The 55,901-nt window shown below is 66.5% G+C and carries 52 protein-coding genes, 1 tRNA gene, 1 pseudogene and 1 riboswitch (1 of these 55 running past the window's edge); of the genes and pseudogenes, 35 read left to right on the top strand and 19 right to left on the bottom strand.

Annotated features, from left to right (window positions below):
* On the top strand, positions 1-209 hold the final stretch of the coding sequence (locus tag DCM80_RS14555; protein ID WP_257197588.1) for an SGNH/GDSL hydrolase family protein. The gene continues 784 nt to the left of window position 1, outside the view; 209 of the gene's 993 nt are visible here — the last part of the coding sequence; its start codon lies beyond the left edge, outside the window; the stop codon is at positions 207-209.
* Positions 210-324: 115 nt separating this feature from the next.
* Here the strand turns inward: DCM80_RS14555 and DCM80_RS14560 are convergent, their stop codons facing one another.
* Complete coding sequence (locus tag DCM80_RS14560) at positions 325-1,512, bottom strand: O-succinylhomoserine sulfhydrylase (RefSeq protein ID WP_257197590.1); 1,188 nt, start codon at positions 1,510-1,512, stop codon at positions 325-327.
* 75 nt (positions 1,513-1,587) lie between these two features.
* A riboswitch (SAM riboswitch) is annotated at positions 1,588-1,667 on the bottom strand.
* Positions 1,668-1,747: 80 nt separating this feature from the next.
* Here DCM80_RS14560 and DCM80_RS14565 point away from each other — a divergent pair.
* From DCM80_RS14565 to DCM80_RS14580, 4 genes are all read left to right on the top strand, one after another.
* Positions 1,748-2,884, top strand: coding sequence for a 2'-deoxycytidine 5'-triphosphate deaminase (locus DCM80_RS14565; RefSeq protein WP_373569406.1), 1,137 nt, complete (start codon positions 1,748-1,750; stop codon positions 2,882-2,884).
* Positions 2,885-2,989: 105 nt separating this feature from the next.
* On the top strand, positions 2,990-3,406 hold the full coding sequence (locus DCM80_RS14570; protein ID WP_257197594.1) for a PAS domain S-box protein: 417 nt from the start codon (positions 2,990-2,992) through the stop codon (positions 3,404-3,406).
* A gap of 104 nt (positions 3,407-3,510) precedes the next feature.
* Positions 3,511-4,563, top strand: a complete 1,053-nt coding sequence (locus DCM80_RS14575; protein ID WP_257197596.1) for a hypothetical protein — start codon at positions 3,511-3,513, stop codon at positions 4,561-4,563.
* Between the two features lie 164 nt (positions 4,564-4,727).
* The gene (locus DCM80_RS14580; RefSeq protein ID WP_257197598.1) at positions 4,728-6,164 is read left to right on the top strand and encodes an MATE family efflux transporter; all 1,437 of its coding nucleotides are present in this window, start codon (positions 4,728-4,730) and stop codon (positions 6,162-6,164) included.
* On the opposite strand, the pseudogene DCM80_RS14585 reads toward DCM80_RS14580, so the two are convergent.
* The 5 genes and pseudogenes from DCM80_RS14585 to DCM80_RS14605 all read right to left on the bottom strand — a co-directional run bounded on the left by DCM80_RS14585 (position 6,161) and on the right by DCM80_RS14605 (position 9,145).
* Positions 6,161-6,639: pseudogene (locus DCM80_RS14585) on the bottom strand (hypothetical protein). The gene DCM80_RS14580 and the pseudogene DCM80_RS14585 sit on opposite strands and share 4 nt — an antisense overlap.
* Before the next feature lie 113 nt (positions 6,640-6,752).
* Positions 6,753-7,154: an SRPBCC family protein gene (locus DCM80_RS14590; RefSeq protein ID WP_257197600.1), complete on the bottom strand. Its 402-nt coding sequence runs from the start codon at positions 7,152-7,154 to the stop codon at positions 6,753-6,755.
* A gap of 146 nt (positions 7,155-7,300) precedes the next feature.
* Positions 7,301-7,660, bottom strand: a complete 360-nt coding sequence (locus DCM80_RS14595) for a VOC family protein (RefSeq protein ID WP_257197602.1) — start codon at positions 7,658-7,660, stop codon at positions 7,301-7,303.
* Between the two features lie 56 nt (positions 7,661-7,716).
* Positions 7,717-8,556, bottom strand: coding sequence for a helix-turn-helix transcriptional regulator (locus tag DCM80_RS14600; protein ID WP_257197603.1), 840 nt, complete (start codon positions 8,554-8,556; stop codon positions 7,717-7,719).
* Between the two features lie 10 nt (positions 8,557-8,566).
* Positions 8,567-9,145 (bottom strand): methylated-DNA--[protein]-cysteine S-methyltransferase, encoded by a 579-nt coding sequence (locus tag DCM80_RS14605; protein WP_257178556.1) that lies wholly within the window; start codon positions 9,143-9,145, stop codon positions 8,567-8,569.
* Between the two features lie 173 nt (positions 9,146-9,318).
* Between DCM80_RS14605 and DCM80_RS14610 the strand changes: the two genes are divergently transcribed.
* The 13 genes from DCM80_RS14610 to DCM80_RS14670 all read left to right on the top strand — a co-directional run bounded on the left by DCM80_RS14610 (position 9,319) and on the right by DCM80_RS14670 (position 20,165).
* A tRNA-Gly gene (locus DCM80_RS14610) sits at positions 9,319-9,392 on the top strand.
* A 117-nt stretch (positions 9,393-9,509) separates the two neighbouring features.
* Positions 9,510-9,740, top strand: coding sequence for a type II toxin-antitoxin system HicB family antitoxin (locus DCM80_RS14615; protein WP_257197604.1), 231 nt, complete (start codon positions 9,510-9,512; stop codon positions 9,738-9,740).
* Position 9,741: 1 nt separating this feature from the next.
* The gene (locus DCM80_RS14620) at positions 9,742-9,978 is read left to right on the top strand and encodes a type II toxin-antitoxin system HicA family toxin (RefSeq protein WP_257197606.1); all 237 of its coding nucleotides are present in this window, start codon (positions 9,742-9,744) and stop codon (positions 9,976-9,978) included.
* A 290-nt stretch (positions 9,979-10,268) separates the two neighbouring features.
* Positions 10,269-10,850, top strand: a complete 582-nt coding sequence (locus tag DCM80_RS14625; protein ID WP_257197607.1) for a helix-turn-helix domain-containing protein — start codon at positions 10,269-10,271, stop codon at positions 10,848-10,850.
* A 24-nt stretch (positions 10,851-10,874) separates the two neighbouring features.
* Positions 10,875-11,339, top strand: a complete 465-nt coding sequence (locus DCM80_RS14630; RefSeq protein ID WP_257197609.1) for a GNAT family N-acetyltransferase — start codon at positions 10,875-10,877, stop codon at positions 11,337-11,339.
* Positions 11,340-11,438: 99 nt separating this feature from the next.
* A complete protein-coding gene (locus DCM80_RS14635; protein ID WP_257197610.1) occupies positions 11,439-12,494 on the top strand; it encodes a LacI family DNA-binding transcriptional regulator in 1,056 nt (351 codons plus the stop codon).
* Positions 12,495-12,565: 71 nt separating this feature from the next.
* Entirely contained in the window at positions 12,566-14,023 is a 1,458-nt protein-coding gene (gene xylB, locus DCM80_RS14640) for a xylulokinase (RefSeq protein ID WP_257197611.1), read from the top strand.
* On the top strand, positions 14,020-15,342 hold the full coding sequence (xylA, locus tag DCM80_RS14645) for a xylose isomerase (protein ID WP_257197612.1): 1,323 nt from the start codon (positions 14,020-14,022) through the stop codon (positions 15,340-15,342). The genes xylB and xylA overlap by 4 nt, the downstream gene beginning before the upstream one ends.
* Before the next feature lie 13 nt (positions 15,343-15,355).
* The gene (locus DCM80_RS14650) at positions 15,356-16,114 is read left to right on the top strand and encodes an ATP-binding cassette domain-containing protein (RefSeq protein ID WP_257197613.1); all 759 of its coding nucleotides are present in this window, start codon (positions 15,356-15,358) and stop codon (positions 16,112-16,114) included.
* Positions 16,114-17,196: an ABC transporter permease gene (locus tag DCM80_RS14655; RefSeq protein ID WP_257197614.1), complete on the top strand. Its 1,083-nt coding sequence runs from the start codon at positions 16,114-16,116 to the stop codon at positions 17,194-17,196. Before DCM80_RS14650 ends, DCM80_RS14655 begins: the two co-directional genes overlap by 1 nt.
* 95 nt (positions 17,197-17,291) lie before the next feature.
* Positions 17,292-18,224, top strand: coding sequence for a sugar-binding protein (locus tag DCM80_RS14660; protein WP_164718898.1), 933 nt, complete (start codon positions 17,292-17,294; stop codon positions 18,222-18,224).
* Positions 18,225-18,326: 102 nt separating this feature from the next.
* Positions 18,327-19,304: an aldo/keto reductase gene (locus DCM80_RS14665; RefSeq protein ID WP_257197616.1), complete on the top strand. Its 978-nt coding sequence runs from the start codon at positions 18,327-18,329 to the stop codon at positions 19,302-19,304.
* A gap of 3 nt (positions 19,305-19,307) precedes the next feature.
* The gene (locus DCM80_RS14670) at positions 19,308-20,165 is read left to right on the top strand and encodes an amidohydrolase (protein ID WP_257197617.1); all 858 of its coding nucleotides are present in this window, start codon (positions 19,308-19,310) and stop codon (positions 20,163-20,165) included.
* Positions 20,166-20,323: 158 nt separating this feature from the next.
* Here DCM80_RS14670 and DCM80_RS14675 read toward each other — a convergent pair whose 3' ends face one another.
* Positions 20,324-21,553 (bottom strand): ABC transporter substrate-binding protein, encoded by a 1,230-nt coding sequence (locus DCM80_RS14675; RefSeq protein ID WP_257197618.1) that lies wholly within the window; start codon positions 21,551-21,553, stop codon positions 20,324-20,326.
* A 116-nt stretch (positions 21,554-21,669) separates the two neighbouring features.
* The gene (locus DCM80_RS14680) at positions 21,670-22,596 is read right to left on the bottom strand and encodes a class I SAM-dependent methyltransferase (RefSeq protein ID WP_257197619.1); all 927 of its coding nucleotides are present in this window, start codon (positions 22,594-22,596) and stop codon (positions 21,670-21,672) included.
* 63 nt (positions 22,597-22,659) lie between these two features.
* Here DCM80_RS14680 and DCM80_RS14685 point away from each other — a divergent pair, with 63 nt between their 5' ends.
* The 5 genes from DCM80_RS14685 (at position 22,660) to DCM80_RS14705 (ending at position 28,065) form a co-directional block, all read left to right on the top strand.
* The gene (locus DCM80_RS14685) at positions 22,660-23,697 is read left to right on the top strand and encodes a ligase-associated DNA damage response exonuclease (RefSeq protein ID WP_257197947.1); all 1,038 of its coding nucleotides are present in this window, start codon (positions 22,660-22,662) and stop codon (positions 23,695-23,697) included.
* Positions 23,694-25,355, top strand: a complete 1,662-nt coding sequence (locus DCM80_RS14690; RefSeq protein WP_257197620.1) for an ATP-dependent DNA ligase — start codon at positions 23,694-23,696, stop codon at positions 25,353-25,355. The genes DCM80_RS14685 and DCM80_RS14690 overlap by 4 nt, the downstream gene beginning before the upstream one ends.
* Positions 25,356-25,678: 323 nt before the next feature.
* Positions 25,679-25,984 carry a DUF6460 domain-containing protein gene (locus DCM80_RS14695; protein WP_257197621.1) on the top strand — a complete coding sequence of 102 codons (306 nt, stop codon included), beginning with the start codon at positions 25,679-25,681 and terminating at the stop codon, positions 25,982-25,984.
* Between the two features lie 18 nt (positions 25,985-26,002).
* Positions 26,003-26,737 (top strand): MBL fold metallo-hydrolase, encoded by a 735-nt coding sequence (locus DCM80_RS14700; RefSeq protein ID WP_257197623.1) that lies wholly within the window; start codon positions 26,003-26,005, stop codon positions 26,735-26,737.
* Between the two features lie 2 nt (positions 26,738-26,739).
* Positions 26,740-28,065, top strand: a complete 1,326-nt coding sequence (locus DCM80_RS14705; RefSeq protein ID WP_257197625.1) for an MATE family efflux transporter — start codon at positions 26,740-26,742, stop codon at positions 28,063-28,065.
* 152 nt (positions 28,066-28,217) lie between these two features.
* Here the strand turns inward: DCM80_RS14705 and DCM80_RS14710 are convergent, their stop codons facing one another.
* Both DCM80_RS14710 and DCM80_RS14715 read right to left on the bottom strand, forming a co-directional pair.
* Positions 28,218-29,315 carry a quinone-dependent dihydroorotate dehydrogenase gene (locus DCM80_RS14710; RefSeq protein WP_257197627.1) on the bottom strand — a complete coding sequence of 366 codons (1,098 nt, stop codon included), beginning with the start codon at positions 29,313-29,315 and terminating at the stop codon, positions 28,218-28,220.
* Complete coding sequence (locus DCM80_RS14715; protein WP_257197629.1) at positions 29,312-29,656, bottom strand: DUF952 domain-containing protein; 345 nt, start codon at positions 29,654-29,656, stop codon at positions 29,312-29,314. The genes DCM80_RS14710 and DCM80_RS14715 overlap by 4 nt, the downstream gene beginning before the upstream one ends.
* Before the next feature lie 213 nt (positions 29,657-29,869).
* Here DCM80_RS14715 and DCM80_RS14720 point away from each other — a divergent pair, with 213 nt between their 5' ends.
* The gene (locus DCM80_RS14720) at positions 29,870-30,523 is read left to right on the top strand and encodes a helix-turn-helix transcriptional regulator (protein ID WP_257197630.1); all 654 of its coding nucleotides are present in this window, start codon (positions 29,870-29,872) and stop codon (positions 30,521-30,523) included.
* Positions 30,524-30,662: 139 nt separating this feature from the next.
* Here the strand turns inward: DCM80_RS14720 and DCM80_RS14725 are convergent, their stop codons facing one another.
* The 5 genes from DCM80_RS14725 to DCM80_RS14745 all read right to left on the bottom strand — a co-directional run bounded on the left by DCM80_RS14725 (position 30,663) and on the right by DCM80_RS14745 (position 35,017).
* On the bottom strand, positions 30,663-32,306 hold the full coding sequence (locus tag DCM80_RS14725; protein ID WP_257197632.1) for a lysine--tRNA ligase: 1,644 nt from the start codon (positions 32,304-32,306) through the stop codon (positions 30,663-30,665).
* 202 nt (positions 32,307-32,508) lie between these two features.
* Positions 32,509-33,444, bottom strand: a complete 936-nt coding sequence (locus tag DCM80_RS14730; RefSeq protein ID WP_257197634.1) for a transporter substrate-binding domain-containing protein — start codon at positions 33,442-33,444, stop codon at positions 32,509-32,511.
* A 134-nt stretch (positions 33,445-33,578) separates the two neighbouring features.
* Entirely contained in the window at positions 33,579-34,169 is a 591-nt protein-coding gene (locus DCM80_RS14735; protein WP_257197635.1) for an SCO family protein, read from the bottom strand.
* 24 nt (positions 34,170-34,193) lie between these two features.
* On the bottom strand, positions 34,194-34,388 hold the full coding sequence (locus DCM80_RS14740; RefSeq protein WP_257197637.1) for a hypothetical protein: 195 nt from the start codon (positions 34,386-34,388) through the stop codon (positions 34,194-34,196).
* A gap of 110 nt (positions 34,389-34,498) precedes the next feature.
* The gene (locus DCM80_RS14745; RefSeq protein WP_028138924.1) at positions 34,499-35,017 is read right to left on the bottom strand and encodes a hypothetical protein; all 519 of its coding nucleotides are present in this window, start codon (positions 35,015-35,017) and stop codon (positions 34,499-34,501) included.
* A gap of 264 nt (positions 35,018-35,281) precedes the next feature.
* Between DCM80_RS14745 and DCM80_RS14750 the strand changes: the two genes are divergently transcribed.
* From DCM80_RS14750 to DCM80_RS14775, 6 genes are all read left to right on the top strand, one after another.
* The gene (locus DCM80_RS14750) at positions 35,282-36,940 is read left to right on the top strand and encodes an FAD-binding dehydrogenase (protein ID WP_257197638.1); all 1,659 of its coding nucleotides are present in this window, start codon (positions 35,282-35,284) and stop codon (positions 36,938-36,940) included.
* 113 nt (positions 36,941-37,053) lie between these two features.
* The gene (locus DCM80_RS14755) at positions 37,054-37,404 is read left to right on the top strand and encodes a RidA family protein (RefSeq protein WP_027575148.1); all 351 of its coding nucleotides are present in this window, start codon (positions 37,054-37,056) and stop codon (positions 37,402-37,404) included.
* 110 nt (positions 37,405-37,514) lie between these two features.
* Positions 37,515-37,880 (top strand): nuclear transport factor 2 family protein, encoded by a 366-nt coding sequence (locus tag DCM80_RS14760; RefSeq protein ID WP_257197642.1) that lies wholly within the window; start codon positions 37,515-37,517, stop codon positions 37,878-37,880.
* A 275-nt stretch (positions 37,881-38,155) separates the two neighbouring features.
* Positions 38,156-40,741, top strand: a complete 2,586-nt coding sequence (locus DCM80_RS14765; RefSeq protein ID WP_257197644.1) for a ligase-associated DNA damage response DEXH box helicase — start codon at positions 38,156-38,158, stop codon at positions 40,739-40,741.
* 42 nt (positions 40,742-40,783) lie between these two features.
* A complete protein-coding gene (pdeM, locus tag DCM80_RS14770) occupies positions 40,784-41,455 on the top strand; it encodes a ligase-associated DNA damage response endonuclease PdeM (RefSeq protein ID WP_257197647.1) in 672 nt (223 codons plus the stop codon).
* Positions 41,456-41,753: 298 nt separating this feature from the next.
* Complete coding sequence (locus DCM80_RS14775; protein ID WP_257197650.1) at positions 41,754-42,185, top strand: hypothetical protein; 432 nt, start codon at positions 41,754-41,756, stop codon at positions 42,183-42,185.
* Between the two features lie 130 nt (positions 42,186-42,315).
* Here the strand turns inward: DCM80_RS14775 and DCM80_RS14780 are convergent, their stop codons facing one another.
* Positions 42,316-43,095: a DUF2865 domain-containing protein gene (locus DCM80_RS14780; RefSeq protein WP_257197651.1), complete on the bottom strand. Its 780-nt coding sequence runs from the start codon at positions 43,093-43,095 to the stop codon at positions 42,316-42,318.
* A gap of 308 nt (positions 43,096-43,403) precedes the next feature.
* Positions 43,404-43,967: an orotate phosphoribosyltransferase gene (gene pyrE, locus DCM80_RS14785; protein ID WP_028138917.1), complete on the bottom strand. Its 564-nt coding sequence runs from the start codon at positions 43,965-43,967 to the stop codon at positions 43,404-43,406.
* A gap of 184 nt (positions 43,968-44,151) precedes the next feature.
* On the opposite strand from pyrE, the gene DCM80_RS14790 reads away from it, so the two are divergent.
* Positions 44,152-44,778, top strand: coding sequence for a glutathione S-transferase family protein (locus DCM80_RS14790; protein WP_257197652.1), 627 nt, complete (start codon positions 44,152-44,154; stop codon positions 44,776-44,778).
* Between the two features lie 299 nt (positions 44,779-45,077).
* Here DCM80_RS14790 and DCM80_RS14795 read toward each other — a convergent pair whose 3' ends face one another.
* On the bottom strand, positions 45,078-48,494 hold the full coding sequence (locus DCM80_RS14795; protein ID WP_257197653.1) for a tetratricopeptide repeat protein: 3,417 nt from the start codon (positions 48,492-48,494) through the stop codon (positions 45,078-45,080).
* 354 nt (positions 48,495-48,848) lie between these two features.
* Entirely contained in the window at positions 48,849-49,439 is a 591-nt protein-coding gene (locus DCM80_RS14800; RefSeq protein WP_257179446.1) for a PadR family transcriptional regulator, read from the bottom strand.
* A 200-nt stretch (positions 49,440-49,639) separates the two neighbouring features.
* Between DCM80_RS14800 and DCM80_RS14805 the strand changes: the two genes are divergently transcribed.
* From DCM80_RS14805 to DCM80_RS14820, 4 genes are all read left to right on the top strand, one after another.
* Positions 49,640-50,023, top strand: a complete 384-nt coding sequence (locus tag DCM80_RS14805) for a nuclear transport factor 2 family protein (RefSeq protein ID WP_257197654.1) — start codon at positions 49,640-49,642, stop codon at positions 50,021-50,023.
* Positions 50,024-50,124: 101 nt separating this feature from the next.
* A complete protein-coding gene (locus tag DCM80_RS14810) occupies positions 50,125-51,915 on the top strand; it encodes an acyl-CoA dehydrogenase C-terminal domain-containing protein (RefSeq protein ID WP_257197655.1) in 1,791 nt (596 codons plus the stop codon).
* A 55-nt stretch (positions 51,916-51,970) separates the two neighbouring features.
* Positions 51,971-53,179, top strand: coding sequence for an acetyl-CoA C-acetyltransferase (locus DCM80_RS14815; protein ID WP_257197656.1), 1,209 nt, complete (start codon positions 51,971-51,973; stop codon positions 53,177-53,179).
* 174 nt (positions 53,180-53,353) lie between these two features.
* Positions 53,354-55,567 (top strand): FAD-dependent oxidoreductase, encoded by a 2,214-nt coding sequence (locus tag DCM80_RS14820; protein ID WP_257197657.1) that lies wholly within the window; start codon positions 53,354-53,356, stop codon positions 55,565-55,567.
* Positions 55,568-55,901: the final 334 nt, after the last annotated feature.

Raw genomic sequence — 55,901 nt, forward strand, 5'->3', positions numbered from 1 at the left:
TCTTCCCGCGCTTTGAGGTGATGCGTGACTGGCACGAGAAGCAGGCCATTCCGGTCGAGGGCTTCGTGATCGCCGACGGCCTGCACATGAACGATTGGGGCTATGCCTGCTTCGCCCAGCTGCTCGGCGACGACATCATCCGCTCGGTCGGCCAGATCAAGCTGGGCGTGAACGTGCCGGCCGACGTGAGAACGTATCGGCCGATGTAAGAGGGTGCGTAGGGTGGGTTAGGCGAAGCCGTAACCCACCACTGTCTGTCTCCGCGGATGCAGAAGAGGTGGATTACGCCTTCGGCTAATCCACCCTACGAGACCTCGCCTCGCTTCACGCCTGCTCCAGCGCCGTGGTGAGATCCTCGATCAGATCGTCGGCATGCTCGAGCCCTGCCGAGAAGCGAATGAAGCCTTCGCCGATGCCGAGCGCTGCGCGGTCTTCCGGCTTCAGGCGCTGATGCGTCGTGGTCGCCGGATGCGTGACGAGGCTCTTGGCGTCGCCGAGATTGTTCGAGATCCTCGCAAGCTTCAGCGCGTTGAGCACGCGGAACGCGGCCGCTTTGCCGCCCTTGACCTCGAAGCCGACCAGCGTCGAGCCGCCGCGCATCTGCTTTTTCACCAATGCGGCCTGGGGATGATCGGCGCGGCCGGGATAGACCAGCCGCGAAATCTTCGGGTGGCTCGCCAGCACCTCGGCGATGCGCGAAGCGGTCTCGGTCTGCGCGCGCACCCGCACGCCCAGCGTCTCCAGGCCCTTGAGCAGGACCCAGGCGTTGAACGGCGAGATCGACGGCCCGGTCTGCCGCATGAAATTGTGGATGTGCTCGGCGATGAAGGCTTCCGAGGACAGGATGATGCCGCCGAGGCAGCGGCCCTGGCCGTCGATGTGCTTGGTCGCCGAATAGACCACGACGTCGGCCCCGAGCGCGAGCGGGCTTTGCCAGATTGGGGTTGCGAACACGTTGTCGACGACGAGCCGCGCCCCGCCCTTGTGCGCGATCTCGGCGATCGAGGGAATGTCGAGCACGTCGAGCGTCGGGTTGGTCGGGCTCTCCAGGAAGAACGTCTTGGTGTTGGGCCGGAGCGCGCGGTGCCATTGGTCGAGATCGAGCCCGTCGACCAGCGTGGTCTCGATGCCGTAGCGCGGCAACAGGTCCTGCACGACGTAGAGGCACGAGCCGAACAGCGCGCGGGAGGCCACGACGTGATCGCCGGCCTTGAGCGGTGCCAGGATCGCGGTCGTCACCGCGGCCATGCCTGTCGCCGCCGAGCGGGCGGCCTCGGCGCCTTCGAGCTCGATCATGCGGCGCTCGAACATCGCGATGGTGGGATTGGAATAGCGCGAATAGATGAAGCCGGGGTCCTCGCCCTTGAACCGCGCCTCGCATTGCTCGGCGGTGTCGTAGACATAGCCCTGGGTCAGGAACAGCGCCTCCGAGGTCTCGCCATATTGCGAGCGCAGGGTGCCGGAATGAACCAGGCGGGTTTCGGGGCGGTAGTTGGCGGTCGACTTCGACATAGGGTACCTCCGACATGACCGCCTCGTCGAAAGCGGTCACAAAAAAACCGGCCTGGATATCTCCACGGGCCGGGATCACAGAGGTCCCCGGCCTGTTTAGCGACTTATTTAACGTGGCTGCAAGCCGGCCGGCTCAAATCACCACGGGATAAGTGATGCTCATATTCGGCAATGCCCTTTCCGTCAAGGCGTCCATCGGATAGCCGTAAAAGACCTGTATTTCCGGCCTGTCCGGATGCATCTGACCCCTGATGAGGACCCCCGGTTGACGTTCACGGTCGCGCCCGACGCCAATGGTATCCTGCCCGACCGCATGATCGCGGCGATGGCGGAGGCGGGGCTCATCCGGCCCGCCTACGACTTCGTCGAGAGCCAGATCCAGCCGGCGAGCCTCGATCTGCGTCTCGGCGACATCGCCTATCGCGTCCGCGCCAGCTTCCTGCCCGGTCCCGGCGCCACCGTCGCCGAGCGCATCGACGAGCTGAAGCTGCACGAGTTCAGCCTCGCCGACGGCGCGGTGCTGGAGACCAACTGCGTCTACATCGTGCCGCTGCTGGAAAGCCTCGCGCTGCCGCCGGAGATCGTCGCCGCCGCGAACCCCAAGAGCTCCACCGGCCGACTCGATGTCTTCACCCGCGTGATCGCCGACGGCACCCGCCGCTTCGACATGATCGGCGCCGGCTATCACGGCCCGCTCTATGCCGAGATCAGCCCGAAGACGTTCCCGGTCCTGGTGCGCGAGGGCTCGCGCCTGTCCCAGGTGCGCTTCCGCACCGGTGATGCCATTCTCAACGCCGACGAGCTCGACGGCTTGCACGCCGCCGAGCGTCTGGTCGATGTCGACGACGCCGATCTGTCGGGTGGCGTTGCCGTCTCCGTCGACCTGTCCGGCGAGAAAGCGGGCGGCTTCGTCGGTTATCGCGCCAAGCGTCACACCGGCGTCGTCGACGTCGATCGCCGCTCCGGCTATGCGGTGGAGGACTTCTGGGAGCCGATGTCGGCCCGTCCCGACGGCAGCCTGATCCTCGATCCCGGCGAGTTCTACATCCTCGCCTCGAAGGAAGCCGTGCAGGTGCCGCCCGACTACGCCGCGGAGATGGTGCCGTTCGATCCCCTGGTCGGCGAGTTCCGGGTGCATTACGCCGGATTCTTCGATCCCGGCTTCGGCTATGCCGGCGCCGGCGGACTAGGATCGCGCGCCGTGCTGGAGGTGCGCTCGCGCGAAGTGCCGTTCATCCTCGAGCACGGCCAGATCGTCGGCCGTCTCGTCTACGAGAAGATGCTGGCCCGCCCTGATGCAATGTACGGCCAGCGCATCGGTTCCAACTACCAGGCCCAGGGTCTCAAACTATCGAAGCATTTTCGGGTGTAGCCCGATCCTGTAGCCCGGATAGAGCGGAAGCGAAATCCGGGGCGGTTGCACTTGTGGCACGATCCCGGACTACGCTGCGCTTCATCCGGGCTACGAGGTGACCACATGACCAATCCATCCGAACTCGATGCAAGGATCGCCGAAGGCGTTGCGGATGCGCTGATCTATTCGGATCGCTCGGGAACGATCATGCGCTGGAACGGTGCCGCGGCGGCCCTGTTCGGCTTCTCCGCTGCGGAAGCGCTCGGCCAGAATCTGGACCTGATCATTCCCGAGCATTTGCGCGCCGCGCACTGGAAGGGCTTCGAGGCCGCGCTCGCCAGCGGCAGCATGAAGCTTGCGGGCAAGCCGACGCTGACCCGCGCGCTGCACAAGAGCGGACGCAAGCTCTACATCGAGATGACGTTCGCCCTGGTGCGGGATTCCGCCGGCAACGTCCTCGGATCCGTGGCGATGGCGCGCGATGTCACCGAGCGGGTCGAGCGTGAGCGCGCGGCCAAGGCGCCGCCGCAAACTTCGTGATGCGGAATTGACGGGCAATCGCGCAGGGCGCTCTGCACGGGCGTGATGTTGCCTGCCGCGGGGTGCGGTGACACACTCGATCGAAACAACGATCGGGAGCGAACATGGCCGCCGCTGTAGACGCTGCGCAGGAAGCCCAATGGAAGCGCTGGCGCGCGGTCGCCGACCTCTATCACGCATATTTCACCGGGCTCATCCTCACCGTCGTGACGCGGCGTGGCACCGCTGACGCTGCCGAGTTCGTCTTCCGCGTGTTTCGCCGCCAGCAGCAGGAGCGCTTCCTGCCGGGGCTTGCGAAGCTCGGGATCGATCATCTGCCGCCGGCGGTGGCGGCCGCGCAATATCACTATCTCTCGAACTGGATCGGCGGCGTGCATGTCGAGTACATGTACGAGAGCGACGCCAAGGCCTGGATCCGCTATCCGCCGCCGCGCTGGATCTGGAAGGGCACCGCGATCTGCGGTGTGCCGGGCGAGGTCTCGCGCGCGATGCTGCGCGGCTGGCACGCCAACAATGGCGCAGCCCTCGGCGATCTCAGGCTCGGCTTCGTCTGCACCAAGCAGAGCGTCGACGGCCAGGACGGGTTGGAAGGCTACTATCACCAATACGATCATCCGCTCGAGCCGGACCAGCGGCTGGTGTTCGCGCGCCACCTCGACGCGCCGCTGTTCGATGCGAAGACCGCGCCGGCGCTTCCCGTGGCGAGCTGGCCGAAACCGCGCCTGGAAAAAGCCTATCGCAATTACGCGATGGAGTATGTGCGCACCGCGGCGCCCGTCATGGTGCAGCTGTTCGGGCCTGAAGACGCCGGCCACCTGCTGCGCCTCACCGGCAAGCTGATCGGGATGCAATATTTCGATGACGTCGCCGCCGCGCTGGCGATGAGCCGCGGCGGGGCAGGTGAATTCGCAGCGTTCCTGAACGCGCTGCTTGCCGCGCAGGATGATGCGGTCGAGACCGCACGATCCGAAGGTGCCTTCGAGGTCCGCCAGCAGACGTGGAAGCTGATGGACGACGTCGCTGACTATCAGCCGGCTTGCGCCAAGGTGCTGGAGGGGCTGTTCGAAGGCCTCGCCGCAGGCTGCGGGCGGCATATCGCCGTGCAGCTGCGCCTCGCCGCCGGTTGCCGCCCGCCATTGCTCTGGTCGATCGAGTAATCCCGCCATGGAAATGCGCTGCCGCAGGGCACGCCTGCATCCGGCGCAGGAGGAATCGGCCATGGCCGTGCTAACAAGCCGCCCGGCGCGCCCCGCGCGAACAAATTGATTGCCATACCCAAGCATTGCCGCGCCGCAAAGGGCGCCCCGAGCCCGGAGAGGACATGTCCGACATCGCCGAAATCCCGGTCGATGAGCAAGAGCGTCCGCTGCCGCCGCCGGTGCGAAGCGCGCTTGTAGACGGGCCGATCCTGCGCACGCTGCTCGGCCTTGCCTGGCCCAACGCGATCGCGCTGTCGGCCGGCACCTGCACGGTGATCGCGGAAACCTCCTATATCGGCCGGCTCGGCGTCGAGGCGCTGGCGGCGATGGCGCTGGTGTTCCCGGCCATCATCCTGACCATGACGATGTCGGGCGGCGCCATGGGCGGCGCGGTGGCGTCCGCCATCGCACGCGCGCTCGGTGCCGGGAACCGCGAGCGCGCCGGCACGCTCGCCGCGCACGCGATGCTGATCGGCATCTGCTTCGGCCTCGTCTTCATGCTGGGCATGCTGATCTTCGGGCCCAAGGTGCTGGAGATGCTCGGCGGCCGCGGCGATGTGCTGACCCATGCGGTCGCCTACACGCAGGTGTTTTTCGGCGGCGCCGTGCTGCCCTGGCTGCTCAACACCATGGCCGGCGTGCTGCGCGGCACCGGCAACATGAAGCTGCCCTCGTTCCTGATCATCAACTCCGCGGCCTGGCAGATCGTGCTCGGCGGTACGCTCGGCCTCGGGCTCGGGCCGGTGCCGCAGTTCGGCATGCACGGCGTCGCGGCCGGTGCGCTGATCGCCTATTCCATGAACATCTGCATCATGGGCTGGTACCTGTTCTCCGGGCGCGCGCGCGTCACACCGAAGCTGCGCGGCCTGCGCATCCAATGGGCGATGTTTTTCGACATCCTCAAGGTCGGCGCCATCGCCTGCTTCTCGCCGCTGCAATCGGTGCTGACGATCTCGATCTTCACCCACATGCTGGCGCAGTTCGGCACCACGATCCTCGCCGGTTACGGCATCGGTGCGCGGCTCGAATTCCTGCTGACCTCGATCGCGTTCTCGTTCGGCATCGCCTGCGTGCCGATGGTCGGTATGGCGATCGGCGCAGGTAACATCGCGCGCGCCCGGCGCATCGCCTGGATCGCCAGTGCGGCTGCTTTCGTCGCCGTCGGCGCACCGGCCTGCGTCGTTGCGATGTTCCCCGACCTCTGGATCGACATCTTCACCGACAGCGCGGAAGTACGCGCGGCGAGCCATCAATATCTCTCCACGGTCGGACCGTTCTACGCCTTTTTCGGCATCGCCACGGTGATGTACTTCTCCTCGCAAGGTGCGGCCAAGGTGATCGGGCCGGTGCTGGCGCAGACGGCGCGGCTGGTCTACATCTCGGCCGTCGGCTGGTGGCTGTCGACGCATGAGGCCAACGCGCAGAGCTTTTTCTGGCTGGCCGCGAGCTCGATGGTCGTGCTCGGCCTGCTCTCATCCGCCAGCGTCGTGCTGACGCGCTGGGGACCGCGCGCGAGCACGCCTGCGATCAGGCCAGCGCTGTCGGGTGCTGCCGATTAACGACGCTTGTGGCGGCGATGGCTGCTGCCGCCGCCGGTATTGGCGAGCCGCATCAATTGCGGGATCATCGCCATCATGTCGCCGCCGCCGGCACCACCGAGCATGCCCATGATGTCGCCGCCGCCCATGCCGCCGAGCCCGGTCGGCATGTAGCCGGACCCGCCCATCGGCGTGTAGCCGCCGTAATTCGGCGCGCCGAAGCCGCCGCCGCCCATCATGCCACCGAACCCGCCGCCGCCGTTCTCCATCATGCGGCTCATCATCGGGCCCATGGTCTGCATCATCATGGCGAAGCGGCGCTTGCCCATCTTCGCCTTCATCATCTCCAGCATCGGCGCCATCTGGGTCATCATGTCCTCGCCGCCGGCACCGCCGCCGCCGAAGCCGGCGAACTGCGCCTTCGCCGGCGGCTTGCGGCGGAAAACAGCAGCAGCACGGCGGCCGCCTGGCAGATCACCTTGTCCGCACCTCTCATGGCATGCTCCTCGCGTGCGCAGCCCCGCCGGGACAGCGGGGCCAACCGGACGCACGCGACCATCATTGCGGCCGGCGAGGGCGGAGCTCTGTGCGAAAACTCACAGAGGGCAGTCAGGCCGCGGCAGCCGGAAACGCCTTGTGCAGGGCAGTGACGGCGTCCCTGGTCTGCCCCTGAACGTAAGCTGCAAGCTCGTTCGGCAGCATGTCGATGGTCCACACCAGGCGACATCTCCGCTCGCCGTCGGCGATCACCTGCACCGCGGCGCTGTAGTGCTTCAGCCGTTCGTTGCTGATGGCGTAGACGAGACGCCGGCGCGCGTCGTCGCAATCGACCAGCACCTCGCGCGCCACCGAACCATTGGCGAAGGTGACGATGCGCGCATCGCCGTCGAGCATGCAGGCGGTGACGAAGCCGGGCACCAGCCGTTCATGCAGCGCGCCGAAATCGCGCACCGCGTCCCAGACGTCGTTCGCCGCGGCGGGTAGCGGGATATCGTTGTGGATGGAGGCCATGGGATTGTTCCTAGAATGCAGCATTCGTAGGGTGGGCAAAGGCGCGCTCTTCGCGCGCCGTGCCCACCATCGATCGGATTGTGGCTTGGAGTTCGTGGGCACGCTTCGCTTTGCCCACCCTACGAGATCCCGTCGGCGGCTAGAGCTCAGCTACAAACCGCCTCGACATTGTTGCCATCAGGATCGATCAGGAAGGCCGCGTAATAGGTCGGGCTGTAATCCTTGCGCGGTCCGGCGCCGCCATTGTCGCGGCCGCCGCTCTTCAGCCCTTCGCTGTGGAACGACTTGACCGCGTCATGGCTGCCCGCGCGAAACGCGATGTGCGCGCCGTCGGCCTTGCGGCCCTTGTTCAGGTGCAGCCACAGCGCCGGCGCGTCCTTCGGCCCGAAGCCGGCATAGCCGTCGCCGCTGGAGCACAGCACGTAGCCGAGCGGCGCCAGCACCGCGGTGTAGAAGCGCGTCGCGGCGTCGAGGTCGGCGACGCGAAGTCCGATGTGGTCGTACATGTTCGTCTCCATGTGCAAAGCGCGCCGAAAGTGGCGCGCGCCGGAGACGAAGCTAGTCAATGGAGGGCAAGCTGCTCTTGGAGAATCTTGCGCATCCCCTTCGAGGCCTGGCGAAACCTGGTCGGCGATACGCCGGCCGCGCGGTGGAAGGTGCGGACGAAGTTGGAGAGATCGCCGAAGCCGACGTCATAGGCGACGTCAGTGACCGCGATGTCGTCGTCGGCGAGCAGCCGTGCCGCATGCCGCAGCCGCGAGCGCACCAGATATTGATGCGGGGTGACGCCGAGCACGCTGGAGAACAGCCGCAGGAAGTGGAACGGGCTGAGGCCCGCCTGCCTGGCGGCCTGTTCGAGATCGACCTCTTGATGCGAATTGTCGTCGATCCACAGCGCGGCCTCCACTGCGCGGCGGCGGACGCGCGCATTGGGCGTGGCCGGCTTGCGCGGCCTGCCCGAGACGATTTCGACGAAACGGCCGGCCAGGATCTGGCCGACCTCGTCGAGGCCGATGTCGCTGTTGCCATCTGCCGCCGTCTGGGCAAGCTCGCCCAGCACCATCAACTCGGGCAGCGGCGGCGTGGCGCCGATCTGCCAGACCTCGCGCCGCCCATTGAGGCCATCGACCATGTCGTCGCTGAGGAAGAACGACAGGCAGACGTCGCCGCTGACATGCTCATGGGTGCAGGTGTATTCCTCGCCGGGCGCGCCGACCAGCATCGAGCCCGCCACCAGCTCGAAGAACCCGGCGCGGCAATTGCAGCCGAAGCTGCCCGAGCGGACATAGGCGATGGAATGCCCGGTGCGGCATTCGGCAAACGGTGTATCGTTCGGTCCCGCATCGCAGCGAAACTCGCAGACCGTCATCGATTGTGACGTCAGCAATGTGGTTGCGTTCATGCCACCTTATCTAGGTGGACGGCCTCGGCGGAGCAACGGGCAGCAGCACCTCGAACAGCGTCTTGCTGGCGACCGGATGGGCGCCCTCCAGCGCCAGCAATCGGCGCTTGGAGATCACCCCGCCATAGGGCGAGAGCCGGTCGGTGTAATTGCCGGCCTCCAGCACCCGGTGGCAGGGCACGATCAGCATGTAAGGATTTTTGGCGATCGCCTGCGCCACCGAATGCGCCGCGCCTGAGGCGCCCAGCGCCTTGGCGACCTCGTGATAAGTGCGCGTCTCGCCGCGCGGAATCGAGCAGGCGAACTCATAGACGCGCCGGTTGAAGCCGGGCACGCCGCCAGCATCCAGGCTGACCTCGGAAAAATCGGGATCGCGGCCCTGCAGCAGGGCCGTGATGCCCTCGATCGCAAGCTCGGCATTTTCGCACGGCCGCTGCTCGCGCGCCTCGGGATGGACCTGGAAGATCCTGCGGCGGGTGTCGATCTCCCGCGCTTCCGGCAATTGCACGGCGACGACGCCGGTGCCGCTCCAGATGATTCCGCAGCGGCCTATGGCCGTGTCGAATATCGAATAGCCGCGCCCCACCATGCACACGCCCCACTCAGTGCACGTTTCTCCCCGACATCCAATCATAACACCGCCACAATCCGGCGCACCCAAAATCTTGCCAAAACGTTAAGAAGCGTTCTGCCTGGCACGCCAAACCGCTTGGCGGCAGGCGCCGTCTCGGCTAATCAGGAGGCGTGCGGCTTCGCGCATCCGCGGGCGTAGTTCAATGGTAGAACGGCAGCTTCCCAAGCTGCATACGAGGGTTCGATTCCCTTCGCCCGCTCCAACGCGACGTCTGAATAAAGCGCGCTACCGACATCCGTTGATTTGACCGGCGACATCGGTCTGGTACGATAAATCATGTCGTTTCCGTCCAATTTTCATGGGCAGTAGGAGCCACATCATGGCGGCAAGCTACAGCTATTCCGTCATTCTTGAGCCCCAGGAGGGCGGTGGCTTTACCGTGCTTGTCCCGGCCTTGCCCGAGGTCGTGACCGAGGGCGAAACGGAACAGGAAGCGCTCGCCAATGCCGAGGAGGCAATCCGTGCGATCCTGGAATATCGACGGGATCAAGGAATGGCGCCTCCGTCCGATGCTCATCCCGAGATTCGCCACGTAACGGTGGCCGCCTGATATGGGCGGTGGACGCCTGCCTGCCGTCAACGGCAAGCGCGTCATCCAGGCACTGATGAAAGCCGGTTTCGTCGTCAACCGGATTGTCGGGAGCCACCACGTTCTTGTTTTTCCTGGAGACCCGACACGAACGGTGACTGTTCCGGTTCATGCCGGGCGAGACTTGAAACCCGGCACGCTGCGCTCGATCATTCGACAGACCGGCCTGACCGTGGAGGAGTTCACAGAACTTCTGTAGAATCATCGACCGCTTCACCGAACGCATAACCGCCGATCGATGAGATGACGGCAGATTACGCCTTCCGCTCGTAAGCGCTCGACGACATTGAACAGCGTTGGGACCACTAAGCTGAAGCGGCCGCCGAGGCGCGCCGCTTGCCCCGTCGCGCCCAAGCTCGGCGTCCGGCCCGCCGGCAAAGATTCTAATATGTTAGCCTGCCGCTCCCGGCACGCCCGCCTCGCCCGCCTTAAGCTTCTCTCGCCCGGCGGATGCGGTCCCTGCGCCGGGTGATGTCTGGATGAGAGCCGATGGACCAGCAGAAACTCGAACGTGCGATCGGTCGCCGCTTGAAGACGCTGCGGACGCAGGCGGGCATGACGTTGAACGAGCTGGCCGGCCGCTCCGGGGTCAGCCGTGCCATGATCGGGCGGGTCGAGCGGGCGCAGAGCAGTGCGACGGCCTCGCTGCTCGGCAGGCTCTGCGCCGCGCTCGACGTCTCGCTCAGCGATGTCGTCGCGCTCGCCGAGAAGCCGCCGGAGCGGCTGGTGCGGCTCGCCGACCAGCCGCACTGGCGCGATCCCGACAGCGGCTATCGACGGCGGCATGCCTCACCGCCGGATGCGGCGAGCGGCATCGAGATCATCGTCGTCGACCTGCCGGCCGGCGCGCGCGTGTCTTACAGCCCTTGGGGTCGCAACGCCTTCACCCAGCAATTGTTGATGCTGGAGGGCGCGATCGCCGTGTACATCGACGCCAAGACGGTGCGCCTGCGCGAGGGCGACTGCCTGGATTTCGACGTGATGCGTGCGGTGACCTTCGAGAATGAAACCAGGCAGGACGCGCGCTACGTCATCATCACGCGGCGCGGTTCCTCCTACGGGAAGATGTGAGATCATGGAGTGGAGACCCTGACGATGCAGATTCGCACCGGCGACACCTTCGATCCGCGCGTCGTCGCGCTGCTCGATCATCACGTCACGTCGGCGCGGGCGCAGACCGCGCCGGGCAGCGCGCATGCGCTCGACCTTGCGGGCCTTCGCGCCGACGATGTCGCGTTCTGGACCGGCTGGGACGGCGAGCTGCTCGTTGCCACCGGGGCGCTGAAGATGCTGTCGGCCGTCCATGGCGAGGTGAAGTCGATGCACACGCTTCAGACCACGCGGCGGCGCGGCTTCGGCGGCCAGATGCTCCGCCACATCATCGCGGAGGCCCGCGCGCGCGGCTTGAGGCGACTCAGCCTCGAGACCGGTTCATGGGATTATTTCAAGCCGGCGCATGCGCTTTACCAGGCCCACGGCTTCGTCCTCTGCGGCCCGTTTGAGGGTTATCGCGATGATCCCAATAGCCTTTTCCTGACGCTCGATCTGACGCAAGGCTGACTGCCGGTCGGGGCTCCCGCCAGTCCGCCCTCGGCCTCTGCATTCCCGTCCGACAAAATGAGTTGCGTACCTCAAAAAACCTCTGCTAGCCTTCAGCCCATGGCCGAGACCCTGACCGCGAGCGCGCTGACGCTGAAGGACATCGCCCGCGAGGCGGGCGTCAGCCTCGCGACGGTGGACCGCGTCCTGCACAACCGGCCGGGCGTGCGGCCCGAGACGGTGCGGCGCGTCAAGGCGGCGATCGAGCGCAATTCGTTCCAGCCTCACGTCGCCGCCGCCGAGCTTGCCCGTGGCCGCGCCCGCCGCTTTGCCTTCGTGATGCCGTCGGGGCCGAACCCGTTCATGCAGCAGATCGAGGCCTATCTCGGCGAGATGTCGGGCTGGCTCTCGGCCCGCCGCCTCAGCGTCGAGATGGTCGCAACCGACGTGTTCGATCCCTCCGTGCTTTCGGCCTCGCTCGAGGCGCTCTCCGGCGATTGCGACGGCGTCGCCGTGGTGGCGCTGGATCACCCCACCGTTCGCGCTGCGATCAACGACCTCGTCGATGCCGGCACCCAGGTGGTGACGCTGGTGTCGGACGTGCCGTCGTCGCGCCGCCACCATTATGTCGGCATCGACAACATCGCGGCGGGTCGCACCGCCGGCGCGCTGGTCGGACGACTGGTCGGCCAGAAGTCCGGCAAGGTCGCGATCGTCGCGGGCTCGCAGGGCCTGCGCGACCATGCCGAACGCATCTTCGGCTTCAACCAGGTGATGGCCTCGGAATTCCCTGGCCTCAGCGTGCTGCCGGTGCTGGAAGGCCGCGACCAGGACGATCGCTCCGAGCAGGTATTGGCGCGCCTGCTCGCCAAGCATGCCGACATCGTCGGCCTCTATAATGTCGGCGCCGGCACGCAAGGTGTCGCCAAGGCGCTGAACGATAAGGCGCTGAGCGATGCCGGCCGCGACAAGGTGGTATTCGTCGGTCACGACGTCACCGTGCTGACGCGCCGCCTGCTGCTGCAGGGCGTGATGGATGCCGCGATCTCTCAGAACCCCGGGCATGAAGCGCGCGCCGCCGTGCGCGTGCTGCTCGCGCTCGCCCGCGGCGAGCCGATCTTGCGCGAACAGGAGAAGATCAGGATCGACATCGTGATGCGGGACAATCTGCCCTAGCTATCGAATGGGCCGTGGCGAAAAGCGCGACATCAAGATCGTGCAGCGCAATGAGGAAAGAGGAGGACGATTTGTATCTCGGACTGGACATCGGCACGTCCGGCGTGAAAGCGGTGCTCGTGAGCGAAGCCGGCGCGATCGTCGCGGCCGCCGCGCGCGAGCTCGCGCTGTCGCATCCGGCGCCGCTGTGGTCCGAGCAGGACCCCGATGCCTGGGTCGATGCGGCGATTGGCGCGGTCGACGATCTCGCCAGCCGCCATCCGCGCGAGGTTGCGAGGGTTCGCGGCATCGGCCTGTCCGGCCAGATGCATGGCGCGACGCTGCTCGATGAGGACGGCAAGCCGCTGCGCCCGGCGATCCTCTGGAACGACGGCCGCTCGCAGGCCGAATGCGCGGTGCTGGAGCGGCGCTGTCCGTCGCTGCACGCGATCGCCGGCAACCTCGCCATGCCCGGCTTCACGGCGCCGAAGCTGCTGTGGATCGCGCGGCACGAGCCGAAAGTTTTTGAACGCGTCGCAAAGGTGCTGCTGCCCAAGGCCTATGTGCGTTATCGCCTCACCGGCGAGATGGTCGAGGACATGTCCGATGCCGCCGGCACGCTGTGGCTCGATGTCGGCGAGCGGCGTTGGTCGGCCCTGCTGCTGCACGCCACCGGGCTCGACCTCCACCACATGCCGCGCCTCGTCGAGGGCAGCGCGGCGAGCGCGCTGCTCGCGCCGGATTTTGCGCAGCGCTGGGGCATGAGGAAGGACGTCGTGGTCGCGGGCGGCGCCGGCGACAATGCCGCCAGCGCGATCGGGCTCGGCGCGATCGCGCCCGGCGATGCCTTCCTGTCGCTGGGAACATCAGGCGTTCTGTTCCGCGTCACCGATCGCTTCGCGCCGGCGCCGGCCTCGGCCGTGCACGCCTTCTGCCACGCGCTGCCGGGCCTCTGGCATCAGATGGGCGTGATGCTGTCGGCTGCGGCTTCGCTGGCCTGGCTCTCCGGCGTGATGGAGGTGCCGGCCGCAACGCTGCTGGCGCCGCTCGGCGAGTGCGTCGATGCGCCGAGCCCGATCAGATTTCTGCCCTATCTCGACGGCGAACGCACGCCGCACAACGATGCCGCCGCGAGCGGCGCCTTTGTCGGCCTGCGCGGTGCCACCGGTCGCAGCCAGATCGTCCAGGCCGTGCTCGAAGGCGTCGCCTTTGCCGCGCGCGACAATCTGGCGGCGCTGAGCGCGGCGAGCGGGCCGATTGCCGAGGTCGATCTCGTCGGCGGCGGCTCGCGCTCGCCGCTATGGGCACAGATCTGTGCCGACGTGCTCGGCATTCCCGTTCACCGCGTCGAGGAGGGCGAGGTGGGAGCGGCCCTCGGCGCCGCGCGGCTCGGCCGGCTCGCGGCCACCGGCGAGAGCCCCGAGACGGTCTGCACCCGGCCGCGGCGGCTCGCGAGCTTCACGCCCCGCGCTTCCCTCGCTGCCGCCTATGACGAAGCCTATCGGCGATGGCGCGAGCTTTATCCCGCATTGAAGGAGTCCCTGAAGTGAACGCGTCAGCCAAATTCTTCGATGCGAGCGCACCTGTCGCCTTTGCCGGCCAGGACGCAGGGCAAGCGCCCGCGTTCCGCTGGTACGACAAGGACCGCATGGTCCACGGCCGCAGGCTCGAGGATCACTTGCGCTTTGCGGTCTGCTATTGGCATTCGTTGTGCTGGCCCGGCGGCGACCCCTTCGGCGGCGAGACGTTCCTGCGGCCCTGGCATCGCGGCAGCGATGCGATGGCGCAGGCGCGGGCCAAGGCCGATGTCGCGTTCGAGCTGTTCCGCCTGCTCGACGTGCCCTACTTCACCTTCCACGACGTCGACGCGGCGCCGGAGGGCGCTTCGCTCGCCGAGTCCGTCGCCAACCTCAACGCGATCGCCGATCTGTTCGAGCAGAAGATGGCATCAGCCAAGGTCCGGCTGCTCTGGGGCACTGCGAACCTGTTCACGCATCGCCGCTACATGGCGGGTGCGGCGACCAATCCCGACCCCGAGATCTTCACCTACGCGGCCGGCCAGGTCCGCGCCGCGCTGGAGGTGACGCACCGGCTCGGCGGCCAGAACTATGTGCTGTGGGGCGGGCGCGAGGGCTATGAGACGCTGCTCAACACCGATCTCAAGCGCGAGCTCGACCAGCTCGGCCGCTTCGTCTCGCTCGTGGTCGAGCACAAGCACAAGATCGGCTTCAAGGGCCCGGTCCTGATCGAGCCGAAGCCGAAGGAGCCGACCAAGCACCAATATGATTTCGACGTCGCCACCTGCTACGGTTTCCTCGAACGTTACGACCTGCTCAAGGACGTCAAGCTCAACATCGAGCAAAACCACGCCATCCTCGCCGGCCATTCCTTCCACCACGAGGTCGCGCTGGCCGAGGCGCTCGGTGTGTTCGGCTCGCTCGACATCAACCGCGGCGACGATCTGCTCGGCTGGGATACCGACCAGTTCGCGATGAACGTGCCGGAGCTGGCGCTGGTGTTCCACGAGATCCTGAACCGCGGCGGCTTCACCACGGGCGGGCTCAATTTCGATGCCAAGATCCGCCGCCAGTCGATCGACCCCGACGATCTGATCCATGCTCATGTCGGCTCGATGGATGCCTGTGCGCGGGCCTTCCTCGCCGCCGCCGACATGGTCGACGCCGGCACGCTGAGTGCGCCGCTTGCAAAGCGCTACGAGGCGTGGGCGGGCCCAGAGGGCCGCGCCATTCTCGGCGGTCAGCGTTCGCTCGCCGATCTCGCCGACCGTGCCATGTCTCCCGACTTCGATCCGCAGCCGCGCTCGGGCCGTCAGGAATATCTGGAATCCCTGGTCAACCGCTATGTCTGAGGAAACGCCGCTGATGACGAAGACTGACGCGACACCGGTGCTCGAGCTCACCGGCATCGGCAAGGAATTCGGCGCCATCCGCGCGCTGCACGAGGTCGACTTGCAGGTCATGCCGGGGGAGGTGGTCGGCCTGATGGGCGACAACGGCGCGGGCAAGTCGACGCTGGTCAAGATCATCGCCGGCAATTTTCGTCCCAGCCATGGCGAGATCCGTTTCGCCGGCAGCGCGGTCCATTTCAGCCGGCCCGTCGATGCCCGCGCGGTCGGCATCGAGGTCGTGTATCAGGACCTCGCGCTGGCCGACAATCTGACGGCGGCGGCCAACGTGTTCCTCGGCCGCGAGCTGAAGCGCAGGTTCGGGCCCGTCGCGCTGCTCGACCACAAGGCAATGGCGGCGCGGGCGCTGGAGCTGTTCGGCGAGCTGCGCTCGGAGACGCGCCCCGACGATCTCGTCAAGCAGATGTCCGGCGGCCAGCGCCAGGCGGTTGCGATCGCGCGCACGCGGCTCTCCAATGCGCGGCTGGTGATGATGGACGAGCCGACCGCCGCGATCTCGGTGCGTCAGGTCGAGCAGGTGCTCGGCCTGATTCACCGGCTGAAGGAGCAGGGGGTTGCCGTGATGCTGATCTCGCACCGCATGCCCGACGTGTTCGCGGTATGCGACCGCGTCATCGTCATGCGCCGCGGTGAGAAACGCGCCGACAAGCCGATCCACCAGACCTCGCCGGAGGAAGTCACCGCCCTCATCACCGGCGCGAAGGAGGCGGCATAATGGCCATGCCCATGGAATCTCCGATCAGCTTCACCAATGTGGGCCGGATCAAATGGTGGCAGCGCGGCATCTTCGCCTCGCAGACCGGCTACGTGCTGCTCGCGCTGGCGGTGCTGCTGGTGATCATGCATTTCGCCAGCCCGTATTTCTTCACCGAAGGCAACATGCAGAACGTGGCGAAGAACTTCTCCTTCATCGCCATCGCCACGCTCGGCGTCACCTTCGTGATCATCACCGGCGGCATCGACCTCTCGGTCGGCTCGATGATGTGCTTCTCCGCCATGATCACCTCGATGGTCATGACCGAGCTGTCGTCGCCCGGCTCGCCCGCCGGCGCCTTGTTCGTGCACATGGCGGCAGACGGCAAGACCGTGCTGGCCAACGTGCCCGGGCTGATCCTGCTGGTCTCTGTCCTCGCCGGGCTCGGCGTGGCGCTGATCGCCGGGTTCGTCAATGGCTTCTGCATCGCCGTGCTCGGCCTGTCGCCCTTCGTCACCACGCTCGGCATGCTCTCGATCGTGCGCGGGCTCGGCTATGTCGTCTCCAACGGCCGCGGCAGCTTTCCGGGTGGGCCCGACGCCGATTATTTCTACGCCGCGACCTCGGGCGACGTGCTCGGCGTGCCCGTGCCGTTCATCTATCTCGTGGTCCTCGCGCTGACGATGGCCGTGGTGCTGCACCACACCGCGTTCGGCCGCCACGTCTTCGCACTCGGCGGCAACGAGAAGGCGGCCGAGCTGACCGGCATTCCGGTGGTGCGGGTGAAGATCGAGGTCTACGTGATTTGCGCGCTCGCCGCCGGCCTGCAAGGCATCATCATCTCCGGATGGCTCGGATCGGCGCCGGCCAACATGGCGACCTCCTACGAGCTCAACGTGATCGCGGCTGCCGTCATCGGCGGCGCCAATCTTGCCGGCGGCATCGGTGGTCCGCTCGGCGCCATTGTCGGCTGCGTGCTGCTGGAGGTGATCCGCAACGGCCTCGTGCTGGCGCAGGTCTCGTCCTACTGGCAGCAGACGCTGGTCGGCGTGATCATCATCCTGGCCGTGCTGGTCGACCGCATCCGCTCGCGGATGACTTGAATTGACGTGGTTCTCGGGAAGGTAACGAAAACGCCGCCCGTCCGCTTCCCGGACGATCTGAAAAGGACGGGCACCAAACAAGAGTGGAGGAGACGATGAGGAAACTTCTTCTGGCCGGCATCGCGGTTGCGATGATGGCGACGCCGGCATTCGCCGCGAACTACCGCTTCGTCATCGTGCCGAAGGCGATGAACAATCCGTTCTTCGACTTCGCGCGCGACGGCTGCCTGAAGCGGGCCAAGGAGCTCGGCAACATCGAGTGCATCTACAAGGGACCGGTCGAGCACGAGCCGGCGACGCAGGCGCAGATCATCCAGGACTTCGTCACCCAGAAGGTCGACGGTCTCGCCATCTCGGTCGCCGACGTCGCGGCCATGACCAAGTCGATCGAGGCGGCGACCGCCGCTGGCATCCCCGTCATCACCTTCGATGCCGACGCCCCCGGATCCAAGCGCCTCGCCTATATCGGCACCAACAACAAGGAGTTCGGTGTCGCGCTCGGCAAGCAACTCTTGAAGATGCGGCCCGACGGCGGCAAGTACGCCATGGTCTCGGGCGGACCCGGCGCCAAGAATCTCGCCGAGCGTGTCGACGGCGTGCGCGAGGCACTGAAGGGCTCGAAATGGACCGAGGTCGCGGGCTCCCCGACCTTCTGCAACGACGATCCCGCGCTGGCGGTGCAGCAGATGACTGATATGCGCACCGCGACGCCCGATCTCGCCGCGATCGTGCCCATCGGCGGCTGGCCGATGTTTGCTCCCGAAGGCTTCAAGGCCTTCGCGTCCAGGAACAAGAAGGACATCGATTCCGGCAAGTTCACCCTGGTCGTCGCCGATACGCTGAAGATGCAGCTCGAGCTGCTGCGCGACGGCTATGCCAATGCTCTGGTCGGCCAGCGTCCGTTCGAGATGGGCGAGAAGGCGATGGATACGCTGCTCGCCATCAAGAAGGGCGAGAAGGTGCCGGAGATCGTCTACACCGGCCTCGATCTCGTCACCAAGGACAACGTCGCGCAGATGTTGAAGTAGGAGCGCCCGCCAGCCCCGCGTTCCTGCATGCCTCTCCCGCTTGTGGTTTCCACGAGCGGGAGAGATGATTTGGACTGTTGGAATGAAGACAAGGCCATCGGAATGAAGCGATCGCGGCTCGGCTCGCTCGACGTCACCTCAATCGGCCTCGGCTCCGCGCCGCTCGGCGGATTGTTCAGTCCTGTGAGCGATGCCGATGCGGAGGCGACGATCGCGCGCGCCTGGTCGTTCGGGGTGCGATTCTTCGATACCGCGCCGCTCTACGGCTTTGGCCTCGCCGAACGGCGGCTCGGGGCCTTCCTGCGGCAGCAGCCGCGCGAGTCCTACGCCATCTCGACCAAGGTCGGCCGCCTGCTGCGCGTGCCCGAAGGCGCGCCCGCCGAGGACGAGCACTACAAGGGAACGCCGCGCGAGCGGCCGGTGTTCGATTTCAGCTATGACGGCGTGATGCGCTCGGTCGAGGAGAGCCTGGGCCGGCTCGGGCTCGACCGCGTCGACGTCCTGCTGGTGCACGATCCCGACGATCATTATGACGAAGCCGTCACAGGTGCCTTCCGCGCGCTGCGGCGGCTGCGCGAGGACGGCACGGTCAAGGCGATCGGCGCCGGCATGAACCAGTCGGAGATGTTGGTTCGATTCGCTGAAGCCGCGCCGGTCGACTGCTTTCTGCTCGCCGGGCGCTACACGCTGCTCGACCAGGGCGCGCTGGATGCGCTGTTTCCGGTCTGCACGGCCAAGAACATCGGCATCCTGCTCGGCGGCATCTACAACAGCGGCATTCTCGCCGATCCGCATACGAGCGCGAAGTTCAATTATCAGGATGCCGATGCCTCACTGGTGGTACGGGCGTTGGAGCTCGAGGCGCTCTGCCGCAGGCACGGCACCGAGCTGAAAGCCGCCGCGCTCCAGTTCTGCATGGCGCATCCGGCGGTCACCGTCGCCGTGATGGGCGCGCGCAACGCCGCCGAGGTCGCCGACAACATCGCGATGTCGGAGAAGACCGTGCCCGCCGCGTTCTGGCAGGAGCTGCGTGCGAGCAACCTCGTCGATGCGCGCGCGCCGCTGCCGACGGGAGCGTAAGGTATGATCATCGATGCCCACCAGCATTTCTGGGATCCGGCGCGCGCCGATTATCCTTGGATGGCGGCGGACGAGCTCGTGCCGATCCGCCGCGCGTTCGGCCCGGCTGATCTGGCGCCATTGCTGAAAGCGAACGGCATCGATGCCAGCATCGTGGTGCAATGCCGCTCCTCGCTCGACGAGACCGAGGAATTCTTAGCGATCGCGCATGCGACGCCGTCGGTGATCGGCGTCGTCGGCTGGGCCGACCTGACCGACGGCGCGCTCAGCGATACGCTCGCCCGGCTGCGCGGCTTGCCGGGCGGCGACAAGCTGGTCGGCATCCGCCACCAAGTGCATGACGAGACCGATCCTGATTGGCTGCTGCGCGAGGACGTCCAGCGTGGCCTCACGGCTGTGTTCGCGCATGATCTCACCTACGATTTTCTCGTCCGCACCCGCGAGCTGCCGGCCGCGATCGCAACCGCTCAGGCCTTTCCGCAAGCGCGCTTCGTGCTCGACCACGCGGCCAAGCCGCCGATCGCCGCCGGCGGCAGCGCCGAATGGTCTCATCGCATCAAGGCGCTCGGGACCTGCGGCAATGTCTGGTGCAAGATCTCGGGCCTTGCGACCGAGGCAGTTTGGAACGACTGGGATGCGGAGCGCCTGTTTCCGTTCGTCGCGCACGCCGCAGACTGTTTCGGCGAGGATAGGCTGATCTTCGGCTCGGACTGGCCGGTGTGCCTGCTTGCGGGAAGCTACGGCGAGATCAAGGGCGCGCTGGAAGCCTGCCTGGCGAAGCTCGGCCCGCAGGTGCGGGACAAGGCTTTTGGCGTGAATGCGGCGCGGGCGTATCGGCTTGCGTCGCGCGTCAGGGCCTGAGCGCGCGCCTCCTCCTTCGAGACGGCGCGGACGCGCCTCCTCAGGATGAGGCTAAGCGGCAGCCGTGTTCCTTGAAAGTAACCGCCGCGCACTCCGCTCCTCATCCTGAGGAGCCCGCCTAAAGCGGGCGTCTCGAAGGATGGCCGCATTCGCCAAACCTACTCCGACATCGGCTTGTCGGAGATGTCCCAGTCCTTGCCGGTGAAGGTGGAGATGAACAGCGTCTTCATCGGCGTGTAGTCCTCCGGCGTGTAGCTGTAGGTGACGCCGTCGAGGAAGTAGGGCGAGTGGAAGCCCTTGAGGTTCGAGGCCTGCTTCAGCACGTTGGCGCGGGTGAGCTCGTCGCCGCAGCGGCGCAGGATCTCGCCCATGGTCACGGCCTGGCCGTAGCCGGCAAAGGCGATGGTGTTGTCGGGGTCGATGGCCGGCGTGTATTTCTTGCGCAATTCCTCGAACGCCATCACGTCGGGATCCTTCTCCCATTTCGGCAGGCCGACCTCCTTGTTGTAGCGGATGGCGACGATGCCGGTGGCGTTCTCGAGGCCCGCGGCGCTGAGGATCGAGCGGCCGGTCGAGCCGGCCGACAACAGCTGCAGCGGCTTCCAGCCGAGCTCGGCGACCTTGCGGATCGACTGCGACGAGGCCTTGCCAGTGGAGATGTTGTAGAAGACGTCGGCGCCGGACTTCGACAGGTTGATGAGCTGGGAATCGACGGTCGGCTCGGTCAGATCGTAGGTCTGCTCCATGATCACCTGCGCGGTGCCGCCGGCATCCGCAAGCACCTTCTTGAAGGGACCGAGGAAGTCGCGGCCGAAATCGTCGTTCTGGTAGAGGATGCCGATCTTGGCGTTCGGCTTCACGCTGACGACGTGGCGGGCCAGGATGCGCGCCTCGGTCGGATACAGCGGCAGGCCCGCCATCGTCCATTTGAACTCTTTCGGATTGTTCCACTTCGACGCGCCGGTGTTGAGCAGCAGCTGCGGCACGCCCTTGGAATTCAGGTACTTGTGCACGGCAGTCTGCGGCGCGGTGCCGAGCGAGCCGTAGAGCGCGAGCACTTCCTCCTGCTCGACCAGGCGCCGCGTCGCCTCGACGCATTTCGGCGCGCTGTAGGCATCGTCCATGGTGAGAAACTTGATCTTGCGCCCGTTGATGCCGCCCTTCTCGTTCAGCATCTGGAAATAGGCTTCGCCGATGCGCCCGAGCACGCCGTAGAGCGAGCCGGGGCCGGAATGCGGCACGGTCTGTCCGATCTTGATCTCGGTGTCGCTGGCGCCCGCATCGTATTTCTTCTCCGCGGCCCAGACGTAGGGCGCGGGCAAGGTGGATGCGGCGATGGTGGCGAGCGCGGCGGCGTTGAATTCGCGCCGCGATGGATTCTTCTTCATTGCTTGTTTCTCCCTGGTGCGCGCATTGTGCTGGCAACGCAGCACGGCTCGCAAGTGGGAAGTCGCATCTTTGCGACGCAATGACGCTTAAATCGCGCGGCGCCCAGCGCCTAGACTCAAGTCTTCCCGGCGACGACGACGAGACCGCGCACCGGCTCGTTGTTCTCGTTGCGCGGCGAGGCCGGCTCCAGCGTCAGCAGCTTCAGGCCCGCCTTGGCGATGGCGCCGCGGACATATTCCGCTGGATGGGCATAACGCAGACCCTCGCCGAGAACGATGCCGCTGCCGTCATGCGTCTCCAGCGTGAAGGTGAGCACGCCGCCCGATGCGAGCACGCGGCTCGCTTCGTCGAGGACCGGCGCGAGATCGGCGAGATAGACGAACGCATCCGCTGCGACGATGAGGTTCGCGCTCGCGTCATGCTTCGTGCGCAGGCCCTCGATCATGTCGGCGACCTCGAGCTCGGCGTAGAGGTTGGTGGCGCGCGCCTGCTTGATCATGCCGGGCGACAGATCGATGCCGATGAAATGATCGACCTGCTTGGCGAAGGCGGCGGCCGCAAGGCCGGTGCCGCAGCCGAGATCGATGGTGCGCTTGAAGTAGGCCGGTTTCTTCGCGGCGACGCGCGCGGCCAGCACCGCCTTGAAGATCAGGCTGGGCGCGCGGTAGCCGAGATCGTTGATCAGCGCGTGCTCGAAGCGCGGGGCGTACTGGTCGAACAGCGCCTGCACATAGGCCTTCGGCATCTCAGCCATCTCGGCATCGCCGAGCCGCATCAGGTGCAGCCCGGCACCGTGCTGGTCGCCGGGGTCGCACCTCCGCGCTTCTCGAAACGCCGCGATCGCTTTGTCGCGCTCGCCGAGTTGCTGCCGGATTTCGCCCAGCGTGAACCAGGCCGAGGTGAAGTCGGGCGCCAGCTCGATCGCCTGCTCCAGCAGGTCGGCGGCCGCGGGCAGATCGCCCTTGAGCTGCAGGTCGCGCGCGAACTCGAAGCGGCGGTCGGCCATGAGATCGCCGGAGGTCAGGAACAGGCGGAGGGGCATGGGAACCAGGAAGTGTAGGGCGGAATGACTCGAAGCGACGGTAACGCGGCCTATATATCAGGCATGCGACCTCAAGACATCCTGTTGCCAGCTGTTGCCGGCCTGTGCTGCAAGCCCGGCGGTTTCCATATCGACCCCGTCCGCCCGGTCGAGCGGGCCGTGATCACCCACGGCCATTCCGATCATGCCCGCGCCGGCCATGGCGCGGTGCTGGCGACGCAGGAAACGCTCGACATGATGCGGCTGCGCTATGGCGAGAACTTCGCCGGATCGACCCAAGCGATCCGCTATGGCGAGGAGATCCGGCTCGGCGATGTCCGCGTGAAATTCCACCCGGCCGGCCACGTGCTGGGCTCCGCGCAGATCGCGGTGACGTGCAAGGACACCTGCATCGTGGCATCCGGCGATTACAAGGACGCGCCGGACCCGACCTGCACGCCGTTCGAGCTGGTGCCCTGTGACGTCTTCATCACGGAAGCAACGTTTGGCCTGCCGGTGTTCCGGCATGGCGATGCCGCCGACGAGGTCCGGAAGCTGCTTGCCTCGGTCGAATTGTTTCCCGAGCGCGCGCATCTCGTCGGCGCCTATTCGCTCGGCAAGGCGCAGCGCGTGATCAAGCTGCTGCGGCAGGCCGGCTACGATGCCCCGATCTACCTGCATGGCGCCATGGAGACGATTACACACTATTACCAGGGCCGCGGCATCGAGCTCGGCGCGCTCAGGCCGGTGAAAGGTGTCAAGAAGGCCGCGCTCGCCGGCACCATCACGCTGGCGCCGCCGTCTGCGACCTCCGATCTCTGGACACGACGCTTTCCCGATCCGGTCACCGCGTTCGCCTCGGGCTGGATGCGGGTGCGCGCCCGGGCGCGGCAGCGCGGCGTCGAGCTGCCGCTGGTGATCTCCGACCACGCCGATTGGGACGGCCTCACCGCGACGATCGGTGCGACCGGCGCCGGCGAGATCTGGGTCACGCACGGCCAGGAAGATGCGCTGGTGCATTGGTGCCGAAGCAAAGGTCTGAAAGCGCAGCCGCTGGATCTCGTCGGTTACGGCGACGAGGAGGAGGGCGAGACGCCTGCCACGGGCGAGGCCGAAGCATGAACCGCTTCGCCGAACTGCTCGACCGCCTCGCTTACGAGCCCGGCCGCAACAACAAGCTGCGGCTGCTCACCGGCTATTTCCGCGAGGTCGGCGATCCCGACCGTGGCTATGCGCTGGCGGCGCTGACCGGCGCGCTCAGCTTCAAGCACGCCAAGCCGGCGCTGATCCGCAACCTCATCGCATCGCGCACCGATGAGGTGCTGTTCGGCTTGAGCTACGATTACGTCGGCGATCTCTCGGAGACGGTGGCGCTGATGTGGCCGAAGGCCGGGCTTGCCGCGCACAACAACCCGCCACCCCCGACCCTCACCGAAGTCGTCACCACGCTGCGCACGCTCGGCAAGACCGAGCTGCCGAAGCAGCTCGAGCGCTGGCTCGACGAGTTAGATGAGACCGGACGCTGGGCGCTCTTGAAGCTCGTCACCGGGAGCTTGCGGATCGGCATCTCCGCGCGGCTCGCCAAGACCGCGGCGGCCGCGCTCGGCGACAAGGATCCGCACGAGGTCGAGCTAATCTGGCCGGGCCTCGCACCGCCCTATCTCGACCTGTTCGCCTGGCTGGAAGGCCGCGCCGACAAGCCGGTCAACCGTGATCCCGCGCCGTTCCGGCCGGTGATGCTGGCGCATGCGATCGAGGACAGCGATTTCGCCGCGCTCGATCCCGCCGACTACATCGCCGAATGGAAATGGGACGGCATCCGCGTGCAGGCCGTCGCCGGCCGCGACGAGCGCGGCCACGTCACCGCGCGGCTCTATTCGCGCACCGGCGAGGACATCACGGGCAGCTTTCCGGACCTCGTGCCGTCGCTGCATTTGCCGGGTGCGATCGACGGCGAGCTGCTGATCCTGCGCCAGGGCCGCGTGCAGAGCTTCAACGTCCTGCAGCAGCGGCTCAACCGCAAGGTCGTCTCGCCCAAGCTGATCAAGGAGTTTCCGATCCACCTGCGCGCCTACGATCTGCTCGGCGACGACGAGAACGATCTGCGCGAGCTGCCGTTCGCGGAGCGGCGCGAGCGGCTGGAGAGCTTCATCACGAAGCTCGGCGATCCCCGCATCGACCTGTCGCCGACCGTGTCCTTCGCAAGCTGGGAGGCGCTGACCGCCGCGCGCGCCGATCCCGCGAGCGCTGGCGCGGGCGAGGATGCGGATGCCGTCGAAGGCGTGATGCTGAAGCGGCGCGATGCGCCCTATCTGCCGGGACGGCCGAAGGGCCAATGGTGGAAGTGGAAGCGCGATCCGCACATCATCGACGCCGTGCTGATGTATGCGCAGCGCGGTCACGGCAAGCGCTCGTCCTATTATTCCGATTACACCTTCGGCGTCTGGACCGCGGGCGAGGGCGGCGACGAGCTGGTGCCGGTCGGCAAAGCCTATTTCGGCTTCACCGACGAGGAGCTGCTGCAGATCGACCGCTTCGTCCGCCGCAACACCACGGAAAAATTCGGTCCCGTGCGCCATGTCGTGCACGAGGGCGACAAGGGGCTGGTGCTGGAGGTGGCGTTCGAGGGCTTGCAGCGCTCGCCGCGGCACAAATCCGGCGTCGCCATGCGCTTTCCCCGCATCAGCCGCCTGCGCTGGGACAAGCCGCCGCGCGAGGCCGACCGGCTGGAGACGTTGGAGCGGATGCTGAAGGCGGAGGCGGCGGAGATCGAGGTGTGAGGCGCGTGATGGGCTGGACTCTGCCGGCGCCTGAGCGCACGCCTCGTCCTTCGAGACGACCGCGTCGCGCTCTCCTCAGGATGAGGCTAATCCGCATCGGTGCACGTTGAAACTGCTGCTGCGTACTCCGTCCTCATCCTGAGGAGCCCGCCTAAAGCGGGCGTCTCGAAGGATGGCGGCCGGGACACTCTTATCGGGCCGCGGAAGAGGCGAACCGGCCGCCCGAATTAAACTCCGGTAACCTGATTGACGCACCGATCCAGGTTCCCCATGTGCCTCGCCGTGCCCTATAATGGGGTCGAATCCTTCCCGAGGAGTTTGCGATGGTCCAAGACGTCAGAGATTTGCCGGCCGGCCGCAGCGATGGGCTGAACCGCTTTCTCGGCGGCTCGCCGCTGGCGGTGGCGTTCCGGCTGGTCCTGCTCTCGATCCTGGTCGGCGTCGTGCTGGCCGCGATCGGATTCGATCCCTGGAACATCATCACCAGCATCCGCCTCCTGTTCCAGCGTCTGTGGGATCTCGGCTTCGATACCATCAACTGGCTGTGGCGCTATTTCCTGCTCGGCGCGGTGATCGTGATCCCGATCTGGCTGCTGTCGCGCGTGTTCGGCGCGCCGCGCGGCCGGTAGGCTCGGAGTCCGCAGTCGATGCAACTGCGTTTCGTCGGCTGCGGCGACGCCTTCGGCTCCGGCGGCAGGCTCAACACCTGCTTCCATGTCGCAGGGCGCGCGGCCAACTTCCTGATCGATTGCGGCGCGTCGGCTTTGCCGGCGCTGAAGCGGCTGGAGATCGAGCGTAATGAGATCGATCTCATTCTCATCACACATTTCCACGGCGATCATTTCGCCGGCCTGCCGTTCTTTCTGCTCGATGCGCAATTCTCGCGGCGGACAAAGCCGCTGACGATTGCCGGCCCGCAAGGCATCGAGCGGCGGCTGCGTGAGGTGATGGAGGTTCTGTTCGAGCACTCCTCCAAGACGAAGCAGCGCTTCGAGCTCGACGTCGTCGAGCTTGCGCCCCGGCAAAGCCGGACCTTCGGCAGCGTGACGGTGACACCCTATCCCGTCGTGCACGGCGAATCCGGCGGCCCCTTCCTCGCCTACCGCGTCGAGGTCGAAGGCCGCACGCTCGCCTACAGCGCCGACACCGAATGGACGGAGACGCTCATTCCGCTGGCGCATGGCGCGGATCTTTTCATTGCCGAGGCCTACATGTACGAGAAGGTGGTCAAGAACCATCTCAGCCTGAAGACCTTGGAACAGCATCTGCCCGCGATCGGCGCCAAACGGCTCGTGCTCACCCATATGAGCGACGACATGCTGTCGCGCCTCGACGCGTTGCCTTACATGGCGGCCGAGGACGGCATGGTCGTCGTATTCTGACCATGCACGCGCCCATCCATCCCAGGGTCGGCACACGAGACGTGTTCGCCATCGCAGGTCCAGCGATGGTTGCCAACCTGACCACGCCGCTGATCGGCGTGGTCTCGACCACGGCGATCGGCCGCCTCGACGATGCCGCGTTGCTCGGCGGCGTCGCGATCGCGTCGATCGTCTTCGACTGCCTGTTCTGGCTGTTCGGCTTCCTGCGCATGAGCACGCTCGCCTTCACCGCGCAATCGCTGGGCGCGGGGGAGGTGCGTGAGCCGACCGCGATCCTGTCGCGGGGCTTCATCGTCGCCGGCCTAATCGGCGCCGCGCTGATCGTGCTGCAAGTGCCGTTGGCGGCGGGGCTGTTCGACCTCATCGGCGGCAGCGAGGGTGTGACGCGGGCCGCGCAGACCTATTTCGGGATCCGGATCTGGTCGTCGCCGTTCACGCTCGCCAATTACGTCATCCTCGGCTGGCTGATCGGCCAGGCCCGCGCCAATTCAGCCTTGCTGCTTCAGGTCGTCATCAACCTCGTCAACATGGCGGCGACGATCCTGCTGGTGCTGGTCTACGACGCCGGCATCGCCGGTGCTGCGATCGCCGCGCTGGTCTCGGAAGCGGTCGGGTTCGGCCTCGGCGTGATCGTCTGCCGTCATTATGCCGAGGGCGGCTTCGCGGTGCCGTACAGGACGCTGCTCGACCGCGACAAGCTGGTGCGGATGCTGGCGGTGAATTCCGACATCATGATCCGCACCGCGGCGCTGATCACGGTGTTTCTGTTCTTCACCGCGAAAGGCGCGCAGGCCGGCGACGTCACGCTGGCGGCCAATTCCGTGCTCAACAACTTCCTGTTCATCAGCGCCTTTTTCCTCGACGGTCTCGCCAACGCCGCCCAGCAGCTGTGCGGCCGCACCCTCGGCGCACGCGACGCAAAAGGCTTTGCCGCCTCGACCCGGCTGGTGCTGCTCTGGGGGCTCGGCTTCGCCATCGTCGTCGCATCGCTGTTCGCGCTGTTCGGACCGGCTTTGATCGATTTCATGACGGCAAGCGAGGCGGTTCGCCGCGCCGCGCGCGAATTCCTGCCCTTCGTCGCGTTCGCGCCGATTCCCGGCGTGTTCGCCTTCGGGTTCGACGGCATCTATATCGGCGCCACCTGGGCGCGCGAGATGCGCAACCTGATGCTGGCTTCGCTCGCGATCTTCCTCGGCACCTGGTGGGCGCTGCAATCGTTCGGCAATGCCGGATTGTGGTGGGCGCTCCTGGCCTCCTACCTCTCGCGCGGCGGTTTGCAGGCGGCGCGCTATCCGGCGCAGTTCAGGGCGACGTTCGCCAAATCATAGCGTCCGTGTCCCGGACGCGTTGCAGCGTGAAACGCTGCTGCGCAGAGCCGGGACTTATCTCTCCTCGAATTCGCTGCCGCATGGGCCCCGGCTCTGCAGTGCACCACGCCGAAGACGGCGTGCTGCGCTGCGTCCGGGGCACGAGATCGCCCTTACATCCCCGGCCAGTCTTCCGCCGTGAGCGTCGCGGCATCCGCTCCGACGATCTCGGACAAGGAATCCCGCCCGGTGCGGAGCAGCGTCGAGGTGAGGTCGCGCTTGATCTCGTCGACGAGGCCGAGGCCCTTGTAGACCAGCGACGAATAGAGCTGGATCAGGCTGGCGCCGGCGCGGATCTTGGTCAAGGCGGCGCCGCCGGAATCCACGCCGCCGACGCCGATCAGGGGGAACGCGCCCTCGACGCGCACATAGGTCTCCGCGACCATCCGCGTCGACAGGCGGAACAGCGGCCGGCCCGACAGGCCGCCTTGCTCCTTGGCCCGCGTCTCCTCCCGCAGCGTGCTCGGCCGGGAGATCGTCGTGTTCGACACCACCATGCCGTCGACCCGGCGCGAGCGCGCGACCTGCACGACGTCGTCGAGCTGGGCGAGACTGAGATCCGGCGCGATCTTGAGCAGCACCGGCGTGTCGCCGGCCTTCTGCCGGACACGCTCGCGCGCGTCGATCACGCGGGCAAGGAGATCGTCGAGCAGCGCGCCTTCCTGCAGATTGCGCAGGCCCGGCGTGTTCGGCGAGGAGACGTTGACGGTGAAGTAGCTCGCGACCGGCGCAAAGGTCTCGATCAGCTTGACGTAGTCGGCGACGCGATCGACTGAATCCTTGTTGGCGCCGACATTGACGCCGACGATGCCGCCGTGCTGCGCGCGCGCGGCGAGCCGGCGCAAGGCGACGTCCGCGCCGTCATTGTTGAAGCCCATGCGGTTGATGATGGCCTCGTCGCGCTCGAGGCGGAACAGCCGCGGCCGCGGGTTGCCGGCTTGCGGCTTCGGCGTCACCGAGCCGATCTCGACGAAACCGAAGCCGAGCCGCAGCAGCGCGTCCGGCACTTCCGCGCTCTTGTCGAAGCCGGCGGCCATGCCGATCGGGTTGGGAAAGTTGAGCCCGAAGGCGCGCATCGCGAGCTTGGGATCGTCGGCGCGCGGCTTGACCGGCGGCAGGAAGCGCAGACCCTGGATCGCCAGGCGATGCGCGTCTTCCGGATCGAGCCAGCGCAGCACCGGCAGGGAAAAGGCGTCGAAAGCGCGGATCACGGGGCAAGCTCCGGAACGTCGTGGCCGCCGTCGGAGCGGATGTTGAGGTTCATCACCGTGATCACGGCGCCGAGATCGAGCTCGCCATAGAGATGCGGAAACAGCTCCTCGTTGCGCGAGCGCTCCCAGCGCAGCTCGCCGCCGAGCGCGTCGCCGTCGACCTCGACCAGGAACAGCGCGCGTTGCCCGAAATAGTGCTTGCGCAGGGTCTCGGGAACCTGGTCGGCGGTCGAGAAATGGATGAAACCGTCGCGCGCATCGTCGGCGCTGCCCCGGTAGACACCCTGCCGTTCCGCCTCACGCCAGGCCGAGGCCGGACAGATTTTGTAGATCTTGACCACCGCTTGCGCAGCCCTGTTTGCTCTTTGAGTCTTTTGGGTTTTTTCGTCTCGCGCGGGTCTGCAAGAACCCCGGCGCGACCGTAAAGGCCGCCCCTGCCGAACTCAAGACCTCAAGCCTTTCCGGTCCGGTGAAATCGCCGCCACTTGCGCGAAAAGCGGAAAACCGGTTGATTTGAGGACAGTTTTCCTGAGTTGCGACGGGCTGGACCTTGCATGGTCAGGCAGGCCAAAGCGCAGAGGATACTCACTCACGACCAGATCTGGATCGCGCTGGATCGGCTGGCGGCGCGCGCCGGTCTGTCGCCGTCCGGCCTCGCCAAGCGCGCCGGGCTCGATCCCACCACCTTCAACAGGTCCAAGCGCGTCACTTCGGACGGCCGCGAGCGCTGGCCCTCGACCGAATCGATCGCCAAGGCGCTGGCGGCGGCAGATGCCTCGCTCGAAAGCTTTGCGCGGCTGGTCGACGATGACGCGGGCGACGGCCGCTCGGTACCGCTGCTTCGTTTCGCGCTGGCCGGCGCGAGCGGCGCCTTCGACGAGTCCGGCCTTCCCGCTGGCAAGGGCTGGACCGAAACCGCACTTCCGGCCACCGAGGACAGCCACAGCTTTGCGCTGGAGATCTCCGGCGATGAGCTTGCCCCCGTTTACCGACACGGCGACATCGTCCTGGTCTCGCCGGGCGCGCCGATCCGCAAGGGCGATCGCGTGGTGGTGCGAAGCAGGACGGGCGAGGTGACGATCGCAACGCTGAGGCGCCGTACCGCGAAGGCCCTGGAGCTGCAATTGCTCAACGCATCGCAAGCCGTGCGCACGATGGCGGCCGGCGAGGTGGCGTGGATCGCGCGGATCGTGTGGACGAGCCAGTGACTGCGGGGCCGCGTATCGCCGCGTTCGCAGTTGCGCTTACGTCGGTACAAGGACCGCCTCTCTCCGAGAGATCACGCGGTATGGGTCCCGGCGTTCGCCGGGATGACAGGCGCGTGTGGAGCGAAGGGCAACGCGTTTCTCACGCGCTCCGCGCCAGCGCGCCGTCGATCATGTTGACCGCGTTCTGCACGCCATACACCGCGACGAAGGAGCCGAAGCGCGGGCCCTTCTCCTGGCCGAGCAGCACCTGGTAGAGCATGTTGAACCAGTCCAGCGTGACGCCGGGACGGCCGTCCTTGCCCTTCTTGACCTGGTCGAGGAACGGCTCGCGGCGGCCGATCTCGTAGACGACGTTCTGGATGTCCTCGGCCGAGGCGTCCGCCGGAAGCTGCGACAGCGCATCGCGCAGGTCCTGCAGCGCCGCGCGCTCGGTGTCGGTCGGCACGCGGAACTGCTTCGTCGGTGCGACGAAGTCGCGGTAATAGTTGATGGCGTAGCCGACCATCGCATCCAGCTTCGGATGCGTCTGCGGGCTCACGCCGGGTCGGTAGCGACCGATGAAGCCCCACAGCGTCTCGGCATTCTCCGCGTTCGACGACGACACCAGCGTCAGCAGCAGCTGGAAGGTCACGGGCATGTCGCCCTTCGGCGGCTTGCCGTTGTGGATGTGCCAGACCGGGTTGCCGAGCTGCTGCTTGCCGTCCTGCCTGGCAAAGCCGTCGATGAACTGCTGATAGTCGTCGACGTTGCGCGGGATGACGTCGAAATACAGCCGCTTGGCCGCCTTCGGCTCGCGATACATGAACAGCGACAGCGATTCCGGCGAGGCGTAGCGCAGCCACTCGTCGATGGTCAGGCCATTGCCCTTCGACTTCGAGATCTTCTGGCCCTTCTCGTCGAGGAAGAGCTCGTAGTTGAAGCCTTCGGGCGGCGTGGCGCCGAGCGCCCTGGCGATCGCGCCTGAGAGCTTCACGGAATCGATCAGGTCCTTGCCGGCCATCTCGTAGTCGACGCCGAGCGCGACCCAGCGCATCGCCCAGTCGGCCTTCCACTGGCACTTGACGTTGCCGCCGATGACCGGCGTCTCGACCTCCTCGTTCGTATCAGGGTCGACATAGGTCACGGTGCCGGCCGCGACGTCGCGGCGTATCATCGGCACCTGCAGCACGATGCCGGTGGTCTTGCTGATCGGGAGGAACGGCGAATAGGTGGCGCGGCGGTCGGGGCCCAGCGTCGGCAGGATGATCTCCATCACCTTGTCGTAGGCGGCGAGCATCTTGAGCAGCGTCGCGTCGAAGCGGCCCGACGTATAATAATCGGTCGAGCTCGCGAACTCGTAGTCGAAGCCGAAATGATCGAGGAAGGCGCGCAGCCGTGCGTTGTTGTGGTGCCCGAACGAGGGGTACTCGTTGGAGAACGGATCCGGCACCCGCGTCAGCGGCTTGCCGAGATGCGCGGCCAGCATCTCCTTGTTGGGGACGTTGTCGGGCACCTTGCGGAAGCCGTCCATGTCGTCGGAAAAGGCGAGCAGGCGCGTCTTGACCTTGTCCTCGGTCAGCACGCGGAAGGCGTGCCGCACCATCGAGGTGCGCGCGACCTCGCCGAACGTGCCGATATGCGGCAGGCCGGACGGCCCGTAGCCGGTCTCGAACAGCACCTCGTCCTTCGGGCTCTTCTTCAACCGCGCGACGATGGCCTTGGCCTGCTCGAACGGCCAGGCGTTGGATTGTTCGGCGAGCGCACGCAGATCGCTCGGGCTCATGCTGGGATCGATAACGGACATCAAGAAGGGCCTCCGGGCCGCGGAAAATAGCGATTTCCCGGCAGAATGCAAAAGTTGCGGGGCGAACAGCCACCTTCGCCGTCATTGCCAGAATCGTAGGGCGGGCAAAGCGAAGCGTGCCCACCGTTCATAAGACGTGGGCACGGCGCTTGCGCGCCTTTGCCCACCCTACGGCAACTCGCTCGCCGCAAGAGCTGCGACGCTAAAACGGGCTCACCGAGAAATAGCGCAGCCACAGATCGGTGTAGCGGCCCTTTTCCCAGACGCGGAACAGCGCCCAGTTCAAGGCCTGGCGCAGCACGTCGTTGCCCTTGCGCACGGCAATGCCGATGCCTTCGCCGAAGAAGCGGCTCTCGACGAAGGGGCCGCCGGAGAAGGCGCAGCAATCGCCGGAATCGGTGCCGTTGATCCAGAACGCCAGCGAGATGGCGTCGCCGAAGATGAAATCGACCTCGCCCTTGCGCAAAGCGGCGCGCATCGCCTCGTCGCTGGGATAGGCGTGCAGCTCCGCGTCGGTGAACATGGCCTTGAGATAGGCCTCGTGCGCGGACCCGGCGATGACGCCGACCTTCTTGCCCTCGAGATATTCGGGCCGGATTTCCGGCATCACCGCGTCCTTGCGGGAGACGAAGCGCGCCGGCACGCGGTAATAGGGATCGGTGAAGTCGACCCGGGCGCGCAGCTGCGGGCTCACCGCCATCGAGGCGATGATGGCATCGCCGCGGTTGGAGGAAAGCGCGTCGACCAGCGTCTCGAAGCGGCGCATCTGCACCGTGCAGGTGACCTTGATCTCCTCGCACAGGCTGCGGGCGAGATCGACGTTGAAGCCGGCCGGGTTGCCATCGGCGCCGGTGTAGTTGAACGGCGGATAATCGGTCTCGGTCAGGAAGCGGATCACGGTCAGGCGCGACAGGTCCGGCCGTTCCGGTCGCCGCCGCGGGTCCCAGAACCCGGGCACGGCCTGCGGGGCGGCCTGGGGCGCGACCTGCGGCGTGGCCTGGGGTGCCGCCGGAGGCTGTTTGGCCGGAGCCTGGGCCTCGGCGGCGGGCAGGCTCGCGAGCAGGCACGCGACAGCCGCCAGCCCGGTCAGCAAGCTACGGGCAGATTTGGTCGATTTCGCCTGTTGCGATGGAGCCATCGGCCGGAAATGAACGAATTTCGTTGGGATCGGAGGGCGTTATAGACCATCCCACCGGGAACGCGAGCGCGGAATGTGGGCTCATAGAGCCCCTCCGCCATGACTGATGGGGAGGTACCGTGCCTGAATCGGGCTCAAAGATACTTCTTCAAGTCCGCCGCCGCCTCTTCCGGCGTCCGCTTCAGGTTGAACGGCGAGACGAAGCGGCCGTCGCGGTCCATCAGGTAAATCAGCGCGGTATGGTCCATGGTGTAGTCGCCGTCCTTGGTCGGGATCTTCTTGGCGTAGACCCGGTAGGAGGTGATGACCTTGGCAGTCTCGGCGGGATCGCCGGACAGGCCCTGAAGATGCGGATCGAAGCTCGACAGATAGTCCTTCAGCGCTGCCTGCGTATCGCGCTCGGGATCGACCGAGATGAAGACGGCATTGAGCTTGTCGGCATCCTTGCCCATCACGCGCAGCACCTCCGAGATCTCGAACAGCGAGGTCGGGCAGACGTCGGGGCAATGGGTGTAGCCGAAGAAGATCAGGGTCGGCTTGCCCTTGAGGCTCTTGTCGGTGACGGCCTTGCCGTTCTGGTCGGTGAGCTGGAACGGGCCACCGATCGCAGCCGGCTGCGCCACCTTGCTGATCCCGCCCATGGCCCAGAACATGATCAGGAGCCCGACGATGAGGCTTGCGGCGAAGGCGGTCGCGATCACCAGCGGACGGGTGGCGGAGCTCATGAGCGGGAAACTTCCTGTCGCGGATCAGAAGCAGGCGGCGAAGCCGGTCCTGATCATTTCGAAGAACATCTGCGTGCCGTAGTGGAACCACAGCGCCAGCGCGCCGAGCACGAGCAATCCAAAGCTCGCCGCGCCCGTCCACAGCAGCACGGACGGCGTCCGGCCGGCAGTGGACGAATTGTCCTGTAACGGATGCGTCGGGTGCAGGGGTTGAGCCATGACAATGATCGAGGGCGAAGGCCCGGTTTCGAGGCCTTCAGATAGGCTTTGGCCCGCCCGCGGGCAAGGCGCCGCCGGCGGGCCAGAACGATCCGGTCAGGTCGAGAACGTCAGCGCAGCTGGCCCCGGGCGGATTCGATCTGGTCCGCTTGCGGAAGAGACCGGCGCGACGGCTTGATGGTCGAGGCCTGCGCGTCCATGTAGCAGGGCTTGTACATGGCCTGGAGCTGCTTGCCCCTCAGGAACAGCATCTGCGGGGTGAGGCCGCCGCGCTGGCTGATCCAGCGCTTCACCTGCGAGGGGTACATCGCATAGAGCATCTGGGTCGCCTCGGGATTGGTGACGGCGCGCCCATTGCGGCCGAAATCCCAGGCGGCGTGGAAGCCGAGCGTCGCGCTCGAGGTCACGCAGATGCGGTCATGCGGGATGGCGCCGAGGACGATGGTACAGGCGGACGCGCAAAGGCCGTCGATGATGACGGTCTCGCCCGATTGACGCAGATCCTGGTACTTGTCGACGTAAGTTCCAATCCGGCCACCGCGGTCATCCGCGATCCGAACCACCGCGTGAGAAGCCCCCATGCCAGCGATCAGCAGAACCGCCGCAAGCAACCCCGTCAGAAACTTCATTGGCCCCCGCCCCAGTCGAATTCGAATCTGCGTGTCAGGTGGTGATGCACCGCTAGCGTCCGTCGTAACCGAGGTTTTGTCTAGGCAGGCCGGCTGGCTCAAAACAAATTCAAATCCAGTGTTGCGTCCGCGCTGCACTCGGAGGCTCTCAATCCCAAAGTGGAACAAGTTAACGAGGTCTTACGCGCGGCACCCTTGATCTCAGGTACAACCGCCGGCTTCAATCCGGGCAATTACAGGGGGGAACTATGGAGGGGGACATGCATGGCTGAGGAAACGGACGTCATCGTCGTCGGGGCGGGACTGTCGGGCCTCGTGGCCGCCACCGAGATTGCCGACGCGGGCAAGCGCGTCATCGTGGTCGACCAGGAAGGCGAGCAGTCGATTGGCGGCCAGGCATTCTGGTCGTTCGGCGGCCTGTTCCTGGTCGATTCGCCGGAGCAGCGCCGGCTCGGCATCAAGGATAGCTTCGACCTCGCCATGCAGGACTGGATCGGCGCCGCCGGCTTCGACCGCGACGACGATTTCTGGCCGCGGCAATGGGCCGAGGCCTATGTCGGCTTCGCGGCCGGCGAGAAGCGCGCCTGGCTGCGGGCGATGGGACACCGCTTCTTTCCCGTGGTCGGCTGGGCCGAGCGCGGCGGTTACGACGCGATGGGTCACGGCAATTCGGTACCGCGCTTTCACGTCACCTGGGGCACCGGGCCCGGCATCGTCGAGCCGTTCGAGCGCCGCGCGCGCGAGGCGATGAAGAGCGGGCGGCTGAGCTTCAAGTTCCGCCACCGCGTCGACGCGCTCTCGATCAGCAACGGCACGGTGGACGGCGTCAGCGGCGCCGTCCTCGCCCCCGACGCTGTCGATCGCGGCAAGAGCTCATCGCGCAACGTGGTCAGCGAGTTCGCGCTGAAGGCGCAGGCCGTGATCGTGGCCTCCGGCGGCATCGGCGGCAATCACGATCTGGTCCGGCAGAACTGGCCGAAGCGGCTCGGCGATCCCCCGAAATTCATGATCTCCGGCGTGCCCGAACATGTCGACGGCCGCATGATCGGCATCACAGAAAAGATCGGCGCGCGGCTGATCAACCGCGACCGCATGTGGCATTATGTCGAGGGCATTCAGAACTGGTCGCCGATCTGGCCGCGCCACGGCATCCGCATCCTGCCCGGCCCCTCCTCGATGTGGTTTGACGCAACCGGCACGCGGCTGCCGTCGCCGCTCTTCCCCGGCTCCGACACGCTCGGCCAGCTCAAATATATCATGTCGACCGGCTATGATTATTCCTGGTTCATCCTGACCCAGAGCATCATCAAGAAGGAGTTCGCGCTGTCGGGCTCGGAGCAGAATCCCGACCTCACGGGAAAGAGCTGGCGCATGACCTTGCGGCGCGCCACCAACAAGGGCGCGCCGGCGCCGGTGGAGGCGTTCAAGCGCCATGGTGTCGACTTCATCGTGCGCGACACGCTCGAGGATCTCGTTGCGGAGATGAACAAGCTCGCCGGCGGCGACCTTCTCAAGCTCGACCATATCAGGACGCAGATCGAGGCGCGCGACCGCGAGATCGCCAATCCTTACGTCAAGGATGCGCAGGTGATGAATATCCACAATGCGCGCCGCTATATCGGCGACAGGCTGATCCGCACCGCCTCCCCACACCGGATCCTGGATCCCGCGCAGGGACCGCTGATCGCGGTCAAGCTCAACATCCTCACCCGCAAGACGCTGGGCGGCTTCGAGACCGACCTCGAGTCCCGCGTGTTCGGCGGCGAGGGCAGCGTCATTCCCGGCCTCTATGCGGTCGGCGAAGCCGCCGGCTTCGGCGGCGGCGGCGTGCATGGCTATCGCTCGCTCGAAGGCACCTTCCTCGGCGGCTGCCTGTTCTCGGGCCGCAATGCGGGCCGGTCGGCAGCAAAGGCGGTGGGCTGAACCGCCCCTTGCGTTGCGCCACGCATGCGTGCCGGGCACGCATGCGTGCCGGGGGTGGCAGAGCGCGGGGTGCTGGGCTAGACAGGGCCGCCATTCCAGTGAGGAGATCCCCAATGAGCATCCAGCGTTTCGAAACCGGCCCACGCATGAGCCAGGTCGTCGTGCACGGCAACACCGTCTATCTCGCCGGCGTCGTCGCCAACAAGGCCGCCGGCGAAAGCGTGACGAAGCAGACCCAGGACATCCTGGCGACCATCGACGGTCATCTTGCCAAGGCCGGCACCGACAAGTCGAAGCTGCTGTCGGCCACGATCTACATCACCGACATGAAGACCTTCGGCGAGATGAATGCGGTGTGGGACGCCTGGGTGTCGCCCGGCAACACCCCCGCCCGCGCCACGGTCGAAGCCAAGCTGGCGGCGCCGCAATACACCGTCGAGATCATGGTGACGGCCGCGAAGTAGTTTTCGCGAAAAGGTCACGCGCGTTGATGACCTTCGAGGTAATCGATCAACGCGCGTAAACCTTCGATGATGACGGTCAGCCGAACACGGCTTCATCGAAGGAGAGCATCATGACCGATCCCACCACCATCGCCCGCCGCTACATCGAGCTCTGGAACGAGCGCACGGCCGGCCGGCGTCGCGAGCTGCTCGGCGAACACTGGGCCAATGATGCGAGCTACGTCGATCCCCTGATGAAGGGCGACGGCCGCGACGGCATCGAGGCCCTGATCGCCGGCGTGCAGCAGCGCTTTCCTGATTTCAGATTCCAGCTGATCGGCGAGCCCAACGGCTTCGGCGACCACATTCGTTTTTCCTGGGGCCTCGGTCCCGACGGCGCGGACAGCCCGATCAAGGGCACTGATTTCGCCGTGCTGCAAGACGGCCGCATCAAAAGCGTGACCGGGTTTCTCGACCAGCTGCCGGCCGGGGCGTGAGGCGGCGAGCCTTTCGCACGAAGTGACCTTGCCCGTTGCCATCCTTCGAGACGCCCGCCGTTGGCGGGCCCTCGGGATGAGGGCGGAATGCGTGGCAGCAGCCCCAACGGGCGCACTGCTGCTGGCGGCACCCTGAGGAGACCGCGAAGCGGTCGTCTCGAAGGGCGAGGCGCACGCTCGAAGCGCGTAAAATGCCTAAGCGATAGCCGTCCTCGTGCGGGCGGCGAGGGCGGCACCCCTCGACGAAGCCATCCCTACGGCTTACCTGTCATGTTGTGCCGCCCCGTACCCTCCAGACATCGGCCGAGCCCGCCGCGCTGCTGCCAAGCCGCTTCCAGCAATGGTTCGCAGGCCGCGGCTGGTCGCCGCGTGCGCATCAATTGGCGCTGCTGGAGAAGGCGCGCGAGGACCGCTCGGCCCTGCTGATCGCGCCGACTGGCGCGGGCAAGACGCTGGCGGGATTCTTGCCGACGCTGGTGGAACTGTCGATTCAGCCCATCGATCGCGAGGCAGGTCCGAAGAAAAGCCTCGTCTCCACCGGCCGCAGCGTGCAACGTTCCGGCGGCCTGCACACGCTCTACATCTCGCCTCTGAAAGCACTCGCCGTCGACATCGCGCGCAATCTGGAGCGGCCGATCGCCGAGATGGCGCTGCCGATCAAGGTCGAGACCCGCACTGGCGACACGCCGGTGTCGCGGCGGCAGCGGCAGCGGCGCTATCCGCCTGATGTGCTGCTGACGACGCCGGAGCAGCTTGCGCTGCTACTGTCCTCCGACGACGCGCCGTTCCTGTTCTCGTCCCTGAAGCGCATCGTGCTCGACGAGTTGCATGCGCTGGTGACGTCCAAGCGCGGCGATCTGCTCGCGCTCGGCCTCGCGCGGCTGTGGCGGCTGGCGCCGCAGCTGCGCGCGATCGGCCTGTCGGCGACCGTGGCCGAGCCGGAGCAGCTCGCGCGCTTCCTGGTGCCGCAGCCCGGCGGCACGGAGCGCGCGGCCGACATCGTCGTCGCCGGCGGTGCCGCGCCGCCCGAGGTGGAGATGCTCGACACGCGCGAGCGCCTGCCCTGGGCCGGTCACAGCGCGCGCCATGCGCTTCCTGAAATCTATGAGCTGATCAAGGCGAACAAGACCACGCTGGTCTTCGTCAACACCCGCAGCCAGGCCGAGATGCTGTTCCAGAATCTCTGGAGCATGAACGACGACGGCCTCGCGATCGCGCTGCATCACGGCTCGCTCGACGTCGCCCAGCGCCGCAAGGTCGAGGACGCGATGTCGGCAGGAAAGCTGCGCGGCGTGGTCTGCACCTCCTCGCTCGACCTCGGCGTCGACTGGGGCGACGTCGATCTCGTCGTCAATATCGGCGCGCCCAAAGGCTCCTCGCGCCTGATGCAGCGCATCGGCCGCGCCAACCATCGCCTCGACGAGGCCTCGCGCGCGGTGCTGGTGCCGGCCAACCGGTTCGAAGTGCTGGAATGCCGCGTCGCGATCGATGCCATTGCCGAGAACGCGCAGGATACGCCGCCCTTGCGCACCGGCGCGCTGGACGTGCTGGCGCAGCACGTGCTCGGCTGCGCCTGCGGCGAGCCGTTCCTCTCCGACGAGCTCTATGCCGAAGTCCGCACGGCCGCGCCCTACGCCGAGCTGTCGCGGCAGGATTTTGACGACGTCGTCGATTTCGTCGCCTCCGGCGGCTACGCCCTGAAGACCTACGAGCGCTTCGCCCGCATCAAGCAGGACAAGGAGGGGCGCTGGCGCGTCGCCAATCCCAAGGTGCGGCAGAGCTACCGCATGAACGTCGGCACCATCGTCGAGGACGACATGCTGAAGGTGCGGCTGGTGCGCTCGCGCGGCGGCGGGAGCGGATCGACCGGCGTGATCGCCCGCGGCGGCCGGCTGCTCGGCGAGATCGAGGAGGCCTTCATCGAGGGCCTCAGCCCCGGCGACACCTTCGTGTTCTCGGGCGAGGTGGTGCGCTACGAGACCCTGGTCGAGGACCAGGTCTACGTCTCGCGGGCGCACGACAAGGATCCGAAGGTGCCGTCCTATATGGGCGGCAAGTTTCCGCTCTCGACCTATCTCGCCGAACGCGTGCGCCGCCTGCTCGACGACAGCCGCGCGTGGGGCGGCTTGCCGGAGCAGGTGCGCGACTGGCTGTCGCTGCAGAAGGACGCCAGCAAAGTGCCGGGGGTGCGCGAGCTGCTGGTCGAGAGTTTTCCGCGCGCCAACAAGCATTATCTGGTCTGCTATCCCTTCGAAGGCCGGCTCGCGCACCAGACCCTCGGCATGCTGCTGACGCGGCGGCTGGAGCGCGCCCGCGCCCGGCCGCTCGGCTTCGTCGCCAATGAATACGCCATCGCGGTCTGGGCGCTCGGCGACATGTCCTTCATGATCCGCGATGGCCGCATCGACCTCGATGCGTTGTTCGACCCCGATATGCTCGGCGACGATCTCGAAGCCTGGCTCGCCGAATCAGCCTTGATGAAGCGCACCTTCCGCAATTGCGCGATCATCTCCGGCCTGATCGCGCGCCGCCACACCGGCGAGGAGAAGAGCCGCCGCCAGGTGCTGTTCTCGACCGATCTCGTCTATGACGTGCTGCGCAAGCACCAGGCCGATCACGTCCTGCTGCGCGCCGCGCGCGCCGATGCGGCCACCGGCCTGCTCGATCTGCGCCGCCTCAGCGACATGCTGATGCGCATCCAGGGGCGCATCACGCTCCGGGAACTCGACCACGTCTCGCCGCTCGCCGTTCCCGTGATGCTGGAAATCGGCCGCGAGTCAGTTTATGGCGAGGCTGCAGACGAGCTCCTGGCCGAAGCCGCCGATGAGCTCGTCAAAGAGGCGATGGATAGAAGCGGGTAAGACGTGACGGCAGGCGCGCAGGTTTCGGGGGATATCGACGACATGCGCGTGTCCACAGTTAGCATCAGCGATGTGACCTTCGCTGCCGATCTCTCCGGCGCGCTGTTCTGGGAAGAGCAGCGCCTGCTCGTCGTCTCCGACCTGCATCTGGAAAAGGGCTCCAGCTTCGCCACCCGCGGCGTGCTGCTGCCGCCCTATGATACGCTGGCGACGCTGAGCCGCCTCGCTGCTGTCATCTCCCGCCACGATCCCCGAACGGTGATCGCACTCGGCGACAGCTTTCACGACCGCACGGCGCATGAGCGCTTGTCGCCGGACGATCGCGACGCCGTCGCCGCGCTGCAGACCGGCCGCGACTGGATCTGGATCTCCGGCAACCACGATCCGATGCTGCCGCCTGATCTCGGCGGCACCGTCGCCGAAGAGGTCGCGATCGGCCCGATCACGTTCCGCCACGAGCCGACCGGCGCGCACGGCGAGATCGCCGGCCATCTCCATCCCAAGGCCCGCGTCTCCGCGCGCGGCCGCTCCATGGAGCGGCGCTGCTTCGCCTCCGACGGGATGCGCGCGGTGATGCCGGCGTTCGGGGCCTATGCCGGCGGTCTCAGCATCCGCGACGCCGCATTCGCGAAGATCTTCCCCGCCAATGGCTTCGTCGCCCATCTGCTCGGCGACCGCCGAGTCCATGCCATTGCGGCCTCGCGCTGCTATTGAGCCGGCCGAAATTGGGACAGCATTACATTCGGTAGTTTTCCGGAATCGCCCAAGCCCGTTGCCGGCTCTAACGTCACGCTTGCCGGGGCTGGCATTTCTGATCCCGAACAAGATTGTAACCGGCAAGGGGCCGCTGCGAGGCGGCCCCTTTCGATTCCGGCGCGCCCAGGCAGGGCAGGGGATCATTGCCGAACCTCAGAACAAATTAAGAACACTTTAGCAAGTCTTTGATATATCATTGTGATTCGGCACATCGCCGGCACAATATCTAGCGTCTGTCAGACTTTGCGAGGACTAGATGTCCACCATCGCCTTCGATCAATTTGCCCTCACCCGGATCCCCGATTTCGCGCGCTCGCTGTCGCGGCTGCATCAGGCGGCGCGGCGCCAGCGCATCGACGACGACCAGTTCGACCGCGAGTTCAACGCGGTGTGCCAGTCGATCTGGGGCTACACCATCGACGACATCAGCGACGACCTGTTCGCACCCGAGGATCATCTGTTTCTGGATACGCTGGATGAAGCGCAGGGGCGCATCTTCGCGGCCGAGCAGGGCTACGACCTCGTCGGCGATCAGGGCATGCTGACGGATTGGTGGGGGTTCTGCTGGATGATCCTGGCCGAGAAGCGCGGCCTCCTGACGCCGGACAACCGCGCCGCCGCGCGCGCGGCGATCGAGGAGAAATATCTGGCGGCGCCGAACGTGATCGGGGTGATCATCGGGAGGTGAGCTCTCGTGCCCCGGACAAAGCGCATCGCGTCAGCGGTGCGCTGCAGAGCCGGGGCCCATGCTTGCGGCATCCTGGGTCCCGGCTCAGCGTCGCATCGCTTCGCGCTGCGCCGCCGTCCGGGACACGGGATCAATCCAGCCCCGCCCGCTTCGCCGGCTTTTGCGCCGTCGTCTTCGGCACCGTCACATCCGGCAGCGGCTCACGCACGATCTCCGCAGCCGGGGCGTCCGCCGATACCGTTTCCGCGCGCACCGGCGCCACTTTCATCTCGCCGAGGCGGGCGCGGACCTGGGCGGTGAGGCCGGGATAGGACGCGACCGGGGTGAAGTCCGCCGCCTGGTCGTTGCCGACGCGGATGCCGGTATAGGCGACGAGGCCGTCGGTGGTGGCGATCACGTCGCCGGCCTTCAGCGAGGAGTCCAGCGCCAGATCGACCGGGGCGAGGCCGACCGGCTCGCGGCCATTGCAGGTGCAGTCGGCACGCAACGCCTTGCGATAGGCGAACGCGTTCTCGCTGTCGGCGTAGCGCTCGCCGGCCTGCGAATGGGCTCCGTCGATCGAGGAGCCGAAATAGACCTTGGTCGCGCTGGCAGGACAGAACGCCTGACACATCTGCGCTGGAGAGACGAGGCCGCGCATCAGCGGGAAATATTTGCCGTCGCAACTGCGCACGCAGAAGGCCGGGCCGGAGCCGCCGGCGGCCGCCGCGCGGGTCGGCGGCACATATTGCGGCGTTCCGCCGTTCTGTTGCCCGGTGAAGGGATCGACGTAGGAGTTCGCCTGCTGCGGCACTTCGCGCTGCGGCCGCTGCTGCTGCATGCCGCCGAAGAGGAAGTCGAACAGGCCTTCGGCCGAAACTGGTGCGGGAGCCGCAAGCAGCGGCACTGCAAGGATGGCGGCTGCAAGCATCGCGCGACGCCGCGGGCGCGCATGGGACGGGACTGTACGCAACGCTCACTCCATCCGACGCTACTGAACCGGCCGGGACCGCGAGGGGTCTCAGCACATGATTCACCATAAGGGGGGATGGTAAATGAGCGGTTGAAGGGGAGTTGGCCTCGTGCCCCGGACGCAGCACAGCGCTCCCCCGGCGATGCGAAGCATCGTCCGGTCAGCGGTGCGCTGCAGAGCCGGGGTCCATGCCGATGGTGAGCAAGCTGGGTCCCGGTTCAGCGTCGCACCGCTACGCGCTGCGCCGCGCCCGGGACACGAGAACTCTAGGCCTTCAAAAACTCCGACGCCTTGTAAAGCGAGCGGAACGGCAGGCCGGCCGCGGCGAAAGTGTCGGTGGCGCCTTCCTCGCGGTCGACCATGGTCAGCACCAGCACCACATTGGCGCCGGTCTCGCGCACGGATTCCACCGCCTTCATCGCCGAGCCGCCGGTCGTGGTGACGTCCTCGACGATCACGACGCGCTTGCCGGCAAGCGTCTCCCCCTTCGGCAGGCCCTCGATCGCGAGCTTGGCGCCGTGCTCCTTCGGCTTCTTGCGCACGAAGAATGCCGCGATCGGATGGCCCTTGATCCAGGAGATCTGCGCCAGCGCGCCGGCAAGCGGCACCGCGCCCATCTCGAGGCCGCCGATGAAGTCGAGATTGTCGTCCTTCAGCGCCTCGTAAGTGAGCTCGGCGAGCAGGGTCGCCCCCTCCGGGTCGAGCATGGTCGGCTTGAGGTTGAAGTAGAAATCGCTCTTGCGGCCCGACGCGAGCGTCACCTCGCCGCGGCCGAATGAGCGCCGGCGGATGATTTCGAACAGGCGGGCGCGGGAGGCAGATTTCGACACGGCGGTCCCTCGAACAGCTCTTTGGAGGAGGCGCAATTTATCCGCGACGGGAGCGACATTCCAGAGGGGGCGTCCCTCGTCAACAGGGATCGGCCATCCCCGGCCGCCGGTTGTGGGGCTGCGGCCTTCTGGAGTAGTTGAGAGCCCGGATCGGGCGCGACGCCTCTTGGGTAAGGAAACGGGAATGACCATCGAGCTGCACACCTGGAACACGCCGAACGGCCGCAAGATCTCGGTCGCGCTGGAGGAGATGGGGCTGCCCTACAAGGTGATCCCGGTGAACATCACCAAGGGCGAGCAGATGGCGCCGGAATTCCTCAAGCTGTCCCCGAACAACAAGATCCCCGCGATCGTCGATCCCGAGGGCCCCGACGGCAAGCCGGTCAGCATCTTCGAATCCGGCGCGATCCTGCTCTATCTCGGTGAAAAGACCGGCAAATTCCTGCCGAAATCGCTTCGCGAGCGGATCCCCGTCTACGAATGGCTGATGTGGCAGATGGGCGGCTTCGGCCCGATGCCGGGCCAAGTGCACCATTTCATCGCGCTCGAGAACGAGCAGGACCGCGCCTACGGCCTGAAGCGCTACATGGCGGAGACGCGCCGGCTCTACGGCGTGCTCGACCGCCGCCTGGACGGGCGCGACTTCGTCGCCGGCGAGCTCTCGATTGCCGATTTTGCCATCCTGGGCTGGGCCTGGCGCCACCCTCGCCACAAGGTTGATCTGACCGACTTCCCCAACGTCAAGCGCTGGTACGAGGCCCTGATGGCCCGCCCGGCGGTGAAGCGGGGCATGGAGGCGAAGCTGGATTGAGGTTTCTTCACCCTCTCCCCCTTGTGGGCTACTGGATTCACACATCACTCTGGTTATCCCGTGGGGGGAGCATGAGGTGGGCGCCGCGTTTCATGGCTTGGAACTCGAGCCAACCCTGAAGCATGACGACCGGACCCGGCTTGCCGTAATAGCCACCCCGGCCCTCCCCCGCAAGCGGGAGAGGGAGCCTACTGCCGATGCCGCGACGGCGTCGCGCACCATATGCGATAGCCCCGCCCGCAAGTGGGAGAGGTGCACCGAGCACGTAGCTTGTTCTGTCTGCCTAAAGCTCTTGGTCTTTAATGCGCAGCCGAAGCTGAACGCTTGGCTGCGACCGGCTTTGGCGCCGGCTTGGCGCTCGCCTGCGGCGCGCTGTCCCAGCCGCCGTTCGGGGCCGGAACATTGACGGCATCATCCGGCTGCGGCTCGGCCGCAAAAGTCTGGATCGCGAGTTTGGCGGCGGCGAGCGATTGCGGATCGAGCCGCTTGGCGACGTCGTCGCGCTTGCCGGCGGCGTCGGCATCGCCCTGCGCGGCCGCCAGGCTGAACCATTTGTAGGACTCGGCGAGGTTCTGTTCGACGCCGATGCCGCGGGCATAGAGGATGCCGAGGTTGAACTGGCTGTCGGCGACGCCGCGATCGGCCGCTTTCCGGAACCACTGCGCCGCACTCTTGTAGTTGGCCCCGCGTCCGCCGCCATCGGCATCGAGCACCGCGAGATTGTGCATCGCCTTGGCGTTGCCGCGCTCGGCGGCCTGGGTGTAGTAGCGGCGGGCGATGTCGGCGTCCTTCTTCACGCCCAGGCCCTTTTCGTAGAGCGTGCCGAGCCGGAAGGTGGCGGGGACGACGCCGGCCTGCGCCGCGCGGTCGTACCATTTGGCGGCTTCGTCGTAGTTGGTCGCAACGCCCTTGCCCTCGGCAAAGCGCAAGCCGATCTCGTAGGCCGCGGTCGGATCGCCCTTCATCGCGGCGCTGCGCAAGGCGGGGCCGCCGATGCCGTCGGGCAGCTTCTCGCTCGGCGGCACCTGGATGACGCCGAGCTTGGCGCGGCTGGTGCCCGATAGCGCGCCGGTGATGTCGCTGCTCGTCGGCGGCGGCACCGCTGCGGCGGGCGCCACCGGAATTTCGACCGAGGCCGAGTTGCCGGGATTGGTAGCGGGCGCCGGCGCGGCATTGTTCTGGGATTGCCGGCCGATCGGCGTCGGCGAGGTCATCGATGGCGTGACCTGCTCGGGCGTCGCGGGCTTGTTCTCGATGACAGGGGGCGACGGGGCCTGCGGCGCGGGCTGGCTGGAGGTGTTGTCCATCGCCTGCGGCGCCGGCGTCGGGCTGCCCTCGAGCAGGTTCATCGCCATCTTGAAGGTGCCGAGCACGATCACGACCACGCTTGCGCCGACCAGCAGCGAGCGGATCTTCGAGCTGATGGTCGAACCGCCGTCCTTGCCCTTGTCCTTGCCGCGATCGGCGCCGGCTTTGGCACCGCGCGCCGGCTTTTCCGGCTGCGCGGCGGCGGCCTGGGCCGCGCGGCGGGCGGCCGCGATGAAGCTCGACGACGAGACCGGCTCTTTCGCCGCAGCAGGAATACCGCTGATCGCGCTCTCGGAGGCGGCGATGCGCTCCGACGGCGTGGCGGCGCGTCCACCCGGCCGTGTCCCCGGCTCGAGCGGATGATCCGGCGGCAACTCCGGTGCGAGCGCGGCGCGGGCGGGCGCCGTGTGCGGCTCCAGGATCTCGCTGATCGCACGCGGCGGCACCGGCGGCACCGGCGGCGGCGCGGCGGGAGCAGCGGCATGGAATTCACGCGGCGCAGCGGCGAAGGCGGCCTGCGCGCTCTGCATCGCGGCGGGATTCGGCAGCTCGGGCTTGGGATCGTATTTCGGCTGCTGCGCTTGCGGCCGCGGCTCGCGCGCCACAGGCGGGGGCTCCATGGCAGCAGGCATGGGAGCAGCCACCGGCATGGCCATCGGCTGCGGCGCGGCGGCCGGCGGCGCCGTACGCACTGCGCGCAGGTCGCCCTCGATCATGGACAGGCGATCGACGACATGGCCGAGCGCGCTATGGACGGCGTCGAGCGAGTCCTGGGTGCTCCGGTTGGTCTCGGCCTGGCTGAAGCGGATGTCGGACAGCTCGCGCTTGACCAGGTCGACCATTCCGGAATCGACGGGGGCCGAATTGCGGCTCTCGGCCAGCGCGGAATAGGTCGCCTGCTGCCGCTCCAAGTGCCGGAGGATGTCGTGCAGCCCGTCCTCGACGCGGCTCAGATTGCCGTTGCGCGGGTCGGAGGCGGCTTCGATCCGCTCCAGCAGGTAGGAGACGCGCTGCTCCAGATGCGCGAAGGTCGAGGCGGAATCGTTGCCGACCTGCATGCGGTCGAAACGGTCAGACAGCGCCCGGATCGCGGCTTCCAGATGCTCGGTGCTTTCGGACGGCTGCGGCCGCTCGCGGGTTTCCAGCGCCGCGGTGAGCGCGGCGATGCGCTGCTCCAGCACCGCGAAGCTGTCGCCCTGGCCTGAGGCGCGGGTGACCTGGTCGACCTTGGAGGACAGCAGCTGCACGTCTTCGGACAGGCGGGCCAGCGCTTCGTTGGAGGCGACGTTGGAGACGATGCCGCGCAGCGCCGCGATCGCGCTCTCGAGCTGGTGCACCGTCGAGGGATCGTCATTGGCGCGCAGGATCAGATCGAGCTTGGCGCCGAGATTGCGGATCGCCTCGTCATAGCCGGTGAGCTGCTCGGCCGGCGTCAGCGTGCGCAGCACCTGCTTGATGTCGGACAGCGCATGCTCGATGCCGGACAGCACCTGGCCGTCGGTGCCGTTGGACCGGGTCTCGTCGATGCGCCGATGCAGCGAGCGGATCTCGTTCTCGATCGATTCGATCGCGCGCCGCGGCATCGCCTCGGTGATGGCGGTACGGATCTCGGCGAGCTCGCTGCGGAAGGCGTTGATCGCCTGCTCGGTATTGTCGGGGCGCTGCAGCGCTTCGATCTGGCTCGTAATCTTGAGCAGATGGCGCTCGAGCGAGGAGAAGTCCGGTCCCGGCGCTGGTGGCGGCGGCGCATAGGCAGGCGCGGGCGGCGCCATCGGGGGCGCATAAGGAGCAGCCGAAGGCGCAATCGACGGCGCGGCGCGCGGCGGCATCTGCCGCGGCGCAAAACCGTCGAGCTCGCTCTGGCGCGCGGTGATCTCGGCGACGGCGACGTCGAAGGAAGCGGGGCTCAGGGGAGGGGCGTTGCGATAGACCTGCGCGGCCGCGCGCTCGACCGCATCGGCCTGGCGCTGGCGCGTCTCGACGGGCGAGGGCGCAGGTGCCGGACGCGGCGCCTGAGGCTGCTGCGGGCGGGAGATCTGCGACAGCCGCGCATCGAGCCGCGAGATCGCGTCGTTGAGCTGGCGTGCGACGCCCTGCTCGCGCGTGACGTCCGGTCGCGACGAGTCCTGGCGCGGGGCCGGCTTTGAAATCCGTTCGATCTGCTGGGTGATCGCGTCGAGCCGCTGGTGGATGTCGGCGACTTCGCGGCTCTCCTGGCTCGGTGCTTGAGCGGGCATCTGCTGCGGACGCTGATCGTAAGGGCCGCGAAAGTTCGGCGGGGGAGTGTCGCCGAGCGTGGAGTTCAGCCAGTCGTTCAGCGACATGCCCGCGCGACGCGCAGCAGCTTCGGCCCGCTCCCTGACGGATGGATCGATGCCGTCCACACTCCACGATACGCGCGAATTCATGACTCTGTCCGGTTCCGACTCCGGCGCCCCACCCGACGCCTCCAGCCTTCCCACGCGTGCCAGTTGCAAACACAATCGAATTTGGCGCGGGTCGTCTGCCTCGAAAACCGACTTTTGTCCGTTACGGTAAATAACGAGTTAAGGAACGTGGCACGGGTGTCTTAAAGTTGGGCGGGGGAACCGGGGCAGTATCCTTTGCGACCTGTCGTGGCCTCACGCTCCGCCGTCATCGCCCGCGAAGGCGGGCGATCCAGTACGCCGTAGCGGCTCGATTCCAGTCGCGCCGCCTCGGGCTACTGGATGCCCCGCCGTCGCGGGGCATGACACCGCGAGGGTCTCGATTAGCGCCAGCGCCTAGCCCTTCCCCTCGCGCTTGCCCTCCTCCAGCGGCACCACCGTGGCCTTGCCGCTCATCGCCGACAGCGCATCGAGCGCCTCTTCGCAGAAGTCGGCCACCATCTGCTCATGACGGGCGCCGAGGCGGAGCAGCAGCAGATTGCCGAGGTCGAGCCTTCCTTCCGCCGTGCCGTCGGGAAAACGCTTCTTCAGGATGCGCTCGTAATTGGCGTGGCGGTCGCGGTGATGCTCCAGGCGCGCCATCAGGTCGGTGCGCAGCGGCTCGATGTCGATGCTGTCGAGGGCGTGGAGGCGGACCAAGAGGTCGTCCTTGGTCGAGGCCGGCGTGCTTGGCCGCGCGGCCCAGTGCCGCAGCGCTGTTCGCCCCTCCGGAGTGAGCGTATAAACCAGCTTGTTGGGCTTGCCCGATTGCACGACCTCGCGGCCCTGGATGTGGCCGCGGTCGCGCAGCTTGGAGAGCTCGCGGTAAATCTGCTGATGGTCGGCCTTCCAGAAGAATCCGATCGAGGAATCGAACGTCTTGGCGAGCTCGTAGCCCGTCATCGGGCGTTCCGTCAGGCATGCGAGGATCGCGTCGCCCAGCGCCATGGCCGGCCTCCTTGTTTCAACCTCGACCATCATGCTTGACTTTATGCGCATTGGCGCATATGCGTCAATGTGCATATAGGGGACACATCGGGCCGGGCGCAAGATCCGATCCGAAAAACCCAGCGAAATCAAACGCCACGCTACTGTGCATGGGGTTGTTTTCGCACATTTTGTCCAGGCCTTTAGGGAGGCAGCTGCAAATGACCGGCCTCGATTCCTGGTACGCCTACATGAAGTCCCATGACCGCGCCGCGCTCTGGGACCTGCTGCATCCCGACGCCGTGTTCGAAAGCCCGGTCGTGCATTCGCCGCAGCGCGGCCGCGACATCACCTTCAAATACCTCTCCAGTGCCGAGAAGGTGCTCGGCGGGCCCGGCTTCACCTATGTCGGTGAATGGCGCAGCGACAATGGCGCCGTGCTCGAATTCAGGAATGTCATCGACGGCATCGAGATCAACGGCGTCGACATCATCAGCTTCGACAGCGACGGACGTATCACCCATTTCAAGGTGATGGTGCGTCCGCTCAAGGCGATCAACATGCTGCACCGCCTGATGGCGGAGCAGCTGGCCGCCCAATCATGACCCTGCCCTGAGGTTGCGGAACCCGCTAAGCTCGCGGGCCAGGCTGCCTCGCAGGAATCACTGACATCACCGCTTTCTAAGGCCATTGCCGGGAGAACCCCATGCCGATCTACAAAGCCCCCGTCGAAGACGTGAACTTCCTGCTCAACGACGTCTTCCAGATCGACCGCTACGACAATCTCGCCGGCTTCTCCGACGCCTCGAGCGATGTGCGCGACGCCATCCTCGGTGAAGCCGCCAAGCTCGCCGAAGAGGTGCTGCAGCCGCTGAACCGCGTCGGCGATCTCGAAGGCTGCAAGCGTGCCGATGACGGCAGCGTCACCACGCCGAAGGGCTTCAAGGAGGCCTACAAGCAGGTCGCCGAGGGCGGCTGGCTCGGCCTGTCGGCGCCGACCGAATATGGCGGGCAGGGCCTGCCGGTGACGCTCTCGCAGGCCGTCAACGAATTTCAGATCTCCGCCAACATGGCGTTCTCGATGTATGGCGGCCTCACCATGGGCGCGACCGCGGCGCTGATCGTTCACGGCTCGCCCGAGCAGAAGCAGACCTACGTTCCGAAGATGGTGGCCGGCGAATGGACCGGCACCATGAACCTGACCGAGCCGCATTGCGGCACCGACCTCGGCATGCTCCGCACCAAGGCGGTGCGCCAGGCCGACGGCAGCTTCAAGATCACGGGCACCAAGATCTTCATCTCCGCCGGCGAGCACGATCTCGCCGAGAACATCATCCACCTCGTGCTCGCCCGCATCGAGGGCGCACCCGCCGGCATCAAGGGCGTCTCGCTGTTCGTGGTGCCGAAATTCCTGGTCAATGCCGACGGCTCGGTGGGCGCGCGCAACGGCGTCGTCTGCGGCTCGCTCGAGCACAAGATGGGCATCCACGGCAATTCCACCTGCGTGATGAACTACGACAACGCCACCGGCTGGCTGATCGGCGAAGAGAACAAGGGCATGCAGGGCATGTTCGTGATGATGAACGAGGCTCGCCTCGGCGTCGCCGTGCAGGGCCTCGCGCAATCCGAAGTCGCCTATCAGAACGCGGTCGCCTATGCCCGTGAGCGCATCCAGGGCCGTTCGCTCACCGGCGCCAAGGCGCCGGACAAGCCGGCCGACCCGATCATCGTGCATCCCGACGTGCGCCGCACGCTGCTCTCGATCCGCGCCTTCAACGAGGCCGCGCGCGCCTTCGTGATGTGGACCGCGCTGAAGAGCGACGTCGCCCACCGCTCCGAGGACCCGAAGGACCGCCAGGCCGCCGACGACCACATGGGCCTGATGACGCCGGTGCTGAAGGGCTTCCTCACCGATTACGGCTTCGCCAACGCGGTGCAGGCGCAGCAGATGTATGGCGGCCACGGCTACATCGCCGAGCAGGGCATGGAGCAGTTCGTGCGCGACGCCCGCATCGCCATGATCTATGAGGGCGCCAACGGCATCCAGGCGCTCGACCTCGTCGGCCGCAAGCTGCCGCGCGACGGCGGCCGCGCCATCATGGCGTTCTTCGGCGAGGTCATGGCCTTCGCCAAGGAGAACGGCGGCGACGAAGCGCTGAAGCCCTTCATCACCCCGCTCTCGACCTCGCTCGGCCATCTCCAGCAGGCCACGACCTGGCTGATGCAGAACGCGATGGCGAAACCGGACAATGCGGGAGCCGCCGCAACCGATTACCTGCATCTGTTCGGCTTCGTCGCGCTCGGCTACATGTGGGCGAAGATGGCCAAGGTGACGAACGCCAAGATTGCCGAGAGCGGGGCGACGCCCTATCTCTCCACCAAGCTGGTCACCGGCCGTTTCTTCATGGAGCGGATGCTGCCGGAGACCGCGGCCAATCTCGCGCGCATCCAGGCCGGCTGCGCCACCATCATGGAATTGCCGGCGGAAGCGTTCTGAGCCTGCTTCCGCGGCCTGCTCCCAATCGCATCGAACATCATACCAGGAGGGCGTCATGCCTGAGGCATTCATCTACGACCACGTTCGCACCCCGCGCGGCCGCGGCAAGGCGGACGGCGCGCTGCACGAAGTCACCGCGCTCGCGCTCGCCACCGTGCCGCTGAAGGCGCTGAAGGACCGCAACAATCTTCCGGAGGATTCCGTCGACGACGTCATCCTCGGCGTGGTCGATCCGGTCGGCGAGGCCGGAAGCGACATCGCGCGCTTCGCCGCGCTGAAGGCCGGTCTCGGCGAAGCCGTGCCCGGCGTGCAGATCAGCCGTTTCTGCGCCTCCGGCCTGGATGCGGTGAATTTCGCGGCCGCGCAGGTGATGAGCGGCCAGCACGAGCTGGTGATCGGCGGCGGCGCCGAATCCATGAGCCGCGTCGGCATCGGCGCGTCCGGCGGCGCCTGGCCGATGGATCCGTCGATGGCGGTGCCCGCCTACTTCATGCCGCAGGGCGTCTCGGCCGATCTGATCGCCACCAAATACGGCTTCTCGCGCGACGACGTCGATGCCTACGCCGTGCAGAGCCAGCAGCGCGCGGCCAAGGCCTGGGACGAGGGCCGCTTCGACAAGTCCGTGGTGCCGGTGAAGGACATCAACGGCCTCACCATCCTCGCCAAGGACGAGCACATGCGTCCCTCGACGACGATGCAGTCGCTGGCGCAGCTGCAGCCCTCGTTCACCATGATGGCGCAGATGGGCGGCTTCGACGGCGTTGCAATCCAGTCCCATCCCGAGATCGAGCGCGTCAATTACGTGCACCATGCCGGCAATTCCTCCGGCATCGTCGACGGTGCCGGTGCCGTGCTGCTCGGCAGCAAGGAAGCGGGCAGCAAGTATGGGCTGAAGCCGCGGGCGAAGATCCGCGCCTTCGCCAATATCGGCTCGGAGCCGGCGATGATGCTGACCGGTCCGGTCGACGTCACCGAGAAGCTGTTCGCGCGTTCCGGCATGAAGACGTCGGACATCGACCTGTTCGAGCTGAACGAGGCCTTTGCCTCCGTGGTGCTGCGCTACATCCAGGCCTTCGACATCGACAGCGCCAAGATCAACGTCAATGGCGGCGCCATCGCGCTCGGCCATCCGCTAGGGGCGACCGGCGCGATGATCCTCGGCACCGTGCTCGACGAGCTCGAGCGCACCAACAAGTCCACCGCCCTGGTGACGCTGTGCATCGGCGGCGGCATGGGCACCGCGACCATCATCGAGCGGGTGTAGGTCCGTAGGGTGGGTTAGCCCCGCAGATGCGCGTAGCGCATCTGCTCGGCGTAACCCACCTCTTCTGTCTCCGCAGCGAAAGACCGTGGTGGGTTACGCTTCGCTAACCCACCCTACGAGATCACCGTCAACCGCCGCGCCTGGGATCGGCTGCGGCACCGAGGAGCAACCAACATGTCGTACAAGAATTTCAAGGTCGAGACCGACGCAGACGGCATCGCGCTCGTCACCTGGGACATCCCGGGCCGTTCCATGAACGTGCTCGACGAGACCTCGACCAACGAGCTCGACGCGATCGTCAAGGCGACCACGGCGGATGCCGCGGTGAAGGGCGTCGTCATCACCTCAGCGAAAGAGGCGTTCTGTGCGGGCGCCGACCTTTCCATGCTCGAAGGCATGAACCAGACCTACGCGAAGGTCTTCAAGGAGCAGGGCGAGACCGCGGCGAACCAGATGCTGTTCGACCAGAGCCGTCGCTTCTCGCTGGTGCTGCGTTCGATCGAGACCTCGGGCAAGCCGTGGGCCGCCGCGATCAACGGCCTCGCGCTCGGCGGCGGCTTCGAGATCACGCTGTGCTGCCATTACCGCGTCGCCGCGGAGAACCCCAAGACGCGCCTCGGCCTGCCCGAGGTCAAGGTCGGCCTGTTCCCCGGCGCCGGCGGCACGCAGCGCGTGCCGCGCCTGGTGCCGCCGCAGGACGCGATGACGATCCTGCTCAAGGGCGATCCTGTCACGGTCGACAAGGCCAAGGCGCTGAACCTGATCCACGCCATCGTTCCGTCCGCCGATCTCATCAAGGCCGCCAAGGACTGGATCAAGGGCGGCGGCAAGGCCGTCGCGCCCTGGGACGAGAAGGGCTTCAAGCTGCCCGGCGGTCCGGTGTTCTCCAAGGCCGGCATGATGATGTTCCCGGCCGGCAACGCGATCTATCGCCGCGAGACCTACGACAATTATCCCGCCGCGCGCGCGATCATGAGCTGCGTCTATGAGGGCCTGCAGCTGCCGATCGACGCCGCGCTGCGCGTCGAGTCGCGCTACTTCACCTCGGTGCTGCGCTCGAAGGAAGCGGCCGCGATGATCCGCAGCCTGTTCCTGTCGATGCAGGAGCTCAACAAAGGGGCGCGCCGCCCGAAGGATGTGCCGCCGACCAAGGTGAAGAAGATCGCCGTGATCGGCGCCGGCTTCATGGGCGCCAGCGTCGGCTACGTCTCGGCCCGTGCCGGCCTCGACGTCGTCCTGATCGACCGCGACCAGGAGAGCGCCGACAAGGGCAAGGCGCATGCCCAGAAGGTGATCGAGGAGCAGATCAAGAAGGGGCGCGCCAAGCCTGCGGATGCCGAGACGCTGCTCGCGCGCATCACGCCGACCGCCGACTATGCCGCTCTGAAGGACGTCGACCTCGTCATCGAGGCCGTGTTCGAGGACCGCAAGGTCAAGGCCGAGACCTTCGCCAAGGCGCAGCAATATCTGAAGCCGGACGTGATCTTCGCCTCGAACACCTCGACGCTGCCGATCACCTCGCTGGCCGAGAGCTTCAAGGACCAGGGCAAGTTCGTCGGCATCCACTTCTTCTCGCCGGTCGAGAAGATGATGCTGGTCGAGATCATCAAGGGCAAGAACACCGGCGATCTCGCGATCGCGGCCGCGCTCGACTATGTCCGGCAGATCGGCAAGACGCCGATCGTGGTCAACGACTCCAGAGGCTTCTTCGCCAATCGCTGCGTCGGCCGTTACGTCGCCGAGGGCAACGAGATGTTCCTCGAAGGCGTGCCGCCGGCGATGATCGAGAACTGCGCCAAGATGGCCGGCATGCCGGTCGGCCCGCTCTCGCTCTCGGATGAAGTCGCGCTCGATCTCGGCCTCAAGATCATGAAGGCGACGGAGGCCGATCTCGGTCCCAACGCCATCAATCCCGATCAGAAGAAGCTGATGGTGGAGATGGTCGAGAAGCAGGGCCGCCTCGGGCGCAAGAACAGCAAGGGCTTCTACGACTATCCCGAGAAGGGCAAGGGCCAGAAGAGCCTGTGGCCGGGCCTCTCGGCCTTGCAGCCGAAGCAACTCGACCCCGACACGCTCGACGTCGAGGAGCTGAAGCAGCGCTTCCTGGTGGTGCAGGCGGTGGAAGCCGCGCGCACCGTCGAGGATCACGTCATCACCGATCCGCGCGAGGCGGATGTCGGCTCGATCCTCGGCTTCGGCTTCGCGCCGTTCACCGGCGGCACGCTGTCTTACATCGACTTCATGGGCACGAAGAAGTTCGTCGAGCTCTGCCGCAAGCTCGAGGCGAAGTACGGCTCGCGCTTCACGCCGCCGAAACTGCTCGAGGAGATGGCGGCGAAGGGCGAAACCTTCTACGGCCGCTTCGCTCCGAAGAAGGCGGCAGCTTGAGGCGCGCTTGTAGCTCGGATGGAGCGTAAGCGAAATCCGGGAACAGTTTTTCAAGTCGCGAGAGCCCCCCGGATTACGCTTCGCTCCGTCCGGGCTACCCAGAAGAAGAAAAGGCCGGATCCTTGATCCGGCTTTTTTACTTTCAAATCGTCGATGGCGAAGAGCGCGCGGCCTAATCCGGCGTCGTCGAAGGCCGGCTCGCTTCGCGGTGGCACCGCTTTTGCTGACGGATCCAACGGATGACCATCAGCATTGAAAGTGTCCCGTAATGACCTCGACGGTGTCTCAACTCGGCGCAGCCGGCGTTGCCGCAAGATACGCCCCGCTGTCTCTG

This window comes from Bradyrhizobium sp. WBOS08 (genome assembly GCF_024585125.1).
GTDB lineage: Bacteria > Pseudomonadota > Alphaproteobacteria > Rhizobiales > Xanthobacteraceae > Bradyrhizobium > Bradyrhizobium japonicum_B.

Coding starts and splice junctions, on each gene's coding strand:
- DCM80_RS14685 (WP_257197947.1), top strand. CDS start 22,660: ATGCGACCTCAAGACATCCTGTTGCCAGCTGTTGCCGGCCTGTGCTGC.
- DCM80_RS14560 (WP_257197590.1), bottom strand. CDS start 1,512: ATGTCGAAGTCGACCGCCAACTACCGCCCCGAAACCCGCCTGGTTCAT.
- DCM80_RS14755 (WP_027575148.1), top strand. CDS start 37,054: ATGAGCATCCAGCGTTTCGAAACCGGCCCACGCATGAGCCAGGTCGTC.
- DCM80_RS14795 (WP_257197653.1), bottom strand. CDS start 48,494: ATGAATTCGCGCGTATCGTGGAGTGTGGACGGCATCGATCCATCCGTC.
- DCM80_RS14600 (WP_257197603.1), bottom strand. CDS start 8,556: ATGAACGCAACCACATTGCTGACGTCACAATCGATGACGGTCTGCGAG.
- DCM80_RS14625 (WP_257197607.1), top strand. CDS start 10,269: ATGGACCAGCAGAAACTCGAACGTGCGATCGGTCGCCGCTTGAAGACG.
- pdeM (WP_257197647.1), top strand. CDS start 40,784: ATGCGCGTGTCCACAGTTAGCATCAGCGATGTGACCTTCGCTGCCGAT.
- DCM80_RS14620 (WP_257197606.1), top strand. CDS start 9,742: ATGGGCGGTGGACGCCTGCCTGCCGTCAACGGCAAGCGCGTCATCCAG.
- DCM80_RS14695 (WP_257197621.1), top strand. CDS start 25,679: ATGGTCCAAGACGTCAGAGATTTGCCGGCCGGCCGCAGCGATGGGCTG.
- DCM80_RS14615 (WP_257197604.1), top strand. CDS start 9,510: ATGGCGGCAAGCTACAGCTATTCCGTCATTCTTGAGCCCCAGGAGGGC.
- DCM80_RS14580 (WP_257197598.1), top strand. CDS start 4,728: ATGTCCGACATCGCCGAAATCCCGGTCGATGAGCAAGAGCGTCCGCTG.
- DCM80_RS14595 (WP_257197602.1), bottom strand. CDS start 7,660: ATGTACGACCACATCGGACTTCGCGTCGCCGACCTCGACGCCGCGACG.
- DCM80_RS14735 (WP_257197635.1), bottom strand. CDS start 34,169: ATGAGCTCCGCCACCCGTCCGCTGGTGATCGCGACCGCCTTCGCCGCA.
- DCM80_RS14705 (WP_257197625.1), top strand. CDS start 26,740: ATGCACGCGCCCATCCATCCCAGGGTCGGCACACGAGACGTGTTCGCC.
- DCM80_RS14790 (WP_257197652.1), top strand. CDS start 44,152: ATGACCATCGAGCTGCACACCTGGAACACGCCGAACGGCCGCAAGATC.
- DCM80_RS14670 (WP_257197617.1), top strand. CDS start 19,308: ATGATCATCGATGCCCACCAGCATTTCTGGGATCCGGCGCGCGCCGAT.
- DCM80_RS14775 (WP_257197650.1), top strand. CDS start 41,754: ATGTCCACCATCGCCTTCGATCAATTTGCCCTCACCCGGATCCCCGAT.
- DCM80_RS14810 (WP_257197655.1), top strand. CDS start 50,125: ATGCCGATCTACAAAGCCCCCGTCGAAGACGTGAACTTCCTGCTCAAC.
- DCM80_RS14815 (WP_257197656.1), top strand. CDS start 51,971: ATGCCTGAGGCATTCATCTACGACCACGTTCGCACCCCGCGCGGCCGC.
- DCM80_RS14730 (WP_257197634.1), bottom strand. CDS start 33,444: ATGGCTCCATCGCAACAGGCGAAATCGACCAAATCTGCCCGTAGCTTG.
- DCM80_RS14745 (WP_028138924.1), bottom strand. CDS start 35,017: ATGAAGTTTCTGACGGGGTTGCTTGCGGCGGTTCTGCTGATCGCTGGC.
- DCM80_RS14750 (WP_257197638.1), top strand. CDS start 35,282: ATGGCTGAGGAAACGGACGTCATCGTCGTCGGGGCGGGACTGTCGGGC.
- DCM80_RS14570 (WP_257197594.1), top strand. CDS start 2,990: ATGACCAATCCATCCGAACTCGATGCAAGGATCGCCGAAGGCGTTGCG.
- DCM80_RS14660 (WP_164718898.1), top strand. CDS start 17,292: ATGAGGAAACTTCTTCTGGCCGGCATCGCGGTTGCGATGATGGCGACG.
- DCM80_RS14740 (WP_257197637.1), bottom strand. CDS start 34,388: ATGGCTCAACCCCTGCACCCGACGCATCCGTTACAGGACAATTCGTCC.
- DCM80_RS14590 (WP_257197600.1), bottom strand. CDS start 7,154: ATGGCCTCCATCCACAACGATATCCCGCTACCCGCCGCGGCGAACGAC.
- DCM80_RS14725 (WP_257197632.1), bottom strand. CDS start 32,306: ATGTCCGTTATCGATCCCAGCATGAGCCCGAGCGATCTGCGTGCGCTC.
- DCM80_RS14635 (WP_257197610.1), top strand. CDS start 11,439: ATGGCCGAGACCCTGACCGCGAGCGCGCTGACGCTGAAGGACATCGCC.
- DCM80_RS14680 (WP_257197619.1), bottom strand. CDS start 22,596: ATGCCCCTCCGCCTGTTCCTGACCTCCGGCGATCTCATGGCCGACCGC.
- DCM80_RS14690 (WP_257197620.1), top strand. CDS start 23,694: ATGAACCGCTTCGCCGAACTGCTCGACCGCCTCGCTTACGAGCCCGGC.
- DCM80_RS14720 (WP_257197630.1), top strand. CDS start 29,870: ATGGTCAGGCAGGCCAAAGCGCAGAGGATACTCACTCACGACCAGATC.
- DCM80_RS14575 (WP_257197596.1), top strand. CDS start 3,511: ATGGCCGCCGCTGTAGACGCTGCGCAGGAAGCCCAATGGAAGCGCTGG.
- DCM80_RS14650 (WP_257197613.1), top strand. CDS start 15,356: ATGACGAAGACTGACGCGACACCGGTGCTCGAGCTCACCGGCATCGGC.
- DCM80_RS14805 (WP_257197654.1), top strand. CDS start 49,640: ATGACCGGCCTCGATTCCTGGTACGCCTACATGAAGTCCCATGACCGC.
- DCM80_RS14700 (WP_257197623.1), top strand. CDS start 26,003: ATGCAACTGCGTTTCGTCGGCTGCGGCGACGCCTTCGGCTCCGGCGGC.
- DCM80_RS14655 (WP_257197614.1), top strand. CDS start 16,114: ATGGCCATGCCCATGGAATCTCCGATCAGCTTCACCAATGTGGGCCGG.
- DCM80_RS14630 (WP_257197609.1), top strand. CDS start 10,875: ATGCAGATTCGCACCGGCGACACCTTCGATCCGCGCGTCGTCGCGCTG.
- DCM80_RS14820 (WP_257197657.1), top strand. CDS start 53,354: ATGTCGTACAAGAATTTCAAGGTCGAGACCGACGCAGACGGCATCGCG.
- DCM80_RS14760 (WP_257197642.1), top strand. CDS start 37,515: ATGACCGATCCCACCACCATCGCCCGCCGCTACATCGAGCTCTGGAAC.
- DCM80_RS14605 (WP_257178556.1), bottom strand. CDS start 9,145: ATGGTGGGGCGCGGCTATTCGATATTCGACACGGCCATAGGCCGCTGC.
- DCM80_RS14675 (WP_257197618.1), bottom strand. CDS start 21,553: ATGAAGAAGAATCCATCGCGGCGCGAATTCAACGCCGCCGCGCTCGCC.
- DCM80_RS14565 (WP_373569406.1), top strand. CDS start 1,748: ATGCATCTGACCCCTGATGAGGACCCCCGGTTGACGTTCACGGTCGCG.
- DCM80_RS14800 (WP_257179446.1), bottom strand. CDS start 49,439: ATGGCGCTGGGCGACGCGATCCTCGCATGCCTGACGGAACGCCCGATG.
- DCM80_RS14665 (WP_257197616.1), top strand. CDS start 18,327: ATGAAGCGATCGCGGCTCGGCTCGCTCGACGTCACCTCAATCGGCCTC.
- DCM80_RS14780 (WP_257197651.1), bottom strand. CDS start 43,095: ATGCTTGCAGCCGCCATCCTTGCAGTGCCGCTGCTTGCGGCTCCCGCA.